Origin of the sequence: Saccharopolyspora dendranthemae, assembly GCF_007829955.1 — a bacterium.
In the GTDB taxonomy this organism is placed as follows: Bacteria; Actinomycetota; Actinomycetes; order Mycobacteriales; family Pseudonocardiaceae; genus Saccharopolyspora; species Saccharopolyspora dendranthemae.
Map to the genome: position 1 here is coordinate 57,672 of NZ_VIWX01000001.1, position 55,524 is coordinate 113,195.

General features: G+C 70.4%; 55 protein-coding genes and 1 pseudogene (2 of these 56 running past the window's edge). 31 read left to right on the forward strand and 25 right to left on the reverse strand.

The genetic code is table 11. The annotated features are described in order from the left end of the window. Positions 1-613: the 3' portion of a nickel pincer cofactor biosynthesis protein LarC gene (gene larC, locus FHU35_RS00245; RefSeq protein ID WP_145735524.1), read on the forward strand. It extends 539 nt beyond the left edge of the window; 613 of the gene's 1,152 nt are visible here — the last part of the coding sequence; its start codon lies off the left edge, out of view; its stop codon occupies positions 611-613. Positions 614-638: 25 nt separating this feature from the next. On the opposite strand, the pseudogene FHU35_RS00250 reads toward larC, so the two are convergent. Further along, a pseudogene (locus FHU35_RS00250) lies at positions 639-1,037 on the reverse strand (VOC family protein); the annotation flags it as partial. Between the two features lie 127 nt (positions 1,038-1,164). Here FHU35_RS00250 and FHU35_RS00255 point away from each other — a divergent pair. From FHU35_RS00255 to FHU35_RS00265, 3 genes are all read left to right on the forward strand, one after another. After that, positions 1,165-1,737: a TetR/AcrR family transcriptional regulator gene (locus FHU35_RS00255; RefSeq protein WP_246109978.1), complete on the forward strand. Its 573-nt coding sequence runs from the start codon at positions 1,165-1,167 to the stop codon at positions 1,735-1,737. Next, the gene (locus FHU35_RS00260; protein ID WP_145735526.1) at positions 1,734-3,131 is read left to right on the forward strand and encodes an MFS transporter; all 1,398 of its coding nucleotides are present in this window, start codon (positions 1,734-1,736) and stop codon (positions 3,129-3,131) included. Before FHU35_RS00255 ends, FHU35_RS00260 begins: the two co-directional genes overlap by 4 nt. A gap of 70 nt (positions 3,132-3,201) precedes the next feature. After that, positions 3,202-4,197, forward strand: a complete 996-nt coding sequence (locus FHU35_RS00265; protein ID WP_186459195.1) for an alpha/beta fold hydrolase — start codon at positions 3,202-3,204, stop codon at positions 4,195-4,197. Between the two features lie 19 nt (positions 4,198-4,216). Here the strand turns inward: FHU35_RS00265 and FHU35_RS00270 are convergent, their stop codons facing one another. The 4 genes from FHU35_RS00270 to ligD form a co-directional block, all read right to left on the reverse strand. Next, positions 4,217-6,310 carry a xanthine dehydrogenase family protein molybdopterin-binding subunit gene (locus FHU35_RS00270; protein ID WP_145735528.1) on the reverse strand — a complete coding sequence of 698 codons (2,094 nt, stop codon included), beginning with the start codon at positions 6,308-6,310 and terminating at the stop codon, positions 4,217-4,219. Next, a complete protein-coding gene (locus FHU35_RS00275; RefSeq protein ID WP_145735530.1) occupies positions 6,307-7,293 on the reverse strand; it encodes an FAD binding domain-containing protein in 987 nt (328 codons plus the stop codon). The genes FHU35_RS00270 and FHU35_RS00275 overlap by 4 nt, the downstream gene beginning before the upstream one ends. Continuing rightward, entirely contained in the window at positions 7,290-7,781 is a 492-nt protein-coding gene (locus FHU35_RS00280; RefSeq protein WP_145735532.1) for a 2Fe-2S iron-sulfur cluster-binding protein, read from the reverse strand. The genes FHU35_RS00275 and FHU35_RS00280 overlap by 4 nt, the downstream gene beginning before the upstream one ends. A gap of 67 nt (positions 7,782-7,848) precedes the next feature. Beyond that, positions 7,849-8,700, reverse strand: coding sequence for a non-homologous end-joining DNA ligase (ligD, locus tag FHU35_RS00285; RefSeq protein WP_145735534.1), 852 nt, complete (start codon positions 8,698-8,700; stop codon positions 7,849-7,851). A 164-nt stretch (positions 8,701-8,864) separates the two neighbouring features. On the opposite strand from ligD, the gene FHU35_RS00290 reads away from it, so the two are divergent. The 5 genes from FHU35_RS00290 to FHU35_RS00310 all read left to right on the forward strand — a co-directional run bounded on the left by FHU35_RS00290 (position 8,865) and on the right by FHU35_RS00310 (position 13,767). Further along, on the forward strand, positions 8,865-9,089 hold the full coding sequence (locus FHU35_RS00290; RefSeq protein WP_145735536.1) for a hypothetical protein: 225 nt from the start codon (positions 8,865-8,867) through the stop codon (positions 9,087-9,089). Positions 9,090-9,127: 38 nt separating this feature from the next. Further along, a complete protein-coding gene (locus FHU35_RS00295) occupies positions 9,128-9,928 on the forward strand; it encodes an exodeoxyribonuclease III (RefSeq protein ID WP_145735538.1) in 801 nt (266 codons plus the stop codon). A 66-nt stretch (positions 9,929-9,994) separates the two neighbouring features. Beyond that, the gene (locus FHU35_RS00300; protein WP_186459196.1) at positions 9,995-11,425 is read left to right on the forward strand and encodes an amidase; all 1,431 of its coding nucleotides are present in this window, start codon (positions 9,995-9,997) and stop codon (positions 11,423-11,425) included. Positions 11,426-11,822: 397 nt separating this feature from the next. Beyond that, complete coding sequence (locus FHU35_RS00305) at positions 11,823-13,184, forward strand: MFS transporter (RefSeq protein WP_246109979.1); 1,362 nt, start codon at positions 11,823-11,825, stop codon at positions 13,182-13,184. A gap of 10 nt (positions 13,185-13,194) precedes the next feature. Next, positions 13,195-13,767, forward strand: coding sequence for a TetR/AcrR family transcriptional regulator (locus FHU35_RS00310; protein WP_145735544.1), 573 nt, complete (start codon positions 13,195-13,197; stop codon positions 13,765-13,767). Positions 13,768-13,790: 23 nt separating this feature from the next. Here the strand turns inward: FHU35_RS00310 and ssuE are convergent, their stop codons facing one another. Further along, positions 13,791-14,351 (reverse strand): NADPH-dependent FMN reductase, encoded by a 561-nt coding sequence (gene ssuE, locus FHU35_RS00315; protein ID WP_145735547.1) that lies wholly within the window; start codon positions 14,349-14,351, stop codon positions 13,791-13,793. A 331-nt stretch (positions 14,352-14,682) separates the two neighbouring features. On the opposite strand from ssuE, the gene FHU35_RS00320 reads away from it, so the two are divergent. The 5 genes from FHU35_RS00320 to FHU35_RS00340 all read left to right on the forward strand — a co-directional run bounded on the left by FHU35_RS00320 (position 14,683) and on the right by FHU35_RS00340 (position 19,593). Next, the gene (locus FHU35_RS00320; protein WP_145735549.1) at positions 14,683-15,933 is read left to right on the forward strand and encodes an aminotransferase family protein; all 1,251 of its coding nucleotides are present in this window, start codon (positions 14,683-14,685) and stop codon (positions 15,931-15,933) included. Positions 15,934-16,315: 382 nt separating this feature from the next. Beyond that, the gene (locus FHU35_RS00325; protein ID WP_145735551.1) at positions 16,316-16,825 is read left to right on the forward strand and encodes an ATP-binding protein; all 510 of its coding nucleotides are present in this window, start codon (positions 16,316-16,318) and stop codon (positions 16,823-16,825) included. Between the two features lie 34 nt (positions 16,826-16,859). Next, the gene (locus FHU35_RS00330) at positions 16,860-17,405 is read left to right on the forward strand and encodes a hypothetical protein (protein WP_145735553.1); all 546 of its coding nucleotides are present in this window, start codon (positions 16,860-16,862) and stop codon (positions 17,403-17,405) included. A 103-nt stretch (positions 17,406-17,508) separates the two neighbouring features. Continuing rightward, entirely contained in the window at positions 17,509-19,329 is a 1,821-nt protein-coding gene (locus tag FHU35_RS00335) for a transketolase (protein ID WP_145735555.1), read from the forward strand. 66 nt (positions 19,330-19,395) lie between these two features. Further along, on the forward strand, positions 19,396-19,593 hold the full coding sequence (locus FHU35_RS00340) for a DUF2795 domain-containing protein (RefSeq protein WP_246109980.1): 198 nt from the start codon (positions 19,396-19,398) through the stop codon (positions 19,591-19,593). Between the two features lie 14 nt (positions 19,594-19,607). Here FHU35_RS00340 and FHU35_RS00345 read toward each other — a convergent pair whose 3' ends face one another. Both FHU35_RS00345 and FHU35_RS00350 read right to left on the reverse strand, forming a co-directional pair. Beyond that, positions 19,608-19,886, reverse strand: a complete 279-nt coding sequence (locus FHU35_RS00345; RefSeq protein WP_145735557.1) for a DUF3040 domain-containing protein — start codon at positions 19,884-19,886, stop codon at positions 19,608-19,610. Between the two features lie 178 nt (positions 19,887-20,064). Then, positions 20,065-21,081 carry an MBL fold metallo-hydrolase gene (locus tag FHU35_RS00350; protein ID WP_145735559.1) on the reverse strand — a complete coding sequence of 339 codons (1,017 nt, stop codon included), beginning with the start codon at positions 21,079-21,081 and terminating at the stop codon, positions 20,065-20,067. Between the two features lie 237 nt (positions 21,082-21,318). On the opposite strand from FHU35_RS00350, the gene FHU35_RS00355 reads away from it, so the two are divergent. From FHU35_RS00355 to FHU35_RS00375, 5 genes are all read left to right on the forward strand, one after another. Then, positions 21,319-21,960 carry a FadR/GntR family transcriptional regulator gene (locus FHU35_RS00355; RefSeq protein ID WP_145735561.1) on the forward strand — a complete coding sequence of 214 codons (642 nt, stop codon included), beginning with the start codon at positions 21,319-21,321 and terminating at the stop codon, positions 21,958-21,960. Between the two features lie 50 nt (positions 21,961-22,010). Then, a complete protein-coding gene (locus FHU35_RS00360) occupies positions 22,011-23,861 on the forward strand; it encodes a CocE/NonD family hydrolase (protein WP_145735563.1) in 1,851 nt (616 codons plus the stop codon). After that, complete coding sequence (locus FHU35_RS00365) at positions 23,861-24,706, forward strand: HalD/BesD family halogenase (RefSeq protein ID WP_145735565.1); 846 nt, start codon at positions 23,861-23,863, stop codon at positions 24,704-24,706. The genes FHU35_RS00360 and FHU35_RS00365 overlap by 1 nt, the downstream gene beginning before the upstream one ends. A 64-nt stretch (positions 24,707-24,770) precedes the next feature. Then, positions 24,771-26,531, forward strand: coding sequence for a choline/carnitine O-acyltransferase (locus FHU35_RS00370; protein ID WP_145735567.1), 1,761 nt, complete (start codon positions 24,771-24,773; stop codon positions 26,529-26,531). Beyond that, positions 26,528-27,331 carry a class I SAM-dependent methyltransferase gene (locus tag FHU35_RS00375; RefSeq protein WP_145735568.1) on the forward strand — a complete coding sequence of 268 codons (804 nt, stop codon included), beginning with the start codon at positions 26,528-26,530 and terminating at the stop codon, positions 27,329-27,331. Before FHU35_RS00370 ends, FHU35_RS00375 begins: the two co-directional genes overlap by 4 nt. A gap of 93 nt (positions 27,332-27,424) precedes the next feature. Here FHU35_RS00375 and FHU35_RS00380 read toward each other — a convergent pair whose 3' ends face one another. The 4 genes from FHU35_RS00380 to FHU35_RS00395 all read right to left on the reverse strand — a co-directional run bounded on the left by FHU35_RS00380 (position 27,425) and on the right by FHU35_RS00395 (position 32,540). Then, positions 27,425-29,188, reverse strand: coding sequence for an acetyl/propionyl/methylcrotonyl-CoA carboxylase subunit alpha (locus FHU35_RS00380; protein ID WP_145737857.1), 1,764 nt, complete (start codon positions 29,186-29,188; stop codon positions 27,425-27,427). A gap of 70 nt (positions 29,189-29,258) precedes the next feature. Then, positions 29,259-29,498: an acyl-CoA carboxylase subunit epsilon gene (locus FHU35_RS00385; protein WP_145735570.1), complete on the reverse strand. Its 240-nt coding sequence runs from the start codon at positions 29,496-29,498 to the stop codon at positions 29,259-29,261. A 13-nt stretch (positions 29,499-29,511) separates the two neighbouring features. Further along, on the reverse strand, positions 29,512-31,152 hold the full coding sequence (locus FHU35_RS00390; protein WP_145735572.1) for an acyl-CoA carboxylase subunit beta: 1,641 nt from the start codon (positions 31,150-31,152) through the stop codon (positions 29,512-29,514). A 206-nt stretch (positions 31,153-31,358) separates the two neighbouring features. Next, positions 31,359-32,540, reverse strand: coding sequence for a TetR/AcrR family transcriptional regulator (locus FHU35_RS00395; RefSeq protein WP_145735574.1), 1,182 nt, complete (start codon positions 32,538-32,540; stop codon positions 31,359-31,361). A gap of 261 nt (positions 32,541-32,801) precedes the next feature. Here FHU35_RS00395 and FHU35_RS00400 point away from each other — a divergent pair, with 261 nt between their 5' ends. Then, a complete protein-coding gene (locus FHU35_RS00400) occupies positions 32,802-34,148 on the forward strand; it encodes a DUF2252 domain-containing protein (RefSeq protein WP_145735576.1) in 1,347 nt (448 codons plus the stop codon). Positions 34,149-34,158: 10 nt separating this feature from the next. Here FHU35_RS00400 and FHU35_RS00405 read toward each other — a convergent pair whose 3' ends face one another. From FHU35_RS00405 to FHU35_RS00420, 4 genes are all read right to left on the reverse strand, one after another. Next, positions 34,159-34,848, reverse strand: coding sequence for a GNAT family N-acetyltransferase (locus tag FHU35_RS00405; RefSeq protein ID WP_342788477.1), 690 nt, complete (start codon positions 34,846-34,848; stop codon positions 34,159-34,161). Between the two features lie 60 nt (positions 34,849-34,908). Beyond that, positions 34,909-36,285, reverse strand: a complete 1,377-nt coding sequence (locus tag FHU35_RS00410; RefSeq protein ID WP_145735578.1) for a type I glutamate--ammonia ligase — start codon at positions 36,283-36,285, stop codon at positions 34,909-34,911. Positions 36,286-36,399: 114 nt separating this feature from the next. Next, positions 36,400-37,002 (reverse strand): FMN reductase, encoded by a 603-nt coding sequence (locus FHU35_RS00415; protein ID WP_145735580.1) that lies wholly within the window; start codon positions 37,000-37,002, stop codon positions 36,400-36,402. Continuing rightward, positions 36,999-38,099 carry an LLM class flavin-dependent oxidoreductase gene (locus FHU35_RS00420; protein ID WP_145735582.1) on the reverse strand — a complete coding sequence of 367 codons (1,101 nt, stop codon included), beginning with the start codon at positions 38,097-38,099 and terminating at the stop codon, positions 36,999-37,001. Before FHU35_RS00420 ends, FHU35_RS00415 begins: the two co-directional genes overlap by 4 nt. A gap of 194 nt (positions 38,100-38,293) precedes the next feature. On the opposite strand from FHU35_RS00420, the gene recQ reads away from it, so the two are divergent. Further along, positions 38,294-40,159 carry a DNA helicase RecQ gene (recQ, locus tag FHU35_RS00425; RefSeq protein WP_145735584.1) on the forward strand — a complete coding sequence of 622 codons (1,866 nt, stop codon included), beginning with the start codon at positions 38,294-38,296 and terminating at the stop codon, positions 40,157-40,159. 61 nt (positions 40,160-40,220) lie between these two features. Next, on the forward strand, positions 40,221-41,024 hold the full coding sequence (locus tag FHU35_RS00430) for an SAM-dependent methyltransferase (RefSeq protein ID WP_145735586.1): 804 nt from the start codon (positions 40,221-40,223) through the stop codon (positions 41,022-41,024). A 7-nt stretch (positions 41,025-41,031) separates the two neighbouring features. On the opposite strand, the gene FHU35_RS00435 is transcribed toward FHU35_RS00430, so the two are convergent. Then, a complete protein-coding gene (locus FHU35_RS00435) occupies positions 41,032-42,021 on the reverse strand; it encodes an aldo/keto reductase (RefSeq protein ID WP_246109981.1) in 990 nt (329 codons plus the stop codon). Positions 42,022-42,122: 101 nt separating this feature from the next. Here FHU35_RS00435 and FHU35_RS00440 point away from each other — a divergent pair, with 101 nt between their 5' ends. Continuing rightward, positions 42,123-42,968 carry a helix-turn-helix transcriptional regulator gene (locus FHU35_RS00440; protein WP_222429247.1) on the forward strand — a complete coding sequence of 282 codons (846 nt, stop codon included), beginning with the start codon at positions 42,123-42,125 and terminating at the stop codon, positions 42,966-42,968. A 543-nt stretch (positions 42,969-43,511) separates the two neighbouring features. Next, entirely contained in the window at positions 43,512-43,691 is a 180-nt protein-coding gene (locus FHU35_RS00445; protein WP_145735588.1) for a hypothetical protein, read from the forward strand. Between the two features lie 65 nt (positions 43,692-43,756). On the opposite strand, the gene FHU35_RS00450 is transcribed toward FHU35_RS00445, so the two are convergent. Next, the gene (locus FHU35_RS00450) at positions 43,757-43,939 is read right to left on the reverse strand and encodes a DUF4236 domain-containing protein (RefSeq protein WP_145735590.1); all 183 of its coding nucleotides are present in this window, start codon (positions 43,937-43,939) and stop codon (positions 43,757-43,759) included. A 242-nt stretch (positions 43,940-44,181) separates the two neighbouring features. On the opposite strand from FHU35_RS00450, the gene FHU35_RS00455 reads away from it, so the two are divergent. Further along, positions 44,182-44,799, forward strand: coding sequence for an acyltransferase (locus tag FHU35_RS00455; RefSeq protein ID WP_145735592.1), 618 nt, complete (start codon positions 44,182-44,184; stop codon positions 44,797-44,799). A 38-nt stretch (positions 44,800-44,837) separates the two neighbouring features. On the opposite strand, the gene FHU35_RS00460 is transcribed toward FHU35_RS00455, so the two are convergent. Next, positions 44,838-46,073, reverse strand: coding sequence for a DUF445 domain-containing protein (locus tag FHU35_RS00460; RefSeq protein ID WP_145735594.1), 1,236 nt, complete (start codon positions 46,071-46,073; stop codon positions 44,838-44,840). Positions 46,074-46,138: 65 nt separating this feature from the next. Continuing rightward, positions 46,139-46,969: an Abi-alpha family protein gene (locus FHU35_RS00465; RefSeq protein ID WP_186459197.1), complete on the reverse strand. Its 831-nt coding sequence runs from the start codon at positions 46,967-46,969 to the stop codon at positions 46,139-46,141. 268 nt (positions 46,970-47,237) lie between these two features. Between FHU35_RS00465 and FHU35_RS00470 the strand changes: the two genes are divergently transcribed. Both FHU35_RS00470 and FHU35_RS00475 read left to right on the forward strand, forming a co-directional pair. After that, a complete protein-coding gene (locus FHU35_RS00470; RefSeq protein ID WP_145735598.1) occupies positions 47,238-47,603 on the forward strand; it encodes a DUF488 domain-containing protein in 366 nt (121 codons plus the stop codon). A 116-nt stretch (positions 47,604-47,719) separates the two neighbouring features. Further along, on the forward strand, positions 47,720-48,139 hold the full coding sequence (locus FHU35_RS00475) for a hypothetical protein (RefSeq protein WP_145735600.1): 420 nt from the start codon (positions 47,720-47,722) through the stop codon (positions 48,137-48,139). 13 nt (positions 48,140-48,152) lie between these two features. Here the strand turns inward: FHU35_RS00475 and FHU35_RS00480 are convergent, their stop codons facing one another. Beyond that, a complete protein-coding gene (locus FHU35_RS00480; RefSeq protein ID WP_246110145.1) occupies positions 48,153-48,794 on the reverse strand; it encodes a helix-turn-helix transcriptional regulator in 642 nt (213 codons plus the stop codon). Positions 48,795-48,987: 193 nt separating this feature from the next. Between FHU35_RS00480 and folE the strand changes: the two genes are divergently transcribed. Then, positions 48,988-49,587, forward strand: a complete 600-nt coding sequence (folE, locus tag FHU35_RS00485; RefSeq protein ID WP_145735604.1) for a GTP cyclohydrolase I FolE — start codon at positions 48,988-48,990, stop codon at positions 49,585-49,587. A gap of 189 nt (positions 49,588-49,776) precedes the next feature. Here folE and FHU35_RS00490 read toward each other — a convergent pair whose 3' ends face one another. Continuing rightward, positions 49,777-51,297: an acyl--CoA ligase family protein gene (locus tag FHU35_RS00490; RefSeq protein WP_246109982.1), complete on the reverse strand. Its 1,521-nt coding sequence runs from the start codon at positions 51,295-51,297 to the stop codon at positions 49,777-49,779. 207 nt (positions 51,298-51,504) lie between these two features. Further along, a complete protein-coding gene (locus FHU35_RS00495; RefSeq protein WP_145735609.1) occupies positions 51,505-52,149 on the reverse strand; it encodes a DUF2249 domain-containing protein in 645 nt (214 codons plus the stop codon). 129 nt (positions 52,150-52,278) lie between these two features. On the opposite strand from FHU35_RS00495, the gene FHU35_RS00500 reads away from it, so the two are divergent. Both FHU35_RS00500 and FHU35_RS29105 read left to right on the forward strand, forming a co-directional pair. Continuing rightward, positions 52,279-52,950, forward strand: a complete 672-nt coding sequence (locus FHU35_RS00500; RefSeq protein ID WP_145735611.1) for a helix-turn-helix transcriptional regulator — start codon at positions 52,279-52,281, stop codon at positions 52,948-52,950. Positions 52,951-52,972: 22 nt separating this feature from the next. Continuing rightward, entirely contained in the window at positions 52,973-53,110 is a 138-nt protein-coding gene (locus FHU35_RS29105; protein WP_186459198.1) for a hypothetical protein, read from the forward strand. A 51-nt stretch (positions 53,111-53,161) separates the two neighbouring features. On the opposite strand, the gene FHU35_RS00505 is transcribed toward FHU35_RS29105, so the two are convergent. Beyond that, positions 53,162-53,659 (reverse strand): XdhC family protein, encoded by a 498-nt coding sequence (locus tag FHU35_RS00505; protein WP_145735613.1) that lies wholly within the window; start codon positions 53,657-53,659, stop codon positions 53,162-53,164. A gap of 42 nt (positions 53,660-53,701) precedes the next feature. Next, positions 53,702-54,316 (reverse strand): class I SAM-dependent methyltransferase, encoded by a 615-nt coding sequence (locus FHU35_RS00510; protein ID WP_342788479.1) that lies wholly within the window; start codon positions 54,314-54,316, stop codon positions 53,702-53,704. 219 nt (positions 54,317-54,535) lie between these two features. On the opposite strand from FHU35_RS00510, the gene FHU35_RS00515 reads away from it, so the two are divergent. Then, positions 54,536-55,524, forward strand: the start of a protein-coding gene (locus FHU35_RS00515; protein ID WP_145735617.1) for an ATP-dependent Clp protease ATP-binding subunit. It continues 1,501 nt past the right edge of the window; only the first 989 of its 2,490 coding nucleotides appear in the window; its start codon is at positions 54,536-54,538; the stop codon falls past the right edge of the window.

Genomic DNA, 55,524 nt, shown 5'->3' on the forward strand with positions numbered 1-55,524 from the left:
GGACCTGGACGGGGAGACCGTCACCCCGACCGGCGCCGCGCTGGTGTCGGCGATGGGCGTGCGCTTCACCCCTCCCCCGGCGATGACGCTCGGCGCCACCGCCTTCGGCGCGGGAACCAAGCGCTTCCCGCAACGCCCGAACGTCCTACCGGCGTCGCTGGCCACCGCCCGGTCGCAGGTGGAGACGATGGTCGTGGTGGAGTGCTCGGTCGACGACGTGACAGGCGAAACCCTGGGCCACGTCCTCGATCGGCTGCTCGAAGCGGGCGCCGCCGACGCCTGGACGAGCCCGGTGACGATGAAGAAGTCCCGGCCGGCCCACGTATTGCACGTCCTCTGCGCACCCGCGCGCGAGGAAGCGCTCACCGCGATCGTGCTCGCGGAGACCGGGACGCTGGGCGTGCGCAGGCACGAGGTCCAGCGCACCGCGCTCCCCCGCCGCACCAGCGCGGTTTCGGTGGCGGGACACAGCATCCGGATCAAGCACGGCCCGCACCGCAGCAAACCCGAGCACGACGACGTCGCCGCGGCGGCGAAGGCTCTCGGACTCCCGCTGCGCACCGTCGCGGAGATGGCCTCCGAGGCGGCCCGGCAGCAGGTCGGCCCTTCTTGATCTCCTCGGCGAGCATCACGATGATGCCGCTGGGACCTCGGACGTAGCTGAGCTTGTAGACGTCCTCGTAGGTCGCCACACCGCGCAGCGGGTGGCACCCGTGCTCGGCGGCCACCTCGAGGGCGGCGTCGATGTCGTCGACGGAGAACGCGACCCGGTGCATGCCGATCTCGTTGGGGCGAGTCGGCTCGGTCTCGATGGCGTCGGGGTGGACGTACTCGAACAGCTCGATGCGGCCGTGACCGTCCGGCGTCTGGAGCATCGCGATGTGCGCGTGGTTGCCGTCGAGGCCCACGGCGGTGTCGGTCCATTCGCCGCTGACCGTGTCGCGACCGAGGACGGTGAGCCCGAGGTCGGTGAAGAACGCGATCGCGGCGTCGAGATCGCGCACGGCGATGCCGACGTTCTCAAGCTTGATGGCCATGCGCCGGATGCTAGCGAGCCGGTCCGACGCGGGCCGGGCACGCGCAGGTCAGACGCATCGAACTCCGGCACCGGAGCTGGGTGCGCATCCATTTTGTTAGTGGTCAGTAACTGGTAACTTGGTGGCCATGGCGGAGCGGATGAGCGGATCCGAACGGCGTGCCCAGGTGCTGGCCATCGCGGCCGAGGAGTTCGCCGAGCACGGTCTGCACGGGGCCTCGACCGAGGCGATCGCGCGGCGTGCGGGCATCACGCAGCCCTACGTGTTCCGGATGTTCGGGACCAAGAAGGCCCTGTTCCTGGAACTCGTCGGGACGGCGTTCGAGCGTGTCAGCGACGGGATGCGCGAGGCGGCCGGAACGCGCGACGGGCTCGACGCGCTCTCGGCGATGGGCGCCCAGTACTTCGACCTGCTGGCCGACCGGACCTGGTTGTTGTTGCAGCTGCAGGGTTTTGCCGCGTGCGGCGACCCGGAGGTGAAGGACGCGGTCCGCGCGTGCTTCGCGCGGATGTGGGACACCACCGAGAGCGGCACCGAGCTCGAACCGGTGACGGTGAAGACGTTCCTCGCCTACGGGATGCTGCTCAACGTCGGCGCCGCGATGGACGTCGAGCAGGTCGATCAGACCTGGGCCGACGGGATCCGCACCAGGATCCAGCCGGGGTTGTTCGCCCACATCACGGCGGAGACCAACCGGTGAGCGCGCCGCCCGACGTCCGCGCTCGCCAGGACGGGCGGCTGAGCGTCGCCCTGGTGTGCACGGCGTTGGCCGGAGCGGTGATCGGAAGCGTCGGCGCGCCGCTGATCACTCCCGTCGCCACCGGGTTGCACGTGTCGCTCGACGCCGCCCAGTGGACCTTGACGGTCACGTTGTTCACCGGTGCGATCGCGGGTCCCGTGCTGGGCAGGCTCGGCGGAGGCTCGTACCGCCGGGTCACCATTCTGGCCACACTGGCCCTGGTCGCCGCGGGCGGTCTGCTGACAGCCCTGCCGTTGCCGTTCGCGGCGTTGCTGATCGGGCGCGGCCTGCAGGGGCTGGGCATCGCGGTGGTCGCGCTGCTGATGAGCGTGGCGCGTGCGCACCTGTCGCCGGAGCGCTCGGCGTCGACGATCGCCGCGCTGTCGGTCGCGTCGACCGTGGGCATCGGCGTCGGCTACCCCTTGATCAGTCTGGTGGACCAGCTCGCGGGTCTGCGCGCGGCGTACTGGCTCGGGTTCCTGATCTCCGCGGCCGCGCTGGTCCTCGCCTGGTGGGCGCTTCCTACCGAGGTTCCCGGACCACGACCCCGGATCGACGTCGTGGGTGCGCTGCTGCTGGCCCTCGGCACCCTCGGCGTTCTCACGGTCATCGCGGAGCGCTCCGCCTGGGAAAGCCCCTGGTCGGCAATCGGTCTCCTCGTCGGTTCGGCCGCCGTCCTCGGTGTCTGGACCGTCGTGGAACTGCGCACCTCGACGCCCCTGGTGGACCTGCGACTGCTCGCTCACGGGCCGGTCCTGCGCGCCAACGCCGCGATGCTCATCGCGGGCGTGGGGTTGTACCTGCTGTTCAGCCTGTTCACCCGCTACGTGCAGACACCGGCCGGCGCGCCGTACGGATTCGCGCTGCCCGGTGTTGCCGCTGGTGCGGTGCTGATCCCGTTCTCGCTGCTCGGTTTCGTCGCGGGAAAGGCGATACCCGGGCTCATCAACCGCATCGGGGGGTGGTGGGCGTACGCGTTGTCGACGGTGATCGCCATCGCCGGTGCGCTGCTGTTCGCCATCGGCGTCCAGTCGCTGGTGCCGGTGCTCGTGGCGATCGCGCTGCTCGGGTTCGCCGTCGGCGGAGTTTCCGCGGTGATGCCGACACTCGTGCTCGCCGGGGTGTCCCAGGCGGAAACGGCCAGCGTGCTCTCGATCAACCAGATCGTGCGCAGCATCGGGTTCAGCGCGGGCAGCGCGGTCGCCGGGTTCCTGCTGGCCGGCGCGACGCCGAGCGGCACGGCCCTGCCCCCGCAGAGCGGTTACGTCACGGCAGCGTCGTGGGCGCTGCTCCCGCTCGCCCTCAGCGCGCTGATCATCGCCACCCGACGTCGGGCACGAACATCGACCTCCTGACGGCTTCGCCACGAGTACCCTGGTCAGGCCCGGGGGCCGCGCGGTCATGCCGGGCCGAACGGGGGGCGCGATGACCGAGCAGGGCGAGACCGCGGGCAAGCGCCGGCGGCGGGCGTGGGGCGTGACCGCTGCGGTCGTGCTCGTGCTGGCCGGCGTGGCGGGTGTCGCGTTGCGGAGCCCCTCCCCGGTCGGGCACTGGAACTCCCGGTCCGGTCGCGACGCGTTCTTGGCCGACTACGAGCGGGCCTGGCAGGCGATGCCGCGCCCGGACGAAACCCTCGACGTGCGAACCGATTTCGGCTTCGTCCGGGTCTACCGCTTCGAAGGCGCCCCGAACGCGCGCTCGCAGCACCCGTTCGTCCTGCTGCCCGGCCGCTCCTCGCCGAGCCCGGTGTGGGCGGACAACATGCCCTCGTTGCTGCAGCTCGGCGACGTCTACGCGCTCGACCTGCTCGGTGAGCCGGGGCTGAGCGTGCAGGAGGCGCCGATCGAGGACTTCGCGGACAACGCCGCGTGGCTCGACCAGACCCTCGCCGCGCTGCCCGCGGAGAAGTTCCACCTGCTCGGCCTGTCGATCGGCGGGTGGACCGCCACCAACGCGGCCACGCACTTCCCCGGCCGGGTGGCGAGCCTGGTGCTGATCGACCCGGCCCGGACCTTCGCCGGCATCCCCGTCGGCACCGCCCTCCGCGCGATCCCGGCGTCGGTTCCGTGGCTGCCCAAGGCGTGGCGGGACTCCTTCACCTCGTACACGGCCGGTGGCGCTCCCGTCGAGGACGAACCGCTCGCCCGCATGATCGAGACGGCGATGAGCGCCTACACGATCACGCTCCCGCAACCCGAGCTCATCCCCGAGCAGGATCTCGCCGCGCTGGAGATGCCCGTGCTGGCGGTCCTGGCGGGCGAATCCGTCATGCACGACACCGCAACCGCCGCGCAGGTCGCCGAGAGGACGCTGCGCCGAGGCACGGTGGTCGTCTACCCCGGTGCCTCGCACGCGGTCGGATCCGAGCAAGCCGAGGCGATCGCCACCGAGATCGGCGCGTTCCTGGACGCCCAGCGCTGACGCAGTTCCTCAGCAGCTCTCAGATGCGGCCGACGAGCCTGTCGGGCGTGATGGGCAGGTCCCTGATCCGCACGCCGGTCGCGTGGTGGACGGCGTTGTCGACGGCGGCCGCAGCTCCGACGATGCCGATCTCCCCGATCCCCTTCGATCCCATGGGGTTGACGTAGGGGTCGTCCTCCTCGATCCAGTCCACCTCGATGTCCTTGACGTCGGCGCAGCTCGCGACGTGGTACTGCGCCAGGTCCTGGTTGAGGACGTGCCCGAAGCGCGGATCGACGTGCGCCTTCTCGTGCAGGGCCATCGACAACCCCATCGTCATGCCGCCGAGCAGCTGCGAGGCACCGGTCTTGGCGTTGATGATCCGGCCCGCCGCGAAGATGCCCAGCATGCGCGGCACCTGCACCTCCCCGGTGTCGCGGTGCACCCGGACCTCGGCGAACTGGGCGCCGAAGCTGTGCATCGCGAACCGGCCCCGGTACGGGTTGTCGGGGATCCGGCCGATCGCCGAGATGCCTTCCTCGGGCACCGGACCGCCTTCGGGCAGCTTCTCCCGCAATCGGCGGGCGGCGTCCACGATCGCCGAGCCCCAGCAGGTGATCCCGCTCGAACCACCGGCACCGGAGGCCCACGGCAGGTCGGTGTCGCCGATGCTCAACGTGATCCGGTCCAGGTCGGTGCCCAGCGCGTCGGCGGCGATCTGGGTCAGCGCGGTCCACGCCCCCGTGCCGATGTCGGCCGCACCGACCTGCACCCGGTACCGGCCGTCCGGGCGCGCCTGGATGCCGGCTCGCGTTCCCGGCATCGAGTTGACCGGGTAGGTGGACGCCGCGACGCCGACGCCCACGAGGAAGGGGCCTTCCCGGCGAGAGCGCGGTGCCGGAGCGCGATCGGCCCACCCGAACCGGTGGGCGCCTTCGCGCAGGCAGGCCACCAGGTTCCGGCTGGAGTAGGGCCGTCCGGTCTCCGGATCGGTGTCGGGGTCGTTGAGGATGCGGAACTCGACGGGGTCCAGGCCGCAGGCGATGGCCATCTCGTCCATCGCCGTCTCCAGCGCGAACATGCCGGGGCACTCACCGGGGGCCCGCATCCACGTCGGCACCGGGATGTCCAGCTCCTCCAGGCGATGGCTGGTCCGGCGGTTCGGCGCGGCGTACATCATGCGCGCGGGAACTCCGGCCTGCTCCGCGAACTCCTTGATCCGCGCGGTCTGGGCGACGACGTCGTTGCCGACGGCGGTCAGCTGCCCGTCGGAGTCGGCTCCGAGCCGCACGCGCTGGAACGTGGCGGCGCGATGACCGCCGAGCTGGAACACCTGCCTGCGGGTCAGGGCGAGCTTCACCGGTCGCGGTTGCACCCGCTGCGCGGCCAGGACCGCCGCGACGACGTGCGCGTGCACGGGTCCCTTGGAGCCGAACCCCCCGCCGACGTGCGGAGCGATGACGTGGATGTTCTCCCGGTCGATGCCCAGGAGCCCGGTCAGCGCGTCGCGCACCCAGTGCACGCCCTGGGTGGAGTCGTACACGGTGAGCTCGCCCTCGGACCACGCGGCCGTGGTGGCGTGCGGTTCCATCGCGACGTGGTGCTCCTGCGGCGTGCTGTAGAGCGCGTCGTGCACCACCTCCGACTCCGCGAGCGCGGCGTCGAAATCTCCCCTGCCGTCGTCGGTCTCGAATCCGCCGTTGACCCGCTCCGGGCGGACCAGGTCCGTGCGCTCGGGGCGCAGCACGACGTCGTGCCCGGCCTCCTCGTAGGACACCCGGACGAATTCGGCTGCGGCGCGCGCGTTCTCGGAGGACTCGGCGAGCACGACCGCCACGGGCTGGCCCCGGTACCCGACCTCGGGTGATTGCAGGATCGCGAGCTCGGCGTCCTCGGTGGAGCTCAGGACCGGTGCGTTCTGGTGGGTCACGACGTCGAGGACGCCGGGCTCGGCGAGCGCGGCGCCGGTGTCGATGGCGGTGATGCGGCCTCGCGCGATGGTCGACTGCACCAGGTGCGCGTGCACGGGGCCGTCGACGGGGTGCTCGGCGGCGTAGAGGGCTTGGCCCCGGACCTTCGAGTCCCCTTCGAGGCGGTCGACCGGGGCGCCGATGATCCGGGTGGCGGTGCTCATCGCGGCACTCCCGCGAGCTCGGAGAGCACGCCACCGATCATGTTGCGCACCAGCGGCACCTTGAACTCGTTGTCGGGCAGGGGCTCCGCCGCTTCCAGCTCGGCGTCGGCGGCCCTGGCGAAGGCTTCGGCGCCGGCGGGGCCGCCGCGCAGGGCGTCCTCGGCGGAGGTCGCGCGCCAGGGCTTGTGCGCGACCCCGCCCAGCGCGAGGCGCACGTCGCGGACCACACCGTCGGCGACGTCGATCGCGGCGGCGACCGACGCCAGGGCGAAGGCGAACGACGTGCGATCGCGGGCCTTCCGGTAGCGGGAGGTGGTGGCGAAGCCGAGCGCCGGGACGTCCACCGAGGTGATCAGATCGCCGTGTTCGAGCACGGTGTCCTGCTGCGGTTCGCGCCCGGGCAGCCGGTGCAGGTCGGCGACGGGCACGCTGCGACTCCCGCCCGGGCCGACCACGTTCACCACGGCATCTAGGGCGACCAGGGCGACGGCCATGTCGGAGGGGTGGGTGGCCACGCACTCGTGCGAAGCGCCCAGGATCGCGTGGTCGCGGTGGTATCCCTCGCGCGCCGGGCACCCGCTGCCGGGCTCGCGCTTGTTGCACGGGGTGGTGACGTCCTGGAAGTAGCCGCACCTGGTGCGCTGCAGCAGGTTCCCGCCGGTGGTCGCCAGGTTGCGCAGCTGCGCCGACGCTCCGGCGAGAACGGCCTGGGACAGCACCGGGAAGCGCTGCCGGACGAGCGGGTCCGCGGCCAAGGCGCTGTTGGTGACCGAAGCACCGATGCGCACCTCCTCGCCCCGGTCCTCGATCCGATCGGAGGTGAGTCGGCGCACGTCGACGAGCACGTCCGGGGAGGCGACCTCCAGCTTCATCAGGTCCACCAGGTTGGTGCCGCCCGCCAGGAACTCGGCACCGGCGGTGTGCGCGAGCACGCTCACCGCCGAGTCGACGTCGGCGGCGCGCTGGTAGTCGAAGGGCCTCATCGGTTCACCACCTCACCGACCGCGCGCACGATGTTCGCGTAGGCGCCGCAGCGGCAGAGGTTGCCGCTCATCCGCTCCCGGATCTCGTCGGGGAGATCGGCGCCGTCGGCGGTGACCGCGCTGGGTTCGCCGGCCTCCAGCTCCTCGATGGCGCCGACGGCCGACACCACCTGGCCAGGGGTGCAGTAGCCGCACTGGAAGGCGTCGTGATGGACGAACCCGCGCTGCACCGGGTGCGGCTCCGCGCCGTCGAGCCCTTCGGCGGTGCGCAGGTGAGCGCCGTCGTGAGCGACGGCCGGCATCAAGCAGCTGATCACCCGCCTGCCCTCCAGCATCACGGTGCACGCGCCGCACTGGCCGTGGTCGCACCCCTTCTTGGGGCTGATGATCCCGAGTCGTTCCCGCAGCGCGTCGAGCACGGTCGTGCGGGTGTCGACGGTGAGCCGGTGCTCGATGCCGTCGACGAAGAGCGTGATGTCGGCGTCCACGGGTCCTCCCCATCGTCGTGCCCTGCACCTCGCTTACCCGTGCCCGCGCGACCCCATGCACGGCTGATCAGTGCAGTTCGCTCCACGGGTCGGTCTTCTGGGCGAGTCGGCGCGCCATGTTCGCGCACCCGTAGGACTGCGGGGTCACCCGTCCGAGTTCGCCGAGGTCGATCGGCGTGGCCGCGGGAGCCCCGGGGCGCGCTCGCAGCGAGTAGGGCGCGATCATCGTCTGGCCGTAGGCGTTGCGGTTGATGTCGAGGAAGATCCGGCCGCCTCGCTTGTTCTTCCGCTGCTCGGTGGTCAACCGGTCCGGGTCGTCGGCCGCAGCGCGCTCGGCCAGCTCGCGCATCCGGGACCGGACCTCGTCGAACCCGAGATCGCCGTCCAGGGGCGCCGCGATGTGGAACCCCTTGCCGCCGGTCGCCTGCAGGTGCGGGGCGAGCCCATCATCGGTCATCCGGTCGCACATCCGCCGGACCACGTCGCGCAGCGTCGCGAGGTCGACGCCCTCCGGCGGGTCGAGGTCGAGCACCGCGAGCACCGGACGCTCCAGATCGTCCACTGTGGACAGCGCGATGTGGAACTCCAGGCAGGCCTGATCGGCGAGGTAGAGCAGCGTCTCCTCGTCCTCGACGAGCACGTGGTGCACCGGAGGGCCGCCGCCGCGCTGCGGCACCGAGGCGCGCGGCACCCGGTCGGGGAAGTGCTTCGAGGCCTCCTTCTGGAAGAAGCCCCCCGCCTCGATGCCGTCGGGGAACCGCCGCATGGTCACCGGCTTCCCCCGCGCGTGCGCGATCAGCACACCGGAGGTGGCGCGGTAGTAGTCGAACACGTCCTGCTTCCGCACGGAGTCCTGCGGGTAGAGCACCTTGTCCGGATGGGACGGCCCGGCGAGGCGCTCGACGTCGTTTCCAGGCATGACACCGCGATACCCGGGCGCCGGAACCGCCAATCACCTGGTCGTGAGCGGCGTTCGCAGCACATCGTTAAAACATTCGGGTGACAACGGGAACCTGCGGCCGTTGTTTTTGTTCCTATTGGCTGTAGGACGGTTACGACGAACGCCGAGCTGGGAGAACATCGATGAAGCAACACGTCTACGCCGAACTCATCGGCGGCCCGGAAGACGGCAGATCGTTCTTCATCCCCGCTGTGGACGCGGACTTACCCATGGGCGAGTTCGCGTTCCCCTCGCCTCGCGACGGGGAGTCGCCATGCTCGCCCTACGCCTGCTACAACCGGCGTGACCAGCGCCCCGACGGTGTGTGGCGCTACCAGTACGCCGGCGAGCACAACACCGCACCCTAGCGCCTCCGATCGTCAGAGCTGTGTGCCAAGCTGCGCGCATGCGGATCGCCACCTGGAACGTCAACTCGGTAGGAGCCCGGCTGCCCAAGCTGCTCGACTGGCTGGGCACGGCCGAACCCGACGTCGTGTGCCTCCAGGAGCTCAAGTGCGCCGAGGACGCGTTCCCGTTCGACGAGATCGGTGAGCTCGGCTACGAGACCGCCGCGCACGGCACCGGCCGCTGGAACGGCGTCGCCGTGCTCTCCCGCGTCGGGCTGACCGACGTGCGGCGAGGGCTGCTCGACCAGCCCGGTTTCCAGGCCGACGGTTCCATGTTCGAAACGCCCGAGCCCCGCGCGGTCGCCGCGACCTGCGCAGGAGTCCGCGTCTGGTCGGTCTACGTGCCCAACGGCCGCGAGGTCGGGCACCCCCACTACGACTACAAGCTGCGCTGGCTGGACGCGCTGCGCGCCACCGCCGTCGAGGAGCTCGCGGCCGACCGCCCGTGGGCCGTGCTGGGCGATTTCAACGTCGCCCCCAACGACGAGGACGTGTGGGACATCGCCGCTTTCGAGGGCGCCACCCACGTCACGCCGGACGAGCGCAAGGCGCTGACCTCGCTGACCGAGTCCGGCCTCACCGAGGTCTACCCCAGGCCGCTGAAGTACGACGTGCCGTTCACCTACTGGGACTACCGGGCGCTGCGGTTCCCGAACAACCAGGGAATGCGGATCGACCTCGCCTACGGCAACGAGTCCTTCACCTCCGCGGTCACCGACTCTTACGTCGACCGCAACGCGCGCAAGGGCAAGGGCACCTCCGATCACGCTCCCGTGGTCGTCGATCTCGCACTGGGCTGAGGGCCTCACCGCTGCGTCCGGGGCGCTAGCTTGCGGGTGACCGTTTCCGCGTGAGGAGTCCTGGACGTGTCCCAGTCGCTGTGCCACCACACCGCCACCGACCTCGCCGGGCTGATCCGCGCCGGTGAGGTCTCGGCCCGCGAGGTGATGCGGGCTCACCTGGAGCGGATCGACCGGTTGAACCCCCAGGTCAACGCACTGGTGTCGCTGGACCCGGAACGGGCGCTCGACGCGGCCGCGGCCGCCGACGAGCGGTGGGCCTCGGGCGAACCGGTCGGCCCCTTGCACGGGCTTCCGATCGCGCACAAGGACACCCACGACACCGCGGGCATCCGCACGACCCGGGGCTCCCCGCTGCTGGCCGACAACGTGCCCGCGCGCGACGAGCTCGTGGTCGAACGGCTCAAGGCTGCCGGCACGATCGTGATGGGCAAGACGAACGTCCCTGAGTTCGCGGCGGGGTCGCACACCTTCAACCCGGTGTTCGGCACCACCGCCAACCCCTACGCCCCGAATCGCTCGGCGGGCGGCAGCAGCGGCGGCGCGGCGGCGGCGCTGGCCTGCCGGATGCAGCCGCTGGCCGATGGCAGCGACATGGGCGGTTCACTGCGCAACCCGGCCTCGTTCTGCAACGTCGTCGGTCTCCGCCCGGCGCCGGGCCGGGTGCCCACGTGGCCGGACGCCGCGGCGTGGTCGACGCTGTCGGTCCAGGGCCCGATGGCGCGCACGGTCGCCGACGTGGCGCTGATGCTCTCGGCGATCGCCGGCCCCGACGACCGGAGCCCGATCTCGATCACCGAACCCGGATCGGTGTTCCGGGGATCGCTGGAAGCGGACCTGTCCGGACTGCGGGTCGCGTTCTCGCTGGACCTCGGCGGGGACCTGGTCGTGGACCCGCAGGTGCGCGCGGTGCTGGAACCGGCCGCGCGGGTGCTCGCCGGCATCGGCGGCCGGGTCAAGGAGGCCGCGCCCGACCTGACGGGCGCGGACGAGGTCTTCCGCACGTTGCGCGCCTGGCAGTTCGAGCTGGCCCTCGGCGAGCTCCGCGACGCCCACCCGGACCAGATCAAACCGAGCCTCCGCGACAACATCGACGCCGGACGGGCCCTCACCGGTGCCGCCGTGGGCCGGGCGGAACGGCTGCACACCGACCTCTACCACCGGATCCGCGAGTTCTTCACCCAGCACGACGTGCTCGCGCTCCCGGTCAGCCAAGTTCCGCCGTTCGACATCGAGCTCGAGTTCCCCACCGAGATCGGCGGCGTCGCGATGACCTCCTACCTCGACTGGATGCGCTCGGCCTACTGGATCTCGGCGACCGGGTGCCCGGCGATCTCCGTCCCCGCGGGCTTCACACCGGACGGGCGTCCGGTCGGCCTCCAGCTCGTGGCACCGCACCGCGGCGAGCGGCGCCTGCTCGAGATCGCCCACGCCTTCGAGCAGGCCACCCAGCACGGCCGGACGCTCCCCGGCCTGGAGTTCAGCGCCGCCCCCTAGAGACCTTCGACGAGGCGGAGCCGCGTTCGCTTCCACCCCGTCTCGCCCGCCGGGACGCCGGCGACCGTCGCACCGCTCGATGCCGTCTCGCAGCAACCGGACGGGCCTGGAAACCGCGGTTCGTGCTGCTGCGTTGCGCACCGGGCAGCGCAGCGGGGCTTCGCGCTCACGATCCACAGTGGACTGCTGTTTCGTGAATTTTCGCGACTGGCATGTGGAATCGGACGATCGCCGTCTTGATTCCCGTGGTGAACACAGGTTTACTCACGGGGGTGAACACGAGTTCACGTGATGAGTGAGGAGTCTGATGAACCCCGCCGGGTCCGCAACGTCGGCAACACGCAGTTCGAGATCGGTCATCTTCGTGCTCGCCTCGTGCGGGATCGCGGTATCCCTGATGCAGACCCTGGTCGTTCCGCTCCTGCCCGAATTCCCCCACCTGCTCAACACCACCGCGGCCAACGCGGGCTGGCTGGTCACCGCACCGCTCGTGGCCGGTGCGGTGTGCGCCCCGGTGACCGGACGCCTGGGCGACATGTTCGGCAAGCGCCGGATGCTGCTGTTATCCCTGGCCACGATGGCGCTGGGCAGCGCGGTCGGCGCGGTCAGCGACGACTTCGCGGCCGTGCTCGTGGGTCGCGTGCTGCAGGGCGCGGCGGTCGGCGTGGTGCCGCTGGGGATCAGCATCATGCGCGACGAGCTGCCCGAGGAGAAGGTGGGTTCCGGGGTGGCGCTGATGAGCGCGACGCTCGGCATCGGCGGCGCAGTGGGCCTGCCGATCACCGGAGTCGTCGCCCAGGAGCTCAACTGGCACTGGCTGTTCGCCGGTGCGATGGTCTTCGCCCTCCTCGAGATCGCCCTCATCCTGCGGGTCGTGCCCGAGTCCTCGTCGCGCACCGGCGGCAAGTTCGACTTCCTCGGCGCGGTGGGGCTGTCGGTCGCGCTGACCTGCCTGCTGCTGGCGATCTCCAAGGGCAACGAGTGGGGCTGGTCGAGCGTGCTCGTGCTCGGGCTGCTGGCGGCGGCTGTCGCGGTGCTGCTGCTGTGGGGCACCTACGAGCTGCGAGCCGGCGCCCCGCTGGTGGACCTGCGGGTCTCGGCCCGGCCGACGGTGCTGCTGACCAACATCGCCTCCGTGCTGGTGGGCATCGCGATGTTCACCGGGTTCCTGGTCGGCTCGCAGCTGCTGCAGGCGCCCTCCGAAACCGGCTACGGCTACGACATGTCGCTGGTGATCGCGGGCCTGGTCCTGCTGCCGATCGGCGCGGCGATGGGCCTGTTCTCCCCCGTTTCCGCCCGGATCTCGCGGCGGTACGGACCGCGCACCACGCTCATCCTCGGCGCCTGCGTCCTGGCGCTGGGAAACCTGGGCGGCTCGCTGATGCACGACCCGCTGCCGGTGGTGGTGATGAACCTGACCGTCGGTTCGATCGGCGGTGCGCTGGCCTACGGCGCGCTCCCGGCGCTGATCATGCGGTCGGTCCCCACCACCGAGACCGCCGCCGCCAACGCCCTCAACAGCCTGGCCCGGTCCATCGGAACCTCCGCGTGCAGCGCGATCGTGGTCGCGCTGACCACGGGTTCGCTGGTGCACGTGGCCGGTGGCACCTACCCGTCGATCAACGCCTACTCGTGGGTGTTCGTGGTCGCCGGCGGAGCGGGGCTGCTGGCGGCGGTGATCGCCGCGGCGACGCCGGGACCGCCTCGGTACGAGGCTGTTACCGCGAGGGTGGCCGTTGCGGTGGGGGGCTCGCGCTAGCCTGAGGTGCATGCCCACGGGGTCGATCGAGGAGCAGCGCCGCCACGCGTGCGCCACGCGGGAAACCATCTTGAGAGCCGCGCGGCGCCGGTTCTCCTCGTGCGGTTACGCGGATGTGACGCTGCGGGACATCGCGGCGGACGCCGATGTCAGCGCAGCGCTGGTGGTCAAGTACTTCGGCAGCAAGGAAGACCTCTTCGCGCAGGCCTCGGGATTCGAGCACGACGCCGAGAAGCTGCTGGACTGCGAGCTGCCGAGGCTGGGCGAGCACCTGGTGCGCACCCTGCTGGACTACCACGAGCGCACCCAGGGCGACCCGCTCGTGCGCGCGGTGTTCACCTCGTCCCGGCCGGCGGGCGGGCGGTTCCGGGACAACTTCGAGTCCCAGCTGGTCACCCGCCTCGCCGAGCGGCTCACCGGCCCGCGCGCGCGGCTGCGCGCGGAACTCGTCTGCAGCCACCTGATGGGCCTGGGAGCCGCCCGGCTGGTGCTGCGCACCAAGGCGATCAGCGCCGAACCCACCGAGGAGCTGGTCGCTCTCACCGCCCCCCTCATCCAGCGCTGGCTCGACGACCCGCTCTGAGCCGACCGCGCGCGTGAACGAGGTCAGGCCGAGCGGCCGAGGACCGTGGTGTGCGGGATTCCATCGAGGGCCTTGGCGAACTGCTCGATGACGTCGGCGAGCGGTCCCGCGCTCTCGTCGTGCACGCTGAGCACCTCGTCGACCAGCGACAGGTGCTTGTCGAGCAGGAAGAAGCTCTGCACGGCGTGACGGGCGCCGAGCGAGTGCACGACCGGGCGCAACGCGTAATCGATGGCCAGCACGTGCGCGACGCTGCCGCCGGTGGCCAGCGGCAGCACGGCCTTGCCGGCGAAGCCGAACTGCGGCAGCAGGTCGAGGAACGACTTGAGCAGGCCCGAGTAGGCGGCCTTGTAGGTGGGCGTGGCCAGCACGATCCCGTCGGCGGCCTCCACCTGAGCGACCGCGGAGGCGATGGCCGGATCGCTGACGTCCGCGCTCAGCAGCGCCTCGGCCGGCAGGGTCCGCACCCGGAGGTGCTCGGTGGTGCGCCCGTCTGCCGCAAGTCGCTGGGCGATGTGCTCGCCGATCTTCTCCGTCTTCGACGTGCGCGACGGACTACCGGAAATGACCAAAACGGTGGACACGACTGCTCCCTGATCCTGGTCCGCGAGCGGACCGATACCGGGTTCGGCCGATGACGGCGTCTCCCCTTCGACGTGTGGTTTCGTCAAAGGCGACAGGCCTGCGTCGTCACGCGCTGGAGGTCGACGTGCATCCGCCTGCTGAGTCTCGGAGAGGTCACGCCGACCATCGTCTTGGCCCCGCGGTGGGGTGTCAACGAACGGACGCCGGATCTCACGTGGCGGACAGCCCGATGGCCAGAGATGGCGTCGGCGAACTCCCCGGCCGCACCTCTGGCCATCGGGGTGTCCGGGCGACGAAGCTGTCGGGCGAACTACGAAGGAGGATTTCCCCATGTCATCTCGCCAGACCGCGCTGTGGCACCCGTTCGCGGACATGTTCGAGGTCAAGAGCAGCAGCTTCTGCGTCACCAAGGCCGAGGGGGTCTGGATCTACGACGACTCCGGACGCCGCTACCTCGACGGCACGGCCAGCCTCTGGTACGCCAACGCCGGGCACGGCCGCACCGAGATCGTCGAGGCCGCCGCGGCGCAGATGCGCGAGCTGGAGTCCTACTTCGTCTTCAACGACTACACCAACCGGCCTGCCGAGGAGCTGGCCACGAGGTTGTCGGAACTCGCCCCGATGCCCCGCGCGAAGATCTTCCTCACCACCGGTGGCGGTGAGTCCATCGACACGGCCGCGAAGCTCGCCCGGCAGTACTGGGCGCAGCGCGGGCAGCCGCAGCGCACCCACATCCTCAGCCGCGGCAACGCCTACCACGGCACCAACGGCATGGGCACCAGCATCGGCGGCATCGAGGCCAACCAGGCCGGGTTCGGCCAGCTCGTGCCGGAGACGGGGCGCGTGGCCCACGACGACGCCGAGAGCCTGCGGGAGGCCATCGACCGCATCGGCGCCGAGAAGATCGCGGCGTTCTTCGCCGAGCCCGTGATCGGCGCCGGCGGCCTCCACCCGCCGGAACCGGGCTACCTGGAAGCAGTGGCCAAGATCTGCTCCGAGCACGGCATCCTGTTCGTCGCCGACTCGGTGATCTGCGGGTTCGGCCGCGTGGGCACCTGGTTCGGCGTCGAGCGCTGGGGACTGCAGCCCGACATGATCACCTTCGCCAAGGGCGTCACGAGCGGTTACCTGCCGCTGGGCGGTGTGGTGGTCGCCGAGCACGTGGCCGAGCCGTTCTGGGACGAGCCCGGACGGGTGTTCCGTCACGGCGCGACCTACTCCGGGCACCCGACGGTGGCCGCCGCGGCGATGGCCAACCTCGACATCCTGGAGCGCGAGAACCTCCTCAGCCGCGCCGACGAGCTGGAGCGGCCGCTGCACGAGGCGCTTTCGAGTCTCGCCGACCACCCGTCGGTCGCCGAGGTGCGCGGCGGCGTCGGCCTGCTCGGCGCAGTGGAGCTCACCGCGGACGCACTCGCCGCGGGCGCATTGCCCACGCTGCAGAAGAAGATTCGCGAGCTCGGCGTGATCGTCCGCCCGCTCGGCAAGGCGCTGGCGGTCTCGCCGCCGCTGATCATCACCGAGGAGGAGATCGGGCTCATCGGCAAGGCGTTCGCCGAGGGCCTCGACTCCGTGGCCTGACCGCTGCGGGAAACGTCGGAGCGGTCACGACACGCCGTGACCGCTCCGACGCGCCCGGCACGCGATCGTCGTTCACCCCCTCGGCTATTACAGGGGCCACCGGCCTGGAACATCCCCGTTGTGGAACCGATACGTCCGGAGGTGGTCCCGACCAGCTTTCGTCACGTACGTTTTTCACCAGATCGAGCGTCATCGCAGATGGAGAAGGCTGTGGGTGACGTTGGCGATGTTCGCTTCAGCCCGCCGAAACCAGGGCTGATCAGCGGATTGCAAGGCCGTGAGCAAAAGGGGCCCCTGCGCACCAGGCACCCAGTAGAGTTGGCAAAATACGGCTTCCGGGTGATCGAAAGCGCAGTGGGGGCGGACGGAGGAACTCAACCAGGTGAACACTCAGACCGCACAAGTCGACGACCTTCGACTGATCGCGCTCCCGAGCGCGGTGAACTGCACCGAGATGTTCGTGCGGTTCTCCCTGGCCGAGTGGAGTCTGCGCGAGATGACCGACATCGCCACGCAGCTCACCGGTGCCCTGGTGACCGCTGCCGTGGACGCGGCCGACCAGAAGAACCCCGGTTTCATCACCGTCCGCCTGCGCCTGAGCGGTGAGAGCCTCGTCGCCGAGGTCCAGGACGAGCAGGCCACCGTTCCCCCGCAGCTCGCGCCCGGCTTCGCCGAAGGCCGCTGCGGTGCGAACGCGCTGCGCACCGGCGGCACCCTGGTGTGGTGCGAGATGCCGCTGCCCAGCGGCGTCAAGGCCGACTCGGTCCCGCTCCCCCGCCGCTCCCGCAAGAAGAACGCGATGGCACCGCAGACCACCGAGGAGACCGCCGAGGTCGACCCCGAGGTCATCAAGCGCCTGCTCTCCGGACTGAGCAACGGCGGCTTGGACTGACACCGGAGCAGCGGTGCCGTCCAACATGAGGTGGGTGGCGCGCTCGGGATCGGTCGACGACTTCCTGGCGCTGTACGAACCGTCGATGGCGACCGGGTGGACCGACAGCTCGGGCCGGTCCCTCCTGCACTGCGTGCTGGCGAACAAGGACCCGGCGGCTCGGGTCGCGCTGGCGAACCGCGTGCTGGATGACGGCGCCGATGCCTCGGCCCTGACGGAGGAAGGCCGGACGGCGGCTCACGTGCTGCTGGCGCAGAAGCGGCATGATCCCCCGGCGGAAGCGCCGCTGCTGGAGCGGTTGTTCGACGGGGGCGCGGACGTCAACCACGTCGTGAAGGCCGAGCAGGCCGGAACGCCCTTGTACGCGCTGGCGGAGCAGTTCCAGTTCCCCGACGAGTTCTTCGCCCCCTATTACGACGTCTTCTTCGCTCGGCCCGATCTCGACCTGACGAAGGGGACGCTGCACGGCCAGTGCGACATGTGGATCTTCCGCGGATGGTGGGATCGTCGGTCGGACCTCGTCCGGCGCGCTGAGGACTACCTGATGACGGTTGTTGGCATCCATCCTCGTGACGTGTGAGCACGGCGCGTGAGCGCGCACTCCTTCCTGCTCCCGCGGGTCACCTCGCCTGGATGACCTGCACCTTGTTTCGCCAGGCCGCACCCCGGGCACCTTCCGGGACATGGACCAGGCAATGTTCCGCTCCGAACTGGCACAGCAGCTGCGGGTGGACTCGGTGCGGTCCAGCACCGCCGCCGGATCCGGGCACCCCACCTCGTCGATGTCCGCGGCCGATCTGCTGGCCGTGCTGCTCGACGGGCACCTGCGGCTGGATTTCGACCGTCCGGACGATCCCGCCAACGATCACCTGATCTTCTCCAAGGGTCACGCGTCGCCGCTCCAGTACGCCGTCTTCAAGGCGGTCGGCGCCATCGAGGACGACGAGCTGCTGACGTTCCGCAAGTTCGACAGCAGGCTCGAAGGCCACCCGACCCCCGTTCTGCCGTGGGTCGACGTGGCGACCGGTTCGCTCGGGCAGGGCTTGCCCATCGGGGTCGGCCTGGCGCTCGCGGCCAAGCGGCTCGATCGCCTTCCCTACCGGGTGTGGGTGCTCTGCGGTGACAGCGAGATGGCCGAGGGCTCGGTCTGGGAGGCCCTGGAGCACGCGGGCCACGAGCAGCTGGACAACCTCGTCGCGCTGATCGACGTCAACCGCCTCGGCCAGACCGGACCGACCATGCACGGCTGGGATCTGGGCTCCTACGCCGCTCGTGCGCAGGCCGCGGGCTGGCGCACCATCGAGATCGACGGCCACGACCTCGACGAGATCGAAGCCGCGCTGACCGCGGCGGAGGACGGCGACGGGCGCCCGGTCGCGATCCTCGCCGCCACCCAGAAGGGCAAGGGAGTCTCCGAGGTCGCCGACAAACCCGGTTTCCACGGCAAGCCGCTGAGCCACGCCGAGGAGGCCATCGCCGAGCTCGGCGGCCTGCGCGACCTGCGGGTCAAACCCGCCAAGCCCGAGGAGGGCCTCTCCCCGCACGTGTTCGACACCGGCTCCAGCGGTCTTCCCGCCTTCGAGGAGGGCACCGAGCTGGCCACCCGCAAGGCCTACGGACAGGCGCTGGCGGCCCTGGGCGACCGGCGCGGAGACGTGGTGGCGATGGACGGCGAGGTGTCGAACTCGACGTTCAGCGAGCTGTTCCGCGACAGCCACCCGGATCGCTACTTCGAGATGTACATCGCGGAGCAGCAGATGGTGGCCGCCGCGGTGGGCATGCAGGTGCGCGGCTGGTGCGCGTTCGCCTCGACCTTCGCCGCGTTCCTCTCCCGCGCCTACGACTTCGTCCGCATGGCCGCGGTCAGCAGGGCCGACCTGAGGCTCATGGGCTCGCACGCCGGCGTGGCCATCGGCGAGGACGGTCCCTCCCAGATGGCCTTGGAAGACCTGGCCGCGTTCCGCGCGGTGCACGGCAGCACGGTGCTCTACCCGTGCGACGCCAACCAGACCGTGCAGCTGGTCGCGGCGATGGCCGACCTCCCCGGGATCAGCTACCTGCGCACGAGCCGCGGGGCGATGCCGGTGATCTACCCGCCGGACGAGCAGTTCCCGGTCGGCGGTTCCAAGGTGGTCCGGGACGGAGCGGACGTGACGCTGGTCGGCGCCGGGGTCACCCTGCACGAAGCGCTCAAGGCCGCCGACGTCCTGGAGGCGGAGGGGATCGGCGCGCGGGTGATCGACCTGTACTCGATCAAGCCCGTCGACACCGAGGCGCTGCGCAGGGCCGCGACCGAGACCGGGGGCCTGGTCACCGCCGAGGACCACTGGCCCGAGGGCGGTCTCGGCGAGGCGGTGCTCAGCGCGCTGGCCGATCAGCCGACGCAGGTGCGCGCGCTCGCCGTGCACGAGATGCCCGGTTCCGGCACACCCGCGGAGCTGCTGGGTCAGGCGCGCATCGACGCCACCGCCATCGCCGACAAGGCGCGCGAACTCGTGCGATGAGGGTTCCCGGGAGAGCCGACGGGGTATGGCGTAGGTGAGCGAGCGCGCAGGGCAGGAGGTGTTGTCGTGCTGGCCGATCGCGCGGACATGCTGCGGGTGCTCAGCCACGTGCAATTCCCGGCGACCAGGCGGGAGATCGTGCAGCAGTGCGAGGAGCTCGGAGCCGGGCCGGAGCAGATGGATCGACTCGACGAGCTGCCCGAGGGCACCTACGTCGAGGCCGACACGGTGCTGCAGGCCCTTCCCCACCCGATGCACGAGTGAGTCCACACCGGACTTCAGGTCTCCCGGTGCTGGCGTTGGCCGAAGCACGCGGCGATCAGGCCTGCCGCGGTGATCATGGCGAGCGCGGAAGCGGTCCACACCAGCCCGCTCAGCAGGGACAGCAACGACACCACCGCCGTCAGAGCGACAGCGGTGAACACCAGCACCTGGCGCAGCAGGCTCCAGCCGCGGTCGCCCTCGAACCGCTCGAACTTCTCCGCCAGTTCAGGCTCTGCGGCTTCCAGCGCCGATTCGATCTCGGCGAGCCTGTCCCGCTCGTGCTTGCTCAACATGACGAGCTCCTAGTGACGTCCCCTTTGACCCCAACGAGGTACTCGCTCCCCTGTTGCCGCAGGCGGCCCGTGGAGCCCATCCAGGCTCGCACGTGATCACCCGTCGTCCCTACGCTGCAGTCGGGTGATTTTCGGCGTGCCGAACGACGTCCCGGTGATCACCGAGCGTGTCCACCGACTACGAGTAGTGCAAGACGCCTTCGGTCCGCTGCGAGCCCAGCTCGTCCTGGAGCACCAGGACGTCCAGGTGCGCGGCGGTTTCCAGCACCGCCATCATCTGGTTGAAGACGTCGAGGTCGTCGAAGGCGCGTTCGCGGCGGGTCCAGGTCAGCGCCCGCGCGGCCTCGTAAGCGGTGCTCGCTCCTGCCGTGACGACCGCGGCGGTGGCCACCAGACGCGCGTCGTGGTGCGCCAGCAGCTCGTCGACGCGGTCGTGGACGCTGTCGGTGACCGGGCCGTGCGCCGGGAGCAGCCGCATGTCGGGCATCCCGCGCACCAGCCGCAGCGAAGCGAGGTAGTCCCGCAGCGGGCTGGCGGTGGGTGCCTGCTCGAACCCGATCGACGGGGTGATGTGCGGCAGCACGTGGTCCCCGGCGAACATCAGCCCGGCTTGTTCCTCCAAGAACACCAGGTGCCCTCGGGTGTGGCCCGGCGTGGGCAGCGCGCGCAACTGCCGCTCGGTGAGCCCGAGGTCGGTGGCGGCGTTGATCCAGGTGTCCGGCATCTCCCAGACGTGATGGCGCGATCCGCTGCTGCGCACGCTGAGCAGCTCGTCCCGGACCGGTTTGGCGCCGTGCTCGGCCAGCATCTCCAGCTGTCGGTCCATCGACCGGTGGTCGGGCGACATCAGGCGTTCGAGGGTGTGCCGCTCCTCCTCCCCGAGCAGCACCTCGGAGCCGTGCTCGCGGCGCAAGGTCAGGGCCTGGGTGTAGTGGTCCCGGTGAGCGTGCGTGACCAGGAACCGGGTGATGTCGCCCGGTCCCGCACCGATCTGCGCGAGCGCGGAGGTCAGCTGCTCGCGGGATTCCTCCAGCGCCCAGCCGCCGTCGACCAGGGTCAGCGAGTTGCCGTCGGTGATGGCGTAGACGTTGACCGCGCGCAGCCCGTCGTTGGGCAGCGGCAGCGGGATCCGGTGCACGCCCGGCGCCACTTCGAAGGCCCCCGGCTCCATCCACTCGTACCGCGACTCGCCCATGACGACACCTCCAGAAACCCGGTCCACCAGCTCTACCACACATACCAACCGGTTGGTGTGTGTTGGCGCTCACCCAGGTGCAGTAGACTCCCCGGATCCGGTAGGCCAGTCGTCCACTGTGGACCACGACGGTCGATTCCGGCCGGAACGCCCCGCCTCGGGGATCCGGGTTGACCGGGTGGGCGCGAGAGCTCTTGGTTCTCGCGGCCTTCCAGATCACGAACGGGCGGAGACCGCGTGTCGTTGCCGGACGAGCTCGCCGAACAGATCCTCGGGTCGATCATCGACGGCACCTACCCGGCCGGCGGCGCGCTGCCGTCCGAACCCGAGCTCGCGGAGCTGTTCTCGCTGAGCAGGTTGACCGTTCGCGAGGCCGTCACGACGCTGCGGGCGCAGAACGTCGTGCGCATCGAGCGAGGTCGCGGCACCTACGTCAACCCGCCGGCCGAGTGGACCTCGTTGCACTCGATGATCCGCGCCGCGACCTCCCCCGGCGCCGACCCGGAGGTCGCCGACGGCGCGCACGTGGCGCGCCGGGTGCTGGAGGGCGGGATCGCCGAGCTCGCCGCTCTCCACCGCACCGACGCCGACCTGGAGCGGCTGCGCGAGCACCTGCGGACCATGCGCGAAACGGGCGGTCCCGAGGCCCACGTCGCCTTCCACCAAGCGATCGTGCGCGCCACCGGCAACGTCTTCGTCCCGCTGCTGTTCGAACCGTTCACCCAGCTCCTCGCCGAGCTGCCCGCGGAGAGCGACCGCGACGCGCTCTCGCGGCACGAGCGGCTGCTGGCCGCCATCGAGGCTCGCGATCCCGCCGCGGCACGCCGGTTCATGGCCGCTCACCTGCGTTCTCACGACGAATCCGCGCGATCCGCGTAACCCCGGCAACGGCTGATCGTTGATCTCCCCGGGAATCCCGGGAGGTCTGGATGCGTCGCTCATTGCTGGCCCTGATCCTCGCACTGCTGACCGGCCTCGCCGGCCTGACCGCGGCCGACGCCGCCCCCGCGCCCGCGTGGACCGCGCGCGCCGAAGACCACCCGCGAGCGGTGGTCCAGACCGACGTCCCGGTGCGGATGTCCGACGGGACCGTGCTGCGCGCGGACGTGCGTCTGCCCGCCGATGCCGAGGGACGGCCGGTGCCCGGCCGATTTCCCGTGCTGCTGACCATCATCGCCTACAACAAGGCGCTCATGAGCGGTCCGGGGGCGAGCGCCCTCGGCGGCGATCCGGACTACTTCGCCAAGCGCGGCTACGCCCACGTCTCCGTCGACGCGCGCGGCACCGGTTCCTCCGGCGGTGACTGGCAGGCGTTCAGCGCGCGCGAGAACGCCGACTCCGGCGAGATCGTCAACTGGGCGGCCTCACCCGAACGCCCGTGGAGCAACGGGTCGGTCGGCATGCACGGCGCCTCCTACATGGGCATCAACCAGCTGTTCGCGGCGGGACACCGGCCACCGGGGCTCAAGGCGATCTTCCCGCAGGTCCCGGCGATGGACACCTACCGCGACGTGGTCGCCTCGGGTGGTGCCCTCGACGTCGGGTTCATCCCGCTGTGGATGGGGCTGGTCACCGGGGCCGGGTTGGTCCCGCCCGCCTACGGCGCCCGGGAGCCGGACAGCGCGCTGCAGACCTACCTCGACCGCGTTCAGGGCGCCACGAGCTTCACCGCACCGACCCTGCTGGAGGCCACGCTCGGGCTCAACGCGGCCTTCGACGGCCCCTTCTACGCCGAGCGCTCCCCCGCGAGCGTGCTCGACCGCATCGACGTGCCGACCTTCCTCGTCGGCGGTGAGTACGACCTGTTCCAGCGCGGGACCCCGATGGTGTTCGACGCGCTCCGCAAGCGCGGCGTGCCGGTCAAGATGATCTACGGACCGTGGGACCACGTGCAGGGCGCCGGTGACCACCTCGCCGAAGCAGGCCACGGCACGCTGCAGGAGCTCCAACTGCGCTGGTTCGACCACTACGTGCGCGGGCAGGCCGATCCTGCGCTGGACACTGACGTCCCGCCGCTGACCTACCACGAGATCGGGTCCGGGCAGTGGTTCTCCGCCGACCAGTGGATCGGCGAGCAGCGGGCGCGCAGCTTCCAGCTCTCCGGCACCTCGCTGCCGGGACGGCCGGGCGAGCTGGTGGATTCCGCGCCCCGCCCCGGTCAGAGCACCGTGCCCCCGGTTCCGGTCTCCGGGCTGTGCACGCGTTCGACCAACCAGTGGACCGCCGGTCTGCCCAACGCCGTCGGCATCGCGCAGCTCTGCGGCGACAACAGGTGGAACGACCTGTCCGGGACGGTCTTCGAGACCGCTCCGATGGCCGAGGCGGTCCGGATGCGCGGACCGATCAACGCCCACCTCAACGCCTCGACGCCCACCGGGAACGGGATGCTGTCGGTGTCGGTGTCCTCGGTGCCCCCCGACGGGTCGGTCGACCGGCTCACCGGCGGTTGGCAGGTGCTCTCGCACCGGGCGCTGGACGAGTCCCGCTCGCGCTACCTCGACGGGAAGCTGATCCAGCCGTTCCACCCGTTCACCCGGGAAGCGCAGAGCACCATGCGGCCCGGTGTCGCCGAACCGGTCGACGTCGAGGTGTTCCCGACCGGCGCGGTGATCCCCCCTGGCCACCGGCTCCGGATCGCGGTCCAGGCCTTCGACGTCCCCCACCTGCTGCCCACGGTGCGCGACCTGCCTGCGGCTCTGTCGCCGGTCACCCTCCACACGTCCCCGGAGAACCCTTCGGAGATCACGCTGCCCATCGTCCCGGCCTCGGAAGGAATCTGATGACCGCTGCGGTGACCGACATCGTCGACACCGACCGCTATCCGCTCAACGACCCCGGAGGCCCCGAGTGGGTCCGGGCCGTGGAGTCGGTGCGCGCGGACCTGCGCGACACCGGCTGCAGCGTGCTGCGCGACTTCGTGGCCGCCGAGCACCGCGAGGCGCTGAGAGCCGAGTGCGCGGGCATCGCCGACCGCGCCTACTACGAAGAGCAGACCGTCAACGTCTACAACACCGCCCCGGACGCGTCTCTGCCCGACGGACACCCGGGCAAGCGAACGACGTTGCGCGGCAACGCGTTCGTGGCGCGCGAGGACATCCCGGCGGAGCACCTCATCCACCGGCTCTACACCGACGAGCTGTTCCAGCGCTTCCTCGCCGACTGCCTGCGCAAACCCCGGATCCACCCGCTGGAGGACCCGCTCGCCGGCCTCGTGGTCAACATCGTCAACCCGGGCAAGGAGCACCCCTGGCACTTCGACACCAACGAGTTCGCGGTCAGCATGGTCACCCAGCAACCGGAGGGCGGCGGGGTCTTCGAGTACTGGCCGCACATCCGCTCGGCGGAGTCGGAGAACTTCGCCGACGTCGGCGCGGTGATCGACGGCAACGGCGGCGATCAGGTGCGGAAACTCCCGCTCCGGCCCGGTGATCTGCAGCTGTTCCACGGCCGCTACTCGCTGCACCGGGTGAGCGCCGTCGAGGGGGAAGTGGCCAGGCACTCGGCGATCTTCGCCTACAGTGATCGCCCAGGGGTGGTGGGAACCGCGGAACGCACCCGGCAGCTGTTCGGCCGGGTCACCGCGGCTCACGGCAACACCGCCCGGACCGACGACCTGCTCGACTGAGGAATGTCCACCAGCGGCTGACACCGCCCTTGAGAAGCAGATCCTAAAGACGAACGAGGTTGCTTTGCGCACCAGCACTTTCGGCAACGAGGACGCGCTCCCCCGCATCCCGCTGCCCACGCTCGAAGACAGCGGATCCCGGTTCCTGCAGTGGTGCGCGCCGCTGCTGACCGACGAGGAGCTGTCCACCACCAGGCAGGCCGTCTCCGAGTTCCTCGACTCCGAGACCGCCAAGGAGCTGCACGCTTCGCTCACGGCCTACACCGGCCAGGACGACGTGCACAGCTGGCTGGACGAGTTCTGGCGGGACCGCTACCTGGGCCGCAGGGACCGGATCGCGCTCAACGCGAACTTCTTCTTCCTGTTCAACGACACCGATGACGACCAGATCAGTCGCGCCGTGCGGCTCATCGCCGCGTCGGTGGACCACAAGCTGGCGCTGGACGCCGAGACCGTTCCGCCCACTACGCGCCGCGGCCAGCCGCTGTCCATGCAGCAGCACCGGTACCTGTTCTCCACCACCCGCATCCCGCGCGCCGAGCGCGACGGCGTGCGGGCTCCCCACACCCCCGGGCAGCCCGGTCCGAGCCAGGCCCGGCACATCGTGGTGTTCTTCCGGGGCAACGCGTTCCGGCTCGACGTGATCGGCCAGGACGGCGTCCCGCACACCCTCGACGAGCTCTCCGAGGCGCTGCGCGAGATCACCGCCACCACCGACCGCGGCCCCGGAGTCGGCGCTCTGACCAGCAACGACCGCGTCACCTGGGCGGCGAACAGGGAGGCCCTGCTGCTGGACAACACCGGTTCGGTCGACGTGATCGAGACGGCGCTGTTCTGCCTGGCCCTGGAGCACGAGCTCCCGTCCGACACCGGCGGCAAGTGCAAGCAGCTGCTGGCCGGAGACCCGACCGACCGCTGGTTCGACAAGGGGATCACGCTGATCGTGTTCCCCGACGGGGCGGCCGGTGTCAACGGCGAGCACTGCCTGCTCGACGGGACGACCATCGTCGAGTACGTCGACGCGCTGCTGACCGGGACCGCCGAGTCGCACTCGCAGGCCTCGGGAGCCGCCTCGCAGGGAGCACCGAAGCCGTCAGCGCTGGAATTCCGCCTCTCGCCGGAGCTCTCGGGTGAGATCGAGTCGGCGGCCAAGGACTACCAGGCCTACTCCGACGCGACCGCGACCCGCACCGTGAGCCTCGACTTCGGCTCGGAGCGCGCCAAGTCGCTCGGGGTGTCCCCGGACGCGTTCGTGCAGATGGCCTTCCAGCTGGCGCACCGCCGGTCGAAGGGCTTCACCGGAGCGACCTACGAGTCCATCGCGACGCGGACGTTCCACCACGGGCGCACCGAGGCGATGCGCGTGGTCACCCCGGAGATCCTCGACTTCGTCGCCGCGATGGAGGACCCGGGCGCGGACCGCACCACCCGCACCGAGGCGTTCCGGCGTGCGGCCGACGCGCACGTCACGCGCGCCAAGGAGTGCCAGGCGGGCGACGCGCCCGAGCAGCACCTGTGGGAGCTGCAGCTGATCGCGGCCCGCCGGGGCCAGGAGTTCGCTCCTGCGCTCTACACCTCGCCCGGGTGGCTGAAGATGCGCGACGACTACCTGAGCACCAGCGCCGCGCCGTCGGTGAACATCCAGTACTTCGGCTTCGGCGCCACCAGCGAGCACTGCATCGGCGTCGCCTACCTGCTGCTGCCGCAGAGCTTCAACGTGCACCTGAGCACGCCGCTGACCGTCGGCGAGCAGATGACCGGGTTCGCCGACCAGCTCGCGGTAGCGATCGAGGAGCTCACCGAACTCCTCGGCGCCGAGTCATGAGCCTGACCGGCGAGCACAAGGCCGACTTCAGCGACATCTACGTCCAACCTGACCCGCGGGCGTACGTCTCGACGCTGGAGCGCTTCGAGTACCAGATCCCGCAGCGCGCCACCCCGATCTTCCGCGAGGTGATCGGGGCGGCGCGCCCCGGGCGCGTGCTGGACGTCTGCTGCTCCTACGGCATCAACTCGGCCCTGCTGAAGTCCACGTCGGATCCCGCCGACGTCCTCACCCGCTACGCGGAGCCGGGCGTCGCGAGTCTGTCCCCGGCGGAGCTGGCCGCTCGGGACCGCGAGCGGTACGGCGGCGGGCTCGAGATCGTCGGACTGGACGTCTCCGAACCGGCGATCGACTACGGCCGCCGCTCCGGACTGCTCACCGACGGCTGGGCCGAGGACCTCGAGAGCACCGATCCCACAGCGGAGCTCACCAAGGGGGTCGCCGACACCGACCTCATCATCTCCACCGGAGGTGTCGGGTACGTCGGCCTCGCGACGTTCGAGCGGTTGCTCCAGGCGATCAACCGGCCGGGCGATCTGTGGTTGGCGATCTTCGTGCTCAGGGTCTTCGACTACTCGGAGATCAGCGACCTGCTGGCGGCGCACGGCCTGGTCACCGAACGCCTGCCCGGAACCTTCCCGCAGCGCCGGTTCGCCGACGCCGAGGAGCAGCGGGCCGCGGTCCACGACGTGCGGCTCCAGGGCCACGATCCCGAGGGCAAGGAATCAGCGGGGTGGTACCACGCCCACTGCTACCTCACCCGCCCGAAGGGCGCCGAAGCACCACCGCTCCTCGCCTGACCACCACGATTCGAATCTCGCGCGACATTCGAACAGGCAGAACACGTCACCGGCCCCGGGGCGATGCCTCGGGGCCGGCAGCGTGCGTCAGGACTACTTGATCTCGCAGAGGGTCGTGCCCTGGGTGACGGAGTCGCCGGGCTTCGCGTCGAGCCCGGTGACCGTGCCCGCCTTGTGCGCGGTGACGGGGTTCTCCATCTTCATCGCCTCCAGGACGGCGATCTGGTCACCTTCGGCGACCTCCTGCCCGTCCTCGACCGCGACCTTCACGATCGTGCCCTGCATCGGCGCGGCGACGGCGTCACCGGACGCGGCGCCCCCGGCCTTGCCACCGGCGCGCTTGCGCGGCTTGGCCTTGGCCGCCGGAGCCGCCGAGGTCGCGGCGAACGCGGCCGGCAGCGAGACCTCCAGGCGGCGACCGCCGACCTCGACGATGACCGTCTGCCGCTCCTCGGTCTCCTCGGCCACGTCGGCACCACCGGTGTAGGGCTCGATGGTGTTGTCGAACTCGGTCTCGATCCACCGCGTGTGCACGGTGAAGCCGTCGCTGCCGACGAAAGCCGGATCGCGCACGATCGCGCGGTGGAACGGCAGGACCGTGGCCATGCCCTCCACCTGCATCTCGTCGAGCACGCGGCGGGCGCGCTGCAGCGCCTGACCCCGGTCGGCGCCGGTGACGATGACCTTGGCCAGCAGCGAGTCGAACTGCCCGCCGATGACGCTGCCGCTCTCCACACCCGCGTCGACGCGCACGCCCGGGCCCTGCGGGGCGACGAACTTCGTCACCGTGCCGGGTGCGGGCAGGAAGTTGCGGCCGGCGTCCTCGCCGTTGATGCGGAACTCGATGGAGTGGCCGCGCGGTTCCGGATCGGAACCGAGGTGGAGCTTCTCGCCGGAGGCGATGCGGAACTGCTCGCGAACGAGGTCGATGCCGGTGGTCTCCTCGGAGACCGGGTGCTCAACCTGCAGCCGGGTGTTGACCTCCAGGAACGAGATCGTGCCGTCCTGGCCCACCAGGAACTCCACGGTGCCCGCGCCGTAGTAACCGGCCTCCGCGCAGATCGAACGCGCGGCCTCGTGGATCCGGCTGTGCTGGTCGTCGCTGAGGAAGGGCGCCGGTGCCTCTTCGACGAGCTTCTGGTGGCGGCGCTGCAGCGAGCAGTCGCGGGTGCCCACGACGACGACGTTGCCGTGCTGGTCGGCGACCACCTGGGCCTCGACATGGCGCGGGCGGTCCAGGTACCGCTCGACGAAGCACTCACCCCGGCCGAAGGCCGACTCCGCCTCGCGGACGGCGGAGGCGAACAGCTCCGGGATCTCCTCGATGGTGCGGGCGACCTTCAGGCCGCGACCGCCGCCGCCGAACGCGGCCTTGATGGCCACCGGCAGGCCGTGCTCCTGGGCGAAGGCGACGACCTCGTCGGCGCCCGGGACCGGGTCCTTGGTGCCGGGCACCAGCGGCGCCCCCGCGCGGGTGGCGATGTGCCGGGCGGTGACCTTGTCCCCGAGGTCCCGGATCGCCTGCGGCGACGGGCCGATCCAGATCAGTCCGGCGTCGAGCACCGCCTGGGCGAAGTCGGCGTTCTCCGACAGGAAGCCGTAACCCGGGTGCACGGCGTCGGCCTCGGCGCGCTTGGCGACGTCGATGATCTTGTCGATGTTCAGGTACGACTCACCGGGCGTGGAACCGCCCAGCGCGAAGGCCTCGTCGGCCAGCCGCACGTGCGCGGCATCGGCGTCGGGCTCGGCGTAGACCGCGACGGAGGCGATGGCCTCGTCCTGGCAGGCGCGGATGACCCGCACCGCGATCTCACCGCGGTTGGCGATCAGGACCTTGCTGATCGGCGTCACGTCCACAGTGGTCAACTCCTCATTTTCCCGGCGCGACGCCGGAGCAGGCGGAAAACATCAAGTCTGGCAACGGACTTCAGCCCGGCATGCCCGAGGCACGCCACGCGTGCGGACCCGGGCGGAGCGGGCGGCGACCCGCCGGGTGGCGCACCGCCGACACCGGGTCGCCCCACAGCGACAGCGGTGTCGACTCCTCCTCGGGAGCGCGTGCGGCCGAAGCACCGGCCAGCGCGGCGGTCAGCGCGGCGATCTCGACGTCGTCGGGCTCGCCGCGCACGATGCGCAGCACCGGTCGCTGCGGTGTCTCTTCGCTCATCGGAGAACTCCCATCACAGCGGGATGTTGCCGTGCTTCTTGGCGGGCAGGCTCGCACGCTTGTCGCGCAGCATGCGCAGCGAGCGGGCCACGTAGCCGCGGGTGTGCGACGGCGGGATGACCGAGTCCACGTACCCGCGCTCGGCGGCGGTGTAGGGGTTGCACAGGGTGTCCTCGTACTCCTGCTGCAACCGCGCGCGCAGGGCCTCGACGTCCTCACCGGCTGCGGCGGCGTCGCCGAGCTGCCGCCGGTAGAGGATGTTGGCCGCGCCCTGAGCACCCATGACCGCGATCTGCGCGGTCGGCCAGGCCAGGTTGATGTCGGCGCCGAGGTGCTTGGAGCCCATCACGTCGTACGCGCCGCCATAGGCCTTGCGCGTGATGACCGTGACCAGCGGGACGGTGGCCTCGGCGTAGGCGTAGAGCAGCTTCGCGCCGCGCCGGATGATGCCGTTCCACTCCTGGTCGGTTCCGGGGAGGAAACCGGGCACGTCGACGAAGGTCAGCACCGGGATGTTGAAGGCGTCGCAGGTCCGCACGAAGCGCGCGGCCTTCTCGCTCGCGCCGATGTCCAGCGTTCCGGCGAACTGGGTGGGCTGGTTGGCCACGATGCCCACCGGCTGACCCTCGACGCGCCCGTAGCCGGTGACGATGTTGGGCGCGAACAGCGAGGAGACCTCCAGGAACTCCTCGTCGTCGACGACCGCGGCGATCACCCGGTGCATGTCGTAGGGCTGGTTGGGCGAGTCGGGCACCAGCGTGTCCAGCTCGCGGTCCTCGTCGGTGATCGCGTCCGCGATCGACCCGGCACCGGTGTCGGCACCCTCGAAGACCGGCGCCTCGGAGAGGTTGTTGCTCGGCAGGAACGACAGCAGTTCCTTGACGTAGCCGACGGCGTCGTCCTCGTCGGAGGCGAGGTAGTGCGCGTTGCCGGAGCGGGAGTTGTGCGTGTGCGCGCCGCCCAGCTCCTCGAAGGTCACGTCCTCGCCGGTGACGGTCTTGATGACGTCCGGGCCGGTGATGAACATGTGCGAGGTCTTGTCGACCATCACCGTGAAGTCGGTGATGGCCGGCGAGTACACCGCACCACCCGCGCACGGCCCCATGATCAGCGAGATCTGCGGGATGACGCCCGAAGCGTGGGTGTTGCGCTTGAAGATCTCGGCGTAGAGGCCCAGCGCCGCCACGCCCTCCTGGATGCGCGCGCCGCCGGAGTCGTTGATGCCGATCAGCGGGCACCCGGTCTTGAGCGCCAGGTCCATGACCTTCACGATCTTCTCGCCGAAGACCTCGCCCAGCGAACCGCCGAAAACGGTGAAGTCCTGGGAGAACACGCACACCTTGCGGCCGTCGACGGTGCCGTAACCGGTCACCACGCCGTCGCCGTACGGGCGGTTGGCCTCCATGCCGAAGTTCGTGGAGCGGTGCCGCGCGTGTTCGTCGAGCTCGACGAACGAGCCCTCGTCCAGCAGCATGTCGATGCGTTCGCGGGCGGTCTTCTTGCCCTTCTCGTGCTGCTTGGCCACCGCGCGCGCCGAGCCGGCGTGCACCGCCTCGTCGTTCCGCCGGTACAGATCCGCAAGCTTGCCTGCGGTCGTGTGGATGTCCGGCACGTCAACCGGCGGCTGACCCACCGGCTCCGTCGCGCTGCTCATGCAACCAACCTGTCCTCGTTACCTGCTCGGTTCCAGTATCCGCGGGTCTGCGCGGTTCGGCGGGCGGATCTGTCCTGGTGGAGATTAATTGCCGCGGGTTGATCGAGTCAAACGCTCAAGTGACCCGCCAGTAGCCGCTGCCGCCCGTTCCAGCGGAGGTCTCCTGGTGATTTTGCCGCTAAGTGAATGACGGGTAGCGCACACACTCACCCCTCGACCGGCGTTTCGAGCATCAGCGCCGAGCCCAGTCGCAGCACCGTCCTGGCATCGCGGATCGGACCGGTGCGCGCCATGTCGTTGGCCGCGGTCAGCGCCGCCTGGACCAGGATCCGGGAGCGCACCGGGTCCAGCTCCGGACGCGCCTCGCACAGCAGCCCCACCCACTCGGCGACGTAGGAGTGCTGGGTCTGACGCGCCCGGTGGCGTTCGACAGCGGGCAGGTGGCCGACCTCGCTGACCAGGATGTCGATGAACCCGCCGTGGTCGAAGGCGAAGCGGATGTAGGACCGCAGCAGCGCGCGCAGCGCCTCGGCCGGATCGGTCTTGGTGGCCAGGGTCCGCTCCAGCTCCACCTCCAGCCAGGCGTTGCCGCGGGTGATCACCGCGCTGAGCAGCTCCTGCTTGCTGGCGAAGTAGTTGTACAGGCTCGGCCCGGCGATCCCGGCCGCGGCGCCGACGTCCTCGGTGGTGACCTTGCTGTAGCCGGCGTCGGCGAACAGCCGGGTGGCCGCGGCCAGCAGCAACCGGCGGCGCGAGGACCGCCCGGCGAAGCGCTCGAGCTGGTCGGGGCCGGCCTCCGGGCGCGGCGCGAGGTCGTGGGGCGGGCGGTGGCCGATGATCACGACCATCTCGCCGAGCAGCCCCTCGAACTCCCGCCGCGACAGCTGCACCTGGTGGTAGGACGGGCTGGTCAGCACGCTGAACATGCACCAGGCGCGGAACCGCGCGTCGGCGTCGTCGAGGCCGGGCTGGAAGGCGTGGGCGAGCCGGGTCAGACCGCGTGCGACCTCCCGCAGTTCCGCGCGCAGCACGTCGCGGCGTTCGTCCGGCAGCCGGCGGGACTCCCGCTGCCAGAGCACGCCGAGCTGGCGGTGATCGAGCGCGGCGGCCGCCAGCCGGGCCACCACCTGCTCGACGTCACCGGTGTCGGCGGTGATCTCGGTGAACGGGTGCAGCTCGTCGAGCACGACGTGGGTCAGCAGCTGCTGCTTGCCCGCGAAGTGCCGGTACAGCGCGGAGGATCCGACGCCGACCGCCTCGGCGATGTCGCTCATGCCGACCTGGTCGAAACCGTCGCGGTAGAACAGCTCGGCCGCCGCAGCGGTGATCAGGGCTCGCCGGTTCCGGGGCCGCGTGTTGCGCGCGGGCGGGCTTCCCACCTCGGCCATCACCACCTCCACTCACTGCACGCACCGTATCCGGCCGAGGCTATTTCCCCGCGCCACCGCGAACAACCTCACTCCTCCCGGCCGAGCACCGCAGGACCACCACCGCACGATTCCCCGGTTCTCGTCAGCGTCACGAGCGCCGAGGGCCGGACCATGTCCCTTTCGTCCTGCGTGGACAGCTGATCGTCGTCGAGACCCGCGGAATCCTCGGATAGGCTGAAACCCCACGTTGTCACTACTGTTCACAGTGGACGGAACCCCATGTCCGAGCTCGCTCGAAGCCTCGGTGCCACCGACACCGACGCCCGCCGCGGTTGGATCGCCGACATCCTCGTCGACGCCTTCTCCGAACTCATGGAGCGCGATCCGGCGGCCTTCCGCACCAAATTCCGCAAGATGGCGGCCGACCCGTTCGCCTTCTACCGGGGCAGCGCGTGCTTGTTCTACGCCGACGTCAACCGCCTCCCCGACCCGTGGGCGGACGAGCGCACGAGCAGGGTGTGGATCCAGGGCGACCTGCACGCGCAGAACTTCGGCACGTACATGAACGCCTCTGGCGTGCTGGTCTTCGACGTCAACGACTTCGACGAGGCCTACCTCGGGCACTTCACCTGGGACCTGCAGCGGTTCGCCGCCAGCCTGGCGCTGCTCGCGTGGAGCAAGGCGCTGCCGGACTCCGACATCGTGTCGTTCGTGCGCCGCGCCGCGACGTCCTACCTGGACCAGGTTCGCTCCTTCGCCACCGAGGAGGGCGACTCGGACTACTCGCTGCGGCTGTCGACCACCGACGGCACGATCCACGACCTGCTGCAGCAGACGCGGCTGCGCAGCCGCACCGAACTGCTCGGCAGGCTCACCGAGGCCGAGGGGTACGACCGGCGGATGCGGCGCGGCCCGAACATCCGCCAGCTCGACGACGCCGAGCGCGGCCGCGTCGAGCAGGCCTTCGAGCGCTACCTGGAGACGATCCCGCAGGAGAACCGGATGCGGGAGGTCGCCTACACGATCAAGGACATCGTGGGGTCCAGCGGTTTCGGCATCGGCAGCGCGGGACTGCCCGCCTACAACGTGCTCATCGAGGGCCCGACCGAGGCGCTGGAGAACGACGTGGTGCTGTCGATGAAGCAGGGCAACGTGGCGGCTCCGTCGCGGGTGGTCACCGACGAGCGCATCCGCAGCCGCTTCGAGCACCACGGGCACCGGACCGCTCTGTCGCAGCGCGCGTTGCAGGCGCACGCGGATCCCATGCTCGGCCACACCGAGATCGGCGGTGTCGGCTACCTCGTCGACGAGCTCTCGCCCTACGAGTCGGACCTGGACTGGGACGACCTCACCGAGCCGAGCGACATCCTGCCGGTGCTGGACTACCTCGGCCGGGCGATGGCGAAGATCCACTGCGTGTCGGACGCGCAGTCGGACACCGAGCTGGTCGACTTCCAGGTCGAGGAGGCGATCCTCGCCGTCATCGGTGATCGCGAGGAGGAGTTCGTCGACTGGCTCGTCGACTTCGCCCTGGACTACGCGGTGGTCGTCCGCGACGACCACCGCCTGTTCGTCGACGCGTTCCGCAACGGCGAGATCGGCGGCGTCACCGCGACCGCGGACTGAGGACGAGCCCTCAGGCCGAGGGCGCCTGCAGGGCCTGGAACATCGGTCGGTTGTGAATCCGGAAGCCCATCCGCTCGTAGAGGGCGATGGCTCCGGTGTTGGTGGCCACCGCGTGCAGGAACGGCTGCTCGTCGCGGCCCCTGATGCTCGCGACCAGTGCCCGGACCAGGCGGGACGCCAGTCCTCTTCCGCGGTGGGCGGGGTCGGTGCACACGGCGCTGATCTCGGTCCAGCCCTGCGGGCGCATCCGCTCGCCGGCCATCGCGACGAGCTCTCCCCCGCTGCGGATCCCCAGGTAGGTGCCGAGTTCGACGGTGCGGTCCTCGAAGGGGCCCGGTTGGGTGCGCTTCACCAGCTCGCGCATCTCGGGAACGTCGGCGGCGGTCAGCGCGACGGCTTCCGGCTCGGGCGCTCCGGTCACGCCGTCGTCGACCATCTGGACCCCGGGCAGCGCCTCGAACGCGTGCCACGCGGGGGGTGCCGTGCGCACGGGCCCGGTGATGACCATGAACCCGCCCGGCCCGACGAGCTTCGCCGCGTCGCGCCACGCCCCGGCGTCGGGTTCGGCGGGCAGCGCCAGGAAGGGCGAGAGGGACGGCGCGTAGCGCACGGCTTCACCGGATCGTTCGGCGAAGCGCGCGTGCGCGCCGTTCAACGAGTGCCACACCGGGTTGTCCAGCTGTCCCATGCCGTTCGACACGCGTCTCCCCCTCGTCGGTCGTCGCGGTGCAGAACAACCGCAGGCGCGACCGCGTTTGTCCTACCAGGTCCAGCGCGTGGCGGAGGCCACGTCCTCGGGGTCGGCCTCGGCGAAGCGCGCGGCCTCTCCCCTGCGGACGGTCAGGATCGCGTCGTGCAGCTCGGGTTCCAGCGCCTCGGCCAGGACCTCCGAGGAGGCCAGCGCGTCGGCCGCCTCGTCCGGTCCGGCCGGGAGCCGTTCGATCCCGGCCTCGGCGCGTGCGGATTCGCTCAGCAGCGCCGGGTCTCCGGTGATCTCGTCGGGCAGGGTCAGCTCCTCGCGCACCCCGGCCGTTCCCGCGGCGATCACCGCCCCCACGACCAGGTAGGGGTTCGCGGTGGCGTCGAAGCACTTGATCTCGGCGTTGGCGGCCCAGGACTGGGTGCCCGCGGTCCCGGTGATCAGGCGCAGCGCGGCCTCCCGGGCTTCCCTGCCCCAGACCTGCCAGATGCCCGCCCAGCGGGACGGGCCGAGCCTCAGGAAGCTCGCCGGGTTGCCCGCTCCGATGGCCACGAGCGCGGGAAGTTCGCGCAGCACACCGGCGAGGAAGGACTCGCCCCGGGCCTGCAGCCCGTGCCGCCCTGGCCCGTCGGCCAGCAGGTTCCCCCGCGAGTCGTGGACCGACAGGTGCAGGTGCGCACCCGATCCCGCTCCCCCCGGCACGAGACACGGAGCGAAGCTCGCGCGCCAGCCGTGGTTGCGGGTCACCGCGCGCACGGTGTGCCGGGCGAGCACCGCGTCGTCGGCGGCGCCCACCGGTGATGCCGGCGCCACCGACAGTTCCGCCTGACCGGCCGCGTACTCGGGGTGGAACTGCAGCACCTCCACGCCTTGTTCGCGCATGGCCCGGGTGAGCGCCAGGCCGTAGTCGGCGAGCGCTTCCAGCCGCACCTGCCCGTAGCCGGGTCCGCTGATCGCGGGCACGAAATCGTCCTGCTCCTCGGCGACGACCCATTCGTGCTCGAAGGCCACCGACACCGACAAGCCCGCGTCGGCCGCCGCTTCGACCTGCCGGGCGGCGAAGGCCCGCTGGCACGCGACGAACCGCGGGCCGTCCTGGGTGTACTTGTCGGCGGGAGCCCAGGCCCACCCGGGCATCGCCGCCAGCTGGGTCAGCCGGGAGATGTCCGGGATGAGTCGCAGGTCGCCGTCCGGGCCGCCGAGGTGGGTCCCGCGCAGCATCACGTCGTCGAAGGTGAAGGTCTCGAAGCAGGGAGAGGCGCCGAGCCCGTAGCGGCAGAGCTCCGACAACCGGTCCAGCGGCGCGGTCTTGACCCGCGTGATCCCCGCGTTGTCCACGAACGACAGCTCCACGAGCTCCACGCCCTCGGCGCGCAACCGCGCCGAGGCGGGCACCAGTTCGGCAGGCTCCGCAGCCGGGATTCGATCGCCGCTCATGAGCCCACGGTAGTCGCCACGAGGGCCGATTTCCGGACGTGCGGCGTTCACCCGGGCGACGCGCACCAGCCCGGCGCCGCGCCTCGTCAGGCGCTGCGCCGGGCCGGTGATCGATCAGTTCTGCTGCTGGGCCAGGAGTTGTTCGAACGGGACGGGTTCCTCGAACGGATCCGGCGCCTGGACCGCCGGACGCTGCTCGACGAGCGCAGCCAGCTCACCGGCCGCGCGTTCGACGCGGTCGGCCAACGTGCTGTCCCCGCCGGTCGCCCAGTCCTCCGATGCCGCGTAGACCGAGGTCGGCGCGACGACGGCGTGCAGGTAGGCGAACATCGGCCGCATCGCGTGCTCCAGCGCCAGGGAGTGCCTGGCCGAACCGCCGGTCGCGCCGATCACCACGGGCTTGCCCGCCAGCGCTTCCTTGTCCAGCACGTCGAAGAAGGACTTGAACAGGCCGCTGTAGGACGCCTGGAAGATCGGGGTGATCGCGATCAGCCCGTCCGCCCCGCGCACGGCCTCCAGCACCTCGTCCAGCTCCGGTGAGGGGAAACCGGTGACGAAGTTGTTGGCGATGTCCTTGGCGTGATCCCGCAGCTCGACGAAACGGACGTTGACCTGCGCGTTGCGGGCGGTGGCCGTGGCCAGCCGGTCGGCCAGCATCCGCGTCGAGGACGGGTTGCTCAGCCCCGCCGAGATCACGACGATGGTGCGCTCGCTCATTTCGCGACCTCCTCCTTCTGCTCCGCCTGCTTCGCAGCCAGCAGGGACTCGTGGGTCGGGGCCTCGGGGACATGCGCGGGCTTGAGCTTGGCGAACTCCTCGCGCAGCACCGGGACCACCTCTTCACCGAGGATGTCCAGCTGCTCCAGGACCGTCTTGAGCGGCAGGCCAGCGTGGTCCATCAGGAACAGCTGGCGCTGGTAGTCGCCGACGGTCTCGCGGAAGCCCAGCGTGCGATCGATGACCTCTTGCGGGCTGCCGACCGTCAGCGGGGTGGCCTGGCTGAACTCCTCCAGCGACGGCCCGCCGCCGTAGACCGGTGCGTTGTCGAAGTAGGGCCGGAACTCGCGCACGGCGTCCTGGGAGTTCTTGCGCATGAACACCTGTCCACCGAGCCCGACGACGGCCTGGTCGGCCTTGCCGTGCCCGTAGTGCTCGAAGCGCTGCCGGTACAGCCGCACCATGCGCTTGGTGTGGTCGGAGGGCCAGAAGATGTTGTTGTGGAAGAAGCCGTCGCCGTAGTAGGCCGCCTGCTCGGCGATCTCGGGCGAGCGGATCGAGCCGTGCCAGACGAACGGCGCGACGCCGTCGAGCGGGCGCGGGGTCGAGGTGAACGACTGCAGCGGAGTGCGGAACTTGCCCTCCCAGTCGACCACGTCTTCCTGCCACAACCGGCGCAGCAGCCCGTAGTTCTCGATCGCCAGCGGGATGCCCTGCCGGATGTCCTGGCCGAACCACGGGTAGACCGGTCCGGTGTTGCCGCGGCCCATCATCACGTCCACGCGCCCGCCCGCGAGGTGCTGCAGCATCGCGAAGTCCTCGGCGATCTTCACCGGGTCGTTCGTGGTGATCAGCGTGGTGGAGGTGGACAGGATGAGTTTCTTGGTCTGGGCCGCGATGTAGCCGAGCATCGTCGTCGGCGAGGAGGCCACGAACGGCGGGTTGTGGTGCTCGCCGGTGGCGAAGACGTCGAGTCCGACCTCTTCGGCCTTGAGCGCGATCCGCACCATCGACTGAATCCGCTCGGCCTCGGTCGGAGTCCGTCCGTTGGTCGGGTCAGTCGTCACGTCACTGACCGAGAAGATCCCGAACTGCATTGTGAACTCCCTACTCGACCCGAGCCCGCGTCATTTTGTACGAGCTTCAACTACTTGCGGGAACGAGTCTTCCTTACGAAGTATTCCCGGCGCCCGCACCACACCTCGAAGGAGACCCAGGTCACCATTCGCCCGTTCCCCGCCGACTCACCGAGGTGCGTGGGCACCGGAGGACGTCCGGCCCGCTGCGTAAGATGCCCGCCGTGGCGTCTCCCGAAACCGCGACCGAACAGGCCGCCGACCCCCTCCAGGTCCTGCGACGGGTCTTCGGATACGACTCCTTCCGAGGTACCCAGCAGGAGATCATCGACCACATCGTCTCCGGTGGCGACGCCCTGGTGCTGATGCCGACCGGTGGCGGCAAGTCGCTGTGCTACCAGATCCCGGCGCTGGTGCGTCCCGGTGTCGGCGTCGTGGTCTCGCCGCTGATCGCGCTGATGCAGGACCAGGTGGACGCGCTGGCCGCGCTGGGGGTGCGCGCGGGATTCCTCAACTCCACGCAGAGCTACCAGCAGCGCCGCGAGACCGAAGACGCCTACCTCAACGGCGATCTCGACCTGCTGTATCTGGCCCCCGAGCGCCTCCGGCTCGACTCGACGCTGGAGCTGCTCGCGCGCGGCGAGGTCGCGGTGTTCGCCATCGACGAAGCGCACTGCGTGGCCCAGTGGGGACACGACTTCCGGCCCGACTACCTGGCGCTGTCGGTGCTGCACGAGCGCTGGCCCGACGTGCCGCGCGTCGCCCTGACCGCCACCGCCACGCCCGCCACCCGGCAGGAGATCGCCACCCGCCTGCAGCTGACCGAAGCCCGGCACTTCGTCTCCGACTTCGACCGGCCCAACATCCAGTACCGGATCGCGCCGAAGAGCGACGCCCGCAGGCAGCTGCTGCAGCTGCTGCAGACCGAGCACCTCGGCGAGTCCGGCATCGTCTACCGGCTCTCCCGCGCCGAAGTGGAGCGCACCGCCGAGTTCCTGACCACCAACGGCGTCACCGCGCTGCCCTACCACGCCGGCCTGGACAAAGCGGTGCGCGCGAAGCACCAGTCCCGTTTCCTGCGGGAGGACGGGCTGGTCATGGTCGCCACCATCGCCTTCGGCATGGGCATCGACAAGCCCGACGTGCGGTTCGTGGCGCACCTGGACCTGCCCAAGTCGATCGAGGGCTACTACCAGGAGACCGGTCGCGCGGGCCGCGACGGACTGCCCTCGACCGCGTGGATGGCCTACGGCCTCCAGGACGTGGTCCAGCAGCGCAAGCTGATCGACAACTCCGACGGCGACGAGGCGCACCGCCGCACCCAGAGCAGGCACCTGGACTCGATGCTGGCGCTGTGCGAAACGGTCCGGTGCCGCCGCTCCCAGCTGCTCGACTACTTCGGCCAGCAGGCGGAAGACCGGTGCGGCAACTGCGACACCTGCCTCAACCCGCCGGAGTCCTGGGAAGGAACGGTCGCCGCGCAGAAGCTCCTGTCGACGGTCGTGCGGTTGCAGCGCGAGCGCAACCAGAAGTTCGGCGCCGGGCAGATCATCGACATCCTGCGCGGCAAGAAGACGCAGAAGGTGGAGCAGTTCCGGCACGACGAGCTCAGCGTCTTCGGCGTCGGTTCCGACATCAGCGACAACGAGTGGCGCGGCGTGATCCGCCAACTGCTGGCCCAGGGCCTGCTCGCCGTCGAAGGCGACTACGGCACGCTGGTGCTCACCGACAGCAGCTCCGAGGTGCTGCGCCGGGAGGAACCGCGCGCGGTGTGGCTGCGCACCGAGCCGAAGAGGACCCCGGCTGCCAAGGCGAAGGCCCGCGATTCCAAGCGGGCACCGCAGGACATGCCGCCCGAGGCCGAGCCGGTCTTCGAGAAGCTGCGGGCGTGGCGGATGGAGGTCGCGCGCGAGGAGGGCAAGGCGCCGTTCATCATCTTCCACGACTCGACGCTGCGGCAGATCGCCACCGTTCAACCGTCCACGTTGGACCAACTCGCGACGATCAGCGGCATCGGCGAGGGCAAGCTCAACCGCTACGGCCAGGGCGTGCTCGAAGCCCTGGCCGCTCCGGACGCCTGACTCCGGCCAGCCGGGCGTTTAAACTCCGCCGGTAGGCGGGGCGTCGAGGGAAGCGAAGCTGATGAGCGAATGGACGAGCGGCACGCCGTTGCGCGGCGTGAACACCACGGTGGCGCACAACGCGCGGGTGTGGAACTTCTGGCTGGAGGGCAAGGACAACTACGCCGTCGACCGCGAGGTCGGCGAGCACATCCAGCAGATGTTCCCGCTGATCGCCGACGTGGCCCGCGCCGACCGTGGATTCCTCAAGCGCGCGGTCGCGCACCTGGCCGGTGAGGTCGGCATCCGCCAGTTCCTCGACATCGGAACCGGGTTGCCGACCGCCGACAACACCCACCAGGTCGCGCAGCAGATCGCACCGGAGTCCGACATCGTCTACGTCGACAACGATCCGCTGGTGCTCACCCATGCTCGCGCGCTGCTGACCAGCTCGCCGCTCGGCCGCACGGACTACGTCGAGGCCGATGCGCGGCACACCGACGAGATCCTGCGGGCGGCCTCCCGGACGCTGAACTTCGAACAGCCGATCGCGGTGATGCTGCTCGGGATCCTCAACTTCATCCCCGAAACCGCCCAGGCCGCCGAGGTCGTCCACCAGCTGGTCCGGGCGATCCCGTCCGGCAGCTACGTGGTGATCAGCCACCCGACCACCGAGCTCGACGGCGAGGCCAACCGCGAGGCGATGGCCTTCTGGAACGAGAACGCCACGCCCCCGATCACCGCCAGGAGCGGTGAGGACGTCGCGGCGTTCGCCCACGGGCTGGAGCTCCTCGAACCGGGGCTCGTCTCCTGCGCGCGGTGGCGCAACCCCGACGCCTCGGAGCCCAGCGTCCCGCAGTACGGCCTGGTCGCCAGGAAGTCCTGACGCCAGGTCACCTCTCGCTGTCGAGATCGGCCATCAGGGGTGTCGGGTAGCGGTCGCCGCGCACGGCGTCGCGCGGGACCAGGTCGTCGAGGCGGGCGAGGTCACCGGCGTCGAGCGAGACCGCGTTGCTGGCGATCATCGACTCGATCTGCTCCGGGCGGCGTGCGCCGATGACGGGCAGGACGTCCTCGCCCTGCGCGGCGACCCAGGCGATGGCCAGCTGCGCGACGGTCGCCCCCTTCTCCGCGGCGATCTCCCGCACGCGCGCGACGAGCGCCTCGTTGTGCTCGAGGTTGCCCTCCTGGAAGCGCGGCATCATCGGCAGCGCCCCTTCTCTGGCACCGCTGCCGCCGATGAGCCCGCGCGAGAGCACGCTGTAGGCGGTGATGCCGATGCCGAGCTCGCGGCAGGCCGGCAGGATCTCGTCCTCGATCGTGCGGGTCAGCAGCGAGTACTCGATTTGCAGGTCGCTGATGGGTGCCACCGCGGCAGCGCGCCGGATCGTCTCCGCACCGACCTCGCTGAGCCCGATGTGGCGGACGTAGCCCTTCTCGACCATCTCCGCGATCGCGCCGATGGTGTCCTCGATGGGCACGTCGGGGTCGAGCCGGGCGGGGCGGTAGACGTCGACGTGGTCGACGCCGAGGCGCTGCAGGGAGTAGGTCAGGAAGTTCTGCATCGCGGCGGGTCGCGCGTCGAAGCCGACCGACGCGCCGCCGGGCCCGCGCAGGGCACCGAACTTCACCGAGAGCACGACCTCCTCGCGGCTGCGGCCCCCGAGGGCGCGGCCGATGAGCGCTTCGTTGTGGCCGCTGCCGTAGAAGTCGCCGGTGTCCAGGAAGTTCCCCCCGGCGTCCAGGTAGGAGTGGATGAGCCGGACGCTCTGGTCGTCGTCGGTCTGGCCGTAGGCTCCCGACAGGCCCATGCAGCCCAGGCCGGGCGAGCTGACGGACGGACCGGTGGCGCCGAGGCGGCGGGTGGTGAGCTGAGCTGTCATGCCACCACGGTGCGCCCACCCGCGGCACCTCGCCCAGGCCCGGCACATCCAGGGACCGGTGCTCCCTGGCTGACCGGCGCGGAGAGAGCGATGATGGAGGTGTGATCGACCGTCCGGGACTCGCCGACTTCCTGCGCCGCCGCCGGGAGTTGCTGCGCCCCGCCGACGTGGGAGTGCCCGAAGGGCTGCGCCGCCGCACGCCCGGCCTGCGGCGGGACGAGGTCGCCCAGCTCGCCGGGATCTCCACCGACTACTACACGCGGCTGGAGCAGCGCCGCGGATCGCATCCGTCCGAGGCGGTGGTGGCCGGGCTGGCCCGCGCGCTGCGCTTCACCCTCGACGAACGCGACCACCTGTTCCACCTGGCCGGGATGACCCCGCCGCCGCGCCGGGCCGGCGGGCACATCCGGCCGAGCTTGATCAGCCTCGCCGACCGGCTCACCGACGTGCCGGTCACCATCTGCACCGACCTCAACGAGGTCCTCTGGCAGAACGCGCTCTCGATCGCGCTGGTGGGTGACCGGAGGCAACCGGGCGCGCGGCACGGCAGCATCGTGTGGCGCTGGTTCACCGAACCGGGGATGCGGAGCGAGATCCCGGAAGAGGATTGGCCGCACCACTCGTCGGCCCACGTCAGCGACCTGCGCGCCACCTACTCCCGCCGGGCCGGGGAGCACGACATCACCAGCCTCGTCGAGGACCTGCTGGAGCGCAGCGACGAGTTCCGCGAGCTGTGGGAGCGCCACGAGGTCGGCGTCCGCCACACGGACCGGAAGCGGTTCCTGCACCCGGAGGTCGGCGCGGTCGAGGTCAACTGCGAAACGCTGCTCACCCCGGAGGCGGACCTCAAGTTCCTCGCCTACTTCCCCGCCGAGGGCACCGACGCCAGGGAGAAGCTGGATCTCCTGCGAGTCATCGGGATCCAGGACCTCCGCCCGAGCCCCTGACGGACCCGGACGACGGGTTCCTGTACGTCCCGAGGGCAGGCGGTGAGGCCGAGGGCGCGGTGGTCAGGCATCGCGGTGCGGCCCCTCTCGGCCGCGGTGGCGACCAGGGTCCAGCCCGAGCCCCGCTACCAGACGGCTCGAACCACCGGTCGAACCCCGCCCGGGAAAGCTCCACTCGAACACTGCCTCGACCCCGAAACCGCGCTCTGACCAGGGACTTCCGGTCCCTGTGCGCGACGTCACGCCCGGGGTTCCGAGGAGCCGTTTTCGCTGGTCGTCCATGAACACCATCGATTACCCTCCGCAATCGATCAGGGTTCGCAGGCCCATGTATCCCCTGTTCGGAGGATGGCTTCTTGAAGCCACGACTACCCGTCGTTACCTTCGATGAGGCGAGCTACGGAGCGGTCACGGCGTCAGCCGTCCCCCGACGCAACCGGAGCCCCCGCCGGTTGTGACCGCCCCCGACTCGCACCCCCGACATCCACCCCGCGCCCCCGAGAGGAAGCCGTGCTCCGCCAGCGTTTCCAGAAGCTGCTTCCGGTGTCCGACCGCGAGGACACCACTCGCCTGACGCATCGCCTGGCCGCCGCCGCGGTCCTGGCCATGGCGACGATCGCCCCGACCGCTCAGGCGCTCGCAGCTCCCGCCCCCGAACCGGCGCCTGCTGTCGCCCCCGCAGCAGCGTCCGCCGTCGCCCCCGCGCCGCAGACCGCCCCGTAAGGCACCCACGAACTGAGGTGGGCCGGAATGTTCCCCCCTTCCGGCCCACCTCTTCCCAATTCAGCTCACCGACGCCGCTTGCCGCGGAACGTGTAGTGGCCCGGCCCCGGCGTGTCGAAGGTCGTCTTGCCGTGCGTCATGTTCCGGCTGAACCGGCCGAGCTTGAAGCCCCACGACGTGACGCGCGTGTTGTGGATGTTGAGGTAGAGCGGACCTAACCTGACCCGCCGGTGCAGGTGAAATCCCATGCCTGAACCCTTCCGCAGAACGTCGCTTCAGCCCGCGCGAGTCGACCTCGCCAACCGGGCACATCACTCAGCACATCACAGATCGGACATCCCCAGCCAGGAACCGATCTTCCCCGCGGGCACCGACCCGTACGGCGGCGGGCATCGAACCCACGCGGGAGCCGGGTTACAGTACCTTCCCTACCGCTGGGTAGGACCCGTTGCGCGGGTACGTCGCACACGCCGTCGTTCGAGGTCGACAGATGAACCGTTGGTTGGGCCGGTTGACGCGGGCTTGGTGGCAGTGGGCGCGCAACGGTGCGGCGATCACCGCGCGGACGCGGGAAGGCCGCAGCTTCGGCGCCATGGGAGCGCGCAGTCACCTGGCGTTCCCGCAAGGTGCGCTGACCGGCACCGAACGCATCCACGTCGGCTCGGACTGCATCATCAACGAGCACACCGTGCTCTCGGCCGGACTCCCCGGTGCCCTCCTGGGCGACGGCGAACCGATGATCGTGCTGGGCGATCGCTGCGTGCTCGGGCGCAACTCCGAGATCCTGGCGATGTCCTCGGTCGTGCTCGGCGACGACGTGTGGACCTCCAGCCGGGTCACGATCGTCGACCACCACCACCGGCACGACCTCACCGACGTGCCCGTCGCGTCGCAGTGGCCGCTGCCGGTCCGGCCGGTGATCATCGGTTCGGGAACCGTGATCAGCACCGGTTCGGTCATCCTCGCCGGGGCGCAGATCGGCGAGAACTCGATCGTCGCCTCCGGCGCTCAGGTGACGGCAGGCGTCTACCCCCCGAACAGCGTGCTCGCCGGAGTGCCGGCCCGCGTCATCCGCACCCACTCCCCCGTCGAAGCCGACGCCGTCTGAGGGGTCCTCGCAGCATCACGGTGCTTCGCGCTGCGGGATCAGGTGGCGAGGAATTCCAGGGCGAGGACCTGGGCCTCGCCGACGCCGAAGCCCAGCAGCGCACCGGTGGCGATGAGCATCCACTCCTCCTCGCGGAAGGCCGGGCGCAGCAGCTCCTCGAACTCCTCGGCGTCCAGCTCCTTCATCTTGCTGACCAGGGTGTTGCGGATGTCCATGGCGTCGGCGGCGTAGTCCTCGACGTAGCTCATGGTCTCGGGGAGCCTGCCCATCACCATCTCGGCGATGCGGTTCTTGAGGTCTTGGTAGCGACGCCCGCCGACGGCGAAGACCACCAGCGGTTTGGCGATGCTGGTGCGGCGGCTGAGCTCCTCGTCGACCTTGCGGGTCACCAGCGCCAGGACCTTGTCCGACAGAGGCCCGCGCATGACCTCCTCGATGACGTTGCGCGGGGTGATGATCTCCCTCGCGATCAGCTCGCCGTAGGCCTCCGAGACCTCCTCCCTGCGCTTGAGGAACAGGCCCTGCCACTCGAAGAGCCCCAAGTAGGTCTTGGGCTGCTGCGGGCGGAAGATCATCTTCAGCGCGAGCCAGTCGGTGAACCAGCCCGTGAACAGGCCGAACAGGGGCATCAGGATCGGGGCCTTGAACACCACCCACGCCGACATCTGCACCAGGCCGATGATGAAGCCGAACACCGCACCCGAGCGCCGGATGAACTGGAACTCCTTGTCGCCCGCCTCCAGGAAGATCCGGTTCAGCAGCTCCTTGTCCCGCACCAGCGCGCTCACGACCATGGACTTGAGGTCGAAGACGTTGTCCACATCGGACTTGATCTCGTCCATGATCTCCGACAGCATCCGCGGCGCGTCGTTCTGCACCCGCTGGATCATGCCCCGCCGCACGATCTTCGGCATCGCCTCCCAGACCGCGGGCTGGTAGGTGGAACCGACCTCTTCGACGATCTCCTCGATCGCGTGCCGCAGCGGCTTCTCGACCTCGGCGACGATGCGTTCGGGGTCGAGCCGCTCCACGACCTCCTGCGGGCTCAGCAGCTGCTCGGTGAGCGTGTCGCAGGCGATCCCGGCCATCTTCGCCGCGTGCTTGGGAACGATTCCCTGCCAGCCCAGCCACGGCTTCTTCCCGCGGAAGTCCACGGGGTAGAACATCATCTTGATCGCGAGGATCTTCGTGACGTAACCGATCAAGGCGGCCACGAGCGGGATCGAGAGGTAGAGCAACCAGTGCTCGCCGAAGTCCTGGAGAATCGCGCCCAACTCGCACCCCTCACCCGAAATCCCCTGAACGCCTGCGCAACGGCTGCGACCCTACCTCGCGCGGGTCACCCGTCCAGGGTGTCGCCGGGCGACGCGAGCACGGTCGGATCGCACCGCTTCCAGAACCGGGCGCCGAGATCGGACAGCCGCACGCTGCGGCGCACCGCCTTCGTCGACCTCGCCGAGCGCAGCGCTTCCCGGATCCGTGCCTCGGTCTGCAGGATCTCGTACTGGTCGTCCATGTTCTCCAGCTCGGGACCGATCTCGACCAGCCCCAGCGCGTGCAACCGCGTCAGGTAGTGCGGAACCTCGTCGTGCAGCGCCACTCCCACCGCCCGCCCGACGGTGGATCCGTTGCGCATCACGAACTTGCTGTTGCCACCGATGCCCGCGCGCTCGGCGACGTGCACCACCGGGTAGGCCGCGCCGTCACCGAGACCCGCGAGGATCCGTGCCTCGTCGGGCGTGATCAGGCGCAGGATCGCGGCGTAGAAGTGCTCGCGGGCCTCCGCCTTGCTCGCGGTCGCCGAGCGGAACAGGAGCTCGGACATGGCCTCGCGCAGCCCGTCCTGGGCGTCGGCGTCCTCGTCGTCGGTCGCTTCGGGCGCGGCGTTCCCGGTGAGGTCGCCGTCCGGTTCCTCCTGATCGCGCTCGTCGACCGAGTCGAGCCAGACGCGCACCCCCGAGGCCACGACCTTCTCGACGGCCTGCACCTGGCGTTGCACCTCGACACCGCCGGGCAGCTCCCTGACCAGGTCGATCCCGGTGCGCGCGACGTCACGGCCGACCCTGCCCGCCAAGCCGAGCAGGCCGCCGATCACGTTCGACCCGGCCCGCTCGTCCTCGGCGGCGTGCGGCTCCTCGTCCTTGCGGCTGAGCTCGATCTCCCCTGCCACGCGACCCCCTACCGTTGCCCCGACTGCTCGTTGATCCCCGCTCAGGCGATCAACGATCCGCCGAGTATCACCCGGCCCGCCCCGCGCGGAACAGGTCGGGGTCGATCCCGGATCACCGCGAGGCCGTCCTCCCCGGGCGGCGGGCATCCTCGATCGCGGACGCCCAGGCGCGCCGTGCAGCACCGGCTCCAGGCGTGACTTCGTTTCAGCGCGCGGCTACGCGGGCATGGCTGTGCGTGGAGTGGCCGGCTGACATGGAGGAGCGACGGTGGCGAAGAGCAAACCTGACGTTCAGGTGCGCAGGATCTACGAGGAACCGGCCGACCGGGACGGCACCCGCGTGCTGGTCGACCGCGTCTGGCCTCGCGGGCTGAGCAAGGACAAGGCCTCCCTCAGCGAGTGGTGCAAGGAAGTCGCGCCCTCGACGGAGCTGCGCACGTGGTACGGCCACGATCCGGAGAAGTTCGTCGAGTTCGACCGCCGCTACCGAGCCGAACTCGATGAGCCGGAGAAGGCCGAGGCGGTCGAGCACTTGCGCGCACTGGCCAGGCGCGAACGGCTCACGCTGCTGACCGGCACCAAGGACCCGGACATCAGCCAAGCCGCGGTCCTGGTCGACGTCCTGACCGACTGACCCGATGCGGGCGGCGTGCCCGGAAACCGCGGGAGCGACCCGCGGTTCCGGCCCGCGATGGCGGTGTGCGTCACAGGAGAACTCCACTGACCTGCGCAGAGTGGTAGAGGTCAAGGATGAGCACCCCCAGCGACGACCGGGACGGTGACGGCGTCGAGTCGCGGACGCTCCACGTCTCGGACGCCTTGCAAGCGCGTCTGGACACCTTCCGCGAGTCCACCAGTCGCACCACGACTTCCGCGACCTTCGAGGCGATCGCGCATTTCCGCGCCGAGCTGCCGGAGTTGGTGCGCGGTGCTCGTGCCCGGCTCACCTCGCCGGTCGCCGATGAGGCGGAGGTCCGCTACCTAGGTGCGGGACCCGTGCAGCTGCGGCTGCGCCCGGACGCCGCCGGTGCGGAACTGCTGGACCGGCTCTCGGCCAAACTCGGCCTGCCCTGGACGACGTGGGTTCCGGCGGTGCTCAACGCCTACCTGCCCGGGCGCCAGGAGCCCGAGAACATGCCGTGGCTCGTGCGGGAGGCGCCGCGCAGCTGAGCGGGCTCGCCGCTCAGCCGGTGCGCGCGGACCGGTGCAGCTGGACGCAGCACTCGCCGGAACGCGGCTCGAGGGTGGCTGCGGTGCCGGTGGCGCGCAGCCCGGTGAGGAAACCGGCGAGGAAGGCGTGGTTGATGCCGCAGACCACGTCCGGGGATCGCGCCGCGAGCGGGTGGAAGGGGCAGTTGAGCAGCCGCACGCACCCGGGTGACTGGCGGGAGGGTTCGAAGCCGTGTCGCGCCAGCACCTCCTCGGCGAGGGTGAGGGCGCGTTCGACGCCGAGCCTGCCCGGCCGGGAGCGCTCCCGCTCGGCGTCGCCGAGCTGCTGACCTCGTTCGCGAGCGGTGCGCAGCGCGGCTTGCCGGGCGGTTTCGCCCTCCCCCTCGGTGAGCACGGCCTGCAGCAGGATGTCGGCGAGCAGGTCGTGCTGCCGGGGCGGGATGGAGATCCGGATGTCGACGTCCGCCGGTTCGTAGACCTTCGGGGCCCTCCCGACCTTGCGGACGCCGCCGCCCGTTTGGGAGCGGGCTACGAGCAACCCGGCGTCGACCAGCTTGTCGAGGTGGAAGGCGGCGAGCTTGCGGGAGATCCCGACCTCGGCAGCTGCTTCGTCACGGGTCACCGGCCGCCGGGCGCGGCGGATGAACTCGTACATCCCCCACCGCAGCTCGTCGTCCAGGACGGCCACGGTCGCGATCGGAAGCCCCGGGACGTCACCGCTTGCGCTCACCTCACCAGCATAGCGTGATTTGTCCAACACAAGTGGGCCGAACCCCTGATTTCACAGGACACTTGTTTCCGACTCTCAATAAAACTAATGTTTTTTGGTGAAAAGAGAGGAGCTGCCCATGACCCACAGCACCGCACTGCGCGTCGTGCACCAGCCCGACACCGGCATCGACCTCGAAGCAGCCGAACGTGCCGCCGGGCAGCTCTTACGGGCGTTGGGGATCTCCACCGACTCCGAGAGCCTGTCCGGTACCCCGGGCCGGATCGCCCGCGCCTACGCCGAGCTGTTCACACCTCGGCCGTTCGACCTGACGACCTTCCCCAACGACGAGGGCTACGACGAGATGGTGCTCGCCCGGTCCATCCCGGTGCGCTCGGTCTGCGAGCACCACCTGCTGCCCTTCGTCGGAGTCGCCCACGTCGGCTACCTGCCCGGCGAGCGCATCCTCGGACTGTCCAAACTGGCCAGGATCGTCGAGCACTTCGCCTGCCGCCCGCAGGTTCAGGAGCGCTTGACCAAGCAGGTCGCCGACTGGTTGTCCGAACACCTGCAGCCGAAGGGCGTGGGTGTGGTGATCGAAGCCGAGCACACCTGCATGACCCTGCGCGGCGCCCGCGCCACCGGCGCCAGCACCGTGACCTCGACCCTGCTGGGCACCCTGCGCGACGACGCCCGCTCGCGACAGGAGTTCTTCTCCCTGACCGGCGTCCACCGCTGACCGGCACCACGCAGCCTCTCGCGGTCACCTCGGTGATGACACCGATCCGCCGTCCTTCTTCGATCAGAGCGGGCGCTGCCCCCCTCCAGGAATTCACGCTGCTTCTCCCGCGGTGACAGCTGCTTGGCTAGCGGAAGGTATTGCGGCTCCACCACATTCATCGACTAACCCTGGCCGAAGCCCGCGTCGTCAACCGGAGACGGCCTTGTTCCTCAGCACGTTCTTCTGCAGCTTGCCGGTGGAGGTCTTCGGAAGGTCGCCGAAGACGATCCTCTTCGGCGCCTTGAACGCGGCGATCCGGGTTCGGACGAACTCGACCAGCTCGGCCTCGCTCGCGCCTCCGGTCTCGCGCAGGCTGACGAACGCGACCGGGACCTCGCCCCACTTCTCGTCCGGTGCGGCGACGACTGCCGCTTCGAGGACGTCCGGATGGGCGGTGAGTGCGTTCTCGACCTCGATGGAGGTGATGTTCTCGCCGCCGGAGATGATCACGTCCTTCATCCGGTCGCGCAGTTCGACGTAGCCGTCGGGGTGGCGGACTCCCAGGTCACCGCTGCGGAACCAGCCGTCGGTCGTGGCGTTGTCGGTGGCTTCGGGATCGCGGTAGTAGCCGAGCATGACGTTGTTGCCGCGCAGCAGGATCTCCCCCGGCGTCAGGCCGTCGGCAGGGACGTCCTCGCCGTCGGGATCCGTGACGCGGACCGGTTCGGCGACGACGTTGCCGATGCCCTGCCGGGCGATCAGCCGCGCGCGGTGCTGCGCGTCGGCCGCGTCCCACTCCGGCTGCCACTCGCAGACGACGGCGGGACCGAAGGTCTCGGTGAGCCCGTAGAGGTGCCGGATGTCGAAGCCGAGCTCGCCCATTCGCGCCAGCAGCGCCGGCCACGGCGGTGCGCCCCCGGCGAAGACCCGCAGCACGTGGTCCAGGTCCCGGGCCTCGGGGTGCTCGGCGAGCATCGACAGGACGGTGGGCGCGGCGCAGAAGTGGGTGATCCCCTCCTCGGTGATCGCCCGCCAGATCGCGCCGGGATCGACCTTCCGCAGGCAGTGGTGCACACCCCCGGCAGCGGTCACCGCCCACGGGAAGCACCAGCCGTTGGTGTGGAACATCGGCAGCGTCCACAGGTACTGGGAGGACGTGTCGAGCTTCGCGTGGTAGGCCATCGCCAGGGCCTGCAGGTAGGCGCCCCGGTGGTGGTACATCACGCCCTTGGGGCGGCCGGTGGTGCCGCTGGTGTAGTTGATCGACAGCAGCGATCGCTCGTCGGCGACCTCGACGCGGTGCGGCTCGGCGCCGTCGACCAGCTCGTCGTAGGACTCGGAGTCGATCACCGGGATCGGCTGCTCCCCCAGCGCGTCCCGGTGCTCGGCGTCGACCAGGACGAGGCTCGCTCCGCTGTGCTCGAGGATGTAGGAGATCTCGGCCGGGGCGAGCCGGGTGTTGAGCGCGACCAGCACCGCACCCGCCAGCGGCACGCCGTAGTGGGCTTCCAGAAGCAGGTGCGTGTTCGGCGAGAGCACCGCGACGCGGTCGCCGGGCTCGACACCCCGCGCGGCCAGGAGCCCGGCCAGCCGCTGCGCGCGCTGCCACAGCTGGGCGTAGGTGTCCCGGCGCTCGCCGTCGACGACGGCGGGCCGGTCGGCGAACACCGCGGCTGCTCGTTCCAGGAAGGACACCGGAGACAGTTCCCGAAAAGCGATCCCGGTCAACGCGAAACCTCCCTCTCGCCCGTCGTCGGGCGGGCGGAGCATAACCAACCGGATCGCCTCGGGGCGAGGGTCGGAACTCCTGGCCGCGGGAGTTGTGCGCACCGTCGTCGAGGAGGTCAGCGAGGGCCGAAGCCTACTTCGACGGGCGAGTTCCTCACGACGTTCTCCCGGTGGCCGCGCGGGAATTCGCCTCCCCCCGCGGTCCGCTCACCGCTGCCCGTCCGCGGCGGTGGAGCCGCCGCCGCGCGCGAGGCCGACGTCGAGCACGAGCGCCTGGCGACGCTGGTGGACGGTGAGGTAACGCAGACCCTCGGGTCCTGCCGTGAACTGGCGGCGGGACCGGCGCGGGAGCCACACCAGCGCTCCCGCGCTGAGCTCCACGGTGTCGAGTTCGGTCTCGAGCTCGCCGCTGCCGGCGAGAACGTGGATCAGCACGTCCAGGTCCGGGCCGACGTGCGCGTCGATGCGGCCGTTCGCGGACAGCGCGATGATGTTGGAATCCAGGTCCCGCTCGCGGAAGGGAAGCGTCCACACCGCGCCCGCGGCTCCGCCGTCGGGGACTTCCTCGGCGGTGTTGAGCAGGACCCTGGGCAGCGGGGCGGCCGCCAGCTTGGTGATCTTGATGCGCCAATTCCCGGGCTCGCGGCGGAGGTAGTCCCACCGGTGGCTGCCCGGGTGTTCCACCTCGAACTCGTCCCGCAGGTGCTTCGGGTCGTGGTCGTTGATCAGCACGAACCCATCACCGACCGGCAACGAGGCGTAGGTGGTGAAGATCGTGGGGTGCTTGTCCGGCTTGCGCAGCGGGCGCACGTCCAGCTCCTGGTCCGGCTGCGGGGACAGCTCCACCGGCATCGACTCCTCCTGAAGAGTTCTTACAAGTCAACCTTGTGTAAACTCTACGACACGGCCTTCGCCATCGGCGCGTGACCCGACGGCCGCACGGGCCGGCGACTTCGCCGCCACCAGGAGGAAGGTGACAGCATGCCGAGCCGGAACACCAGGCCGCAGGACGGCACGGGCCGACGCGGCGACATCGTCCGGGCACTGCGCACGGCGGCACGTCCGCTGCCGATCGCGGAGATCGCCGACCAGCTCCAGGTGCACCCGAACACCGTGCGGTTCCACATGGACGCCCTCGTGGCGAACGGCCAGGTCGAGCCCGTCAGCCCGGAGCACCGGACTCCGGGCAGGCCGCCCCGGCTGTTCCAGGCCGTCGCGGGGATGAACCCGACCGGGCCCCGGCACTACCGGCTGCTGGCCGAAGTCCTGGTCGACGCCATCGCCGCCGAGCCCGACCGAGCCGACCGCGCGGTCGAGGCCGGCAGCGCCTGGGGACGCAAGCACGGCACAGCGACGGGCGCGCACGACTCGGGCCAGGCCGTCGACGACCTCGTCGCGCTGCTCGACGACATCGGCTTCGCCCCGGAGAGGGAGACCGATCGCGAGTCCGGCGGTGCGCCGCAGATCAGCCTGCGGAACTGCCCGTTCCTCGAATTCGCTGCGACCGAGCCGCAGATCACCTGCGCGATCCACCTGGGCCTGATGCGAGGAGCGGTGGGCGCGGAAGAATCCCCGATCACGGTCGAGCGGTTGGAGCCGTTCGCCGCACCCGACCGGTGCGTCGTCCACCTGGCCACCGCCGAGCGGGATTGATGATCACGACAGCGGGGAGATCATGAGCGAACCCGATCCCCAGGGCGACCCGGCCTGCTGGCTGGCGCGCGTCTGCCCGGAATGCGGCCGCATCGCCGACGAGGACCCACCCACCCGCTGCCAGAACTGCGGCGCGGAGATCGACCCGGACGGCGAGTGATCAGGCGACCTCCACTACGAGGTCTTCGGCCCGGATCTGGGGGAATGAGCGTCAGAACTCGAAGCCGCCGGGCTTGCCGTTGCGGTCGGCGACGAGACCGGCGAGCGTCGCGATGGCGATCTCGGGCGGGGTGCGGGAGCCGATGTTAAGGCCGATCGGCCGGTGCACGCGCTCGATCTGGACGTCGTCGACGCCGAGGTCGCGCAGCGCTTGGACGTGCGGGCCCGCGTGGCGGGGGTTGCCCATGATCCCGATCCAGCGCGCCTCGTGCTGCAGGGCATCGCGCAGCATCGGGCCGAGCTCGTCGCGGTGGTGGTCGGTCACGACCACATCGGTGCTCGGGCTCAGCTCCGGCATCCCGGTCAGCGCGTCCAGGCCCGCCGCCCGGTGCGGGTCGGGTTCGACGAGCATCGTGTCGTAGCCGAGGTCCCGGCCGTAGCGCAGCAGGTGTTCGGCGACGGGCGAGGCGAAGACGGCCGCCAGCACTCGACGTCCGGATTCGCTCGGCACTTCACCGTGCGCGACCGCGCACGCGACATCCTCGGTCATGCGCCCAGCATGCCAGCCGCGCTACGGCCGGGACCACTCCCGCTACAGCCGGGTCGCCGTCGCCAGCCAGGCCGGGACGTCGACCTGCTCGCCGTCCGCGACGCCGAGGACCTGGGCGTGCTCACCCCTGGCGACGCCCTGGTAGGTGGTCGGGCGGACTCGTTCCAACCGCCAGCCGTCGGCGAACACGCTCGGGAAGACCGACTCGGCGACCCGCGGCCCCAGCGCGGGCTCGACGTCGGCCAGCGCCAGCACGTGCACCGTCGCGCCAGGCCGGCACACGCCGTGCAGGCTGCGCGCGTAGCGGCGCTGGTCGTCCTCGCCGAACACGTGGAACAGGGCGCTGTCGACGACCGTGTCGTAGGGCCCGCCGGTCAGCGCCAGCGCGTCGGCGACCGCGAAGCGCGCGACCACATCGCGATCGGCGGCGTTGTCCTCGGCGAGTGCGATCGCGCGCGGCGCGGAGTCCACGCCCAGCACGTCGTACCCGAGTTCGGCGAGCAGGATGGTGTGCTCGCCGGTGCCGCAACCGGGGTCGAGCACCGCTCCCCCGATCTCGCCGTCGCGTTCGAGCTCGACGATCGCCCGCTGCGGCGCACCGATCACCCAAGGTGCGGTGCCCGCCACATACGCCTCGTCGAATACTGAGCGATCCACTGACGTTCCCATGATGTGTCCCCTTCGTTCGAGCAGGTCACATCAGCGTGCAACCTCCACCTAACTGGAGGTCAACGCTGCCGGGCCCGCGGTGCGCAGTGATGCGCGCCACTCGTCGATCGATTGGGAATTACCGGGTCCTCACTTATGTTGGTTGATAGTGACAGACTCAAGTAGATGGCGGCGATGCTTCGCAACACCGCCACGAGGAGGTTGAGAATGGCGACGTTCTTCGGACCGGTCGGTGGCCCGTTCGACGAGTACTTCGCGCGCTTCTTCGGGGCCGACGACGCCACGTCCGGCTCTCGCCGCGTCGACATCACGGAACTGATGACCGAGCAGGCGCAGCAGCTGGTCGGCGAAGCAGCGAAGTTCGCCCGTGACCGGGGTCAGGGCAGCCTCGACGCCCTGCACCTCGTGTGGTCGGCCGCCAAGCAGGAGCCGACCCGGGCGCAGCTGGCGCAGGTCGGCGTGGACACCGAATCGTTCGCGAAGCAGGTCGAAGGACACCTGCCCGCGGCGAGCGGACAGGTCGACGACGAGTCGATCTCGTTGACGCTGGCGGCGCGCACCGCGCTGGCCGACGCCCACCGGGTGGCTCGTGCGCTGGGTTCGACCTACATCGGCCCGCAGCACCTGCTGCTGGCGCTGTCGGCCAACCCCGAGACGGAGACGGGGCGCCTGCTCGCCTCCGCCGGTGCGGGCCCGGAAGCTCTGCGAGACGCCGGTCAGCGCCCCGCCGCGCCGCAGCAGGCTCCGCAGTCCAGCCCCAGCGGCGGCGCGACGCCGACGCTGGACGAGTACGGCACGGACCTCACCGAGCGGGCCCGCGATGGCCACCTCGACCCGGTGATCGGCCGCGCCGACGAGATCGAGCAGACCATCGAGATCCTGTCCCGCCGCACCAAGAACAACCCGGTGCTGGTCGGTGAGGCCGGCGTCGGCAAGACCGCGATCGTGGAGGGCCTGGCCCAGCGCATCGCCTCCGGCGACGTCCCCGAGGTGCTCACCGGCAAGCGGGTCGTGCAGCTGGACCTCTCGGCGATGCTGTCCGGCACCCGCTACCGCGGTGACTTCGAGGAGCGGATGACCAAGGTCATCGACGAGATCTCCGAGCACAGCGGCGAGCTGATCGTGTTCATCGACGAGCTGCACACCGTCGTCGGCGCCGGTGGTGCCGAGGGCGCGATGGACGCGGGCAACATGCT

Excerpts from the sequence above, each read along its gene's own strand:
- FHU35_RS00255 (WP_246109978.1), top strand. The coding sequence starts at position 1,165 with ATGGCGGAGCGGATGAGCGGATCCGAACGGCGTGCCCAGGTGCTGGCC.
- FHU35_RS00265 (WP_186459195.1), top strand. The coding sequence starts at position 3,202 with ATGACCGAGCAGGGCGAGACCGCGGGCAAGCGCCGGCGGCGGGCGTGG.
- FHU35_RS00270 (WP_145735528.1), bottom strand. The coding sequence starts at position 6,310 with ATGAGCACCGCCACCCGGATCATCGGCGCCCCGGTCGACCGCCTCGAA.
- FHU35_RS00275 (WP_145735530.1), bottom strand. The coding sequence starts at position 7,293 with ATGAGGCCCTTCGACTACCAGCGCGCCGCCGACGTCGACTCGGCGGTG.
- ligD (WP_145735534.1), bottom strand. The coding sequence starts at position 8,700 with ATGCCTGGAAACGACGTCGAGCGCCTCGCCGGGCCGTCCCATCCGGAC.
- FHU35_RS00290 (WP_145735536.1), top strand. The coding sequence starts at position 8,865 with ATGAAGCAACACGTCTACGCCGAACTCATCGGCGGCCCGGAAGACGGC.
- FHU35_RS00295 (WP_145735538.1), top strand. The coding sequence starts at position 9,128 with ATGCGGATCGCCACCTGGAACGTCAACTCGGTAGGAGCCCGGCTGCCC.
- FHU35_RS00305 (WP_246109979.1), top strand. The coding sequence starts at position 11,823 with ATGCAGACCCTGGTCGTTCCGCTCCTGCCCGAATTCCCCCACCTGCTC.
- FHU35_RS00310 (WP_145735544.1), top strand. The coding sequence starts at position 13,195 with ATGCCCACGGGGTCGATCGAGGAGCAGCGCCGCCACGCGTGCGCCACG.
- FHU35_RS00320 (WP_145735549.1), top strand. The coding sequence starts at position 14,683 with ATGTCATCTCGCCAGACCGCGCTGTGGCACCCGTTCGCGGACATGTTC.
- FHU35_RS00335 (WP_145735555.1), top strand. The coding sequence starts at position 17,509 with ATGGACCAGGCAATGTTCCGCTCCGAACTGGCACAGCAGCTGCGGGTG.
- FHU35_RS00345 (WP_145735557.1), bottom strand. The coding sequence starts at position 19,886 with ATGTTGAGCAAGCACGAGCGGGACAGGCTCGCCGAGATCGAATCGGCG.
- FHU35_RS00350 (WP_145735559.1), bottom strand. The coding sequence starts at position 21,081 with ATGGGCGAGTCGCGGTACGAGTGGATGGAGCCGGGGGCCTTCGAAGTG.
- FHU35_RS00360 (WP_145735563.1), top strand. The coding sequence starts at position 22,011 with ATGCGTCGCTCATTGCTGGCCCTGATCCTCGCACTGCTGACCGGCCTC.
- FHU35_RS00365 (WP_145735565.1), top strand. The coding sequence starts at position 23,861 with ATGACCGCTGCGGTGACCGACATCGTCGACACCGACCGCTATCCGCTC.
- FHU35_RS00375 (WP_145735568.1), top strand. The coding sequence starts at position 26,528 with ATGAGCCTGACCGGCGAGCACAAGGCCGACTTCAGCGACATCTACGTC.
- FHU35_RS00385 (WP_145735570.1), bottom strand. The coding sequence starts at position 29,498 with ATGAGCGAAGAGACACCGCAGCGACCGGTGCTGCGCATCGTGCGCGGC.
- FHU35_RS00390 (WP_145735572.1), bottom strand. The coding sequence starts at position 31,152 with ATGAGCAGCGCGACGGAGCCGGTGGGTCAGCCGCCGGTTGACGTGCCG.
- FHU35_RS00395 (WP_145735574.1), bottom strand. The coding sequence starts at position 32,540 with ATGGCCGAGGTGGGAAGCCCGCCCGCGCGCAACACGCGGCCCCGGAAC.
- FHU35_RS00400 (WP_145735576.1), top strand. The coding sequence starts at position 32,802 with ATGTCCGAGCTCGCTCGAAGCCTCGGTGCCACCGACACCGACGCCCGC.
- FHU35_RS00410 (WP_145735578.1), bottom strand. The coding sequence starts at position 36,285 with ATGAGCGGCGATCGAATCCCGGCTGCGGAGCCTGCCGAACTGGTGCCC.
- FHU35_RS00415 (WP_145735580.1), bottom strand. The coding sequence starts at position 37,002 with ATGAGCGAGCGCACCATCGTCGTGATCTCGGCGGGGCTGAGCAACCCG.
- FHU35_RS00420 (WP_145735582.1), bottom strand. The coding sequence starts at position 38,099 with ATGCAGTTCGGGATCTTCTCGGTCAGTGACGTGACGACTGACCCGACC.
- recQ (WP_145735584.1), top strand. The coding sequence starts at position 38,294 with ATGCCCGCCGTGGCGTCTCCCGAAACCGCGACCGAACAGGCCGCCGAC.
- FHU35_RS00430 (WP_145735586.1), top strand. The coding sequence starts at position 40,221 with ATGAGCGAATGGACGAGCGGCACGCCGTTGCGCGGCGTGAACACCACG.
- FHU35_RS00435 (WP_246109981.1), bottom strand. The coding sequence starts at position 42,021 with ATGACAGCTCAGCTCACCACCCGCCGCCTCGGCGCCACCGGTCCGTCC.
- FHU35_RS00450 (WP_145735590.1), bottom strand. The coding sequence starts at position 43,939 with ATGGGATTTCACCTGCACCGGCGGGTCAGGTTAGGTCCGCTCTACCTC.
- FHU35_RS00455 (WP_145735592.1), top strand. The coding sequence starts at position 44,182 with ATGAACCGTTGGTTGGGCCGGTTGACGCGGGCTTGGTGGCAGTGGGCG.
- FHU35_RS00475 (WP_145735600.1), top strand. The coding sequence starts at position 47,720 with ATGAGCACCCCCAGCGACGACCGGGACGGTGACGGCGTCGAGTCGCGG.
- FHU35_RS00480 (WP_246110145.1), bottom strand. The coding sequence starts at position 48,794 with ATGTACGAGTTCATCCGCCGCGCCCGGCGGCCGGTGACCCGTGACGAA.
- folE (WP_145735604.1), top strand. The coding sequence starts at position 48,988 with ATGACCCACAGCACCGCACTGCGCGTCGTGCACCAGCCCGACACCGGC.
- FHU35_RS00495 (WP_145735609.1), bottom strand. The coding sequence starts at position 52,149 with ATGCCGGTGGAGCTGTCCCCGCAGCCGGACCAGGAGCTGGACGTGCGC.
- FHU35_RS00500 (WP_145735611.1), top strand. The coding sequence starts at position 52,279 with ATGCCGAGCCGGAACACCAGGCCGCAGGACGGCACGGGCCGACGCGGC.
- FHU35_RS29105 (WP_186459198.1), top strand. The coding sequence starts at position 52,973 with ATGAGCGAACCCGATCCCCAGGGCGACCCGGCCTGCTGGCTGGCGCGC.
- FHU35_RS00505 (WP_145735613.1), bottom strand. The coding sequence starts at position 53,659 with ATGACCGAGGATGTCGCGTGCGCGGTCGCGCACGGTGAAGTGCCGAGC.